The sequence below is a fragment of the Nocardioides sp. W7 genome (assembly GCF_022919075.1).
Classification (GTDB): Bacteria; Actinomycetota; Actinomycetes; order Propionibacteriales; family Nocardioidaceae; genus Nocardioides.
The window spans coordinates 4,025,336-4,082,663 of the sequence record NZ_CP095078.1 but is presented as its reverse complement, the minus strand read 5'-3'; the positions used below and the strand labels follow the sequence as shown (position 1 = coordinate 4,082,663).

Sequence of the window (57,328 nt, the reverse complement as noted above, 5' to 3'; positions counted from 1 at the left end):
GGGGGATCAAGGCGTACGGCGAGATCTCCGCCGCCTACTGATCCGCGCGACTTGCGGCACAAGCGGGCGTCTCCGATCTCACTCCGCGCGGCAGGAGCAGTGCGGGCGGCAGCAACGCCTAGCCATGCTGGCGCCCGGGGTCGTTGCGGTCGTTGCGGTCCCGGACGTGAGAATGAGCTGGCTCGACGAGACACATCGGCGGGTCGGGGCGATCTGTCCTCACTCGCGCCGTCGCCCGATAGACGCGAGAGGAGGTTGTTCGGGTTCCCTCGTCCGCCACCCGAGTCTCGTTCACGGCCACGCCACGAGCCGACCGAGGTTTCTCGGTAGCACCGCGCACTTCGCGGCGGGTGCGGACGGTCGACTCACCCGCGTCGGGGGAGGCGGACTCTCCGTTCGGGCCGAGAGATTCATTGCCACGGTCGTGTCCGAAATATGGGTCACCCCGGTCGGGCGGGGCTGACCGAAGGGAGCACAGTGATATGCGCAATGTAGCGGCAATCACGTCCATCGTGGTCGGAGTCATCATGGTGATCGCCGGGGTCGCCACCTGGGTGGTCATCTCCACCACCTTGGCGGACCAGAAGATCACCGTCGCCGACGACGCCGACTGTGCCGCAGGCGACGACGTGAACGGCCCGATCTCGGCGTACTGCCAGGCGGACGTCATCGACCACCACACCCAGGAAATCACCGGCGGAAAGACCTACGCCGAACTCGACCGGGAAGATCCGGTCCGAGAGACCGCGATGGACTCCGCGTTCCTGCAAGCGTCCTTGTTCACCTCGGTCGTCGCCTTCGGGGTCGCAGGCATGGCGGTCGTCCTCGGCATCGTCCTCACCCTGATCGGCTTCGGGATGCGCGCACCTGCTCCTGAGCGCGCGGATACCGCCGCCGCGACCTAGGTGGCGGTTGTCCGACCCAGTGGTTAGTCGGAGAGACCGCGCCCGGTCGCGTACTCCACCCAGTCACCCGCCCCGACGTCGGGACATGCCGCTGAGGCGGCAACGCGCGTTGCCTGGGCGTCGGCGGGGAACCGACCACCTTGCCGGACGCGGTCGAGGTTCACGTCCTGCTCAGCACGGCCGTCGGGGTAGCGGACGTCGTAGCGGACGACGCGGCGCTGGCCACGCAGGAGGCGGGTCTCAGTAGTTGCCGTTGCTCGAATCGCCACGGGTCCCGCCTCAGTCAATGGTGATGCTCGTGATCGGTGCGCCCGGCGGAAGCGACCTGACCTGACCGTGAATCTCGCCCGCCAGGTTCACTGATACGACGAAGTCCGAGATCTCCAGGTTCTCTGTCGAGAGTTCTCCGCCCAGAACCGGCGGAACTCTGAATGACGGACCTGATCAGTCGCGGGCATCAGCCGACGGCTTCGGCGTCCTTCCCCGCCCGATCATGAGGTACTCGTCCTTTGCCGATGGGCTGTTGATGTTGGCTTGGAGTGAGGCAGCGTCCGGCCAGACCCGATGCAGCTGCCCTCCTACCGTGTCCAGGAACCAGAACGAGCCGTCCTCAGCCTGCAAGAACACAGCGCCGAACGCGTTAGTCAGCGACGGCGACATGTCGGCGAGCCCTTCGAGCCAGTCCCACGACGCCAAGGCTTGGGCATAGGTGTCGGCGCCGAAACGGCGGATCATCTCCATGCCGTCTCCTAGAACTACGGTGCATTGCCACGGCGCTGATGGTCGTCGGCATGGCAGTGGTCGGATCGGTGACGGCGCTCATCGCCACGTGGCTGGTCCGAAACGTCCAGCGCGACGAGAGCCGCCGGAGGTGGCGGCCTGTGGAAGAACACTCCAATCGAACTGGTGTTCGACTAGAATCGTGGTGACAACCCGCACCGTCGTGGAGCTCTCGGAGGCTCGCATGGACCACCCGATCCTGGTCGCCACCCAGGTCATCGACAGTGCCCTGAAGTCCGTGGCCGACGTGAACGCGGCGTTCATGACCACCCGCGACAAGGGCGCCGCCCTGGTCGAGCTCGCGGCCCTCGAGGACCGGGTGGCTGAGCTGCGCCTGCGGGTCACCGCCGACGCCGGTGACGTGGCCGAGGAGACCGGGGCGCGGGATGTCGGGGCCTGGATCGCCGCGGCCACGCGGCGCCGTCGGAGTGACTGCGCGGCCGACCTGCGCCTCGCGGTGGCGTTGGCGGATCGGCCGGTGCTGGCGGCGGCGCTGCGTGACGGCCAGGTCAACCTCGGCCAGGCCCGCGCGATCGCTGGCGCCTTGGCCGACCTGCCGGCCGCCGTCGACCGGTGCGTGGTCAACGAGGCCGAGACGGCCTTGGTGGGGTACGCCGCCCGCTTCGATCCGATCGAGCTGCGTCGCCTGGGTGGCCGGATCCTCGACGTCGTCGCCCCGGAGATCGCCGAGGGTGTCGAGGCCCGCCAGCTGGCCGACCTCGAGGCCTCCGCGCACCAGCGGATGCGCCTGGGCATGCGGTCTCAGGGGGACGGGACCACCCGGATCAGCGGACTGATCCCGGACGCCTCGGCCGCCCGGCTGGCGACCTACCTGCACGCCTTCACCAACCCCCGCCGCGACGACGCCCATGCGACCGAACCCGCGGAGTCGCGGCGGACTCCCTACGGCCGACAGGCCGCCCGGGCGTTCTGTCAGCTCCTGGAGACCCTCGACCCGTCCCGGCTTCCCATCCACGGCGGCGACGCCACCACCCTGGTGATCACCATGTCGCTGGACTCCCTGCGAGGCGAGCTCGGCACCGCGACGCTGGGCAACGCGGCTCCGGGCGACTCGGTCGACCGGATCACCGCCGATGAGGCCCGCCGCCTGGCCTGTACCGCGAAGCTGGTCCCCGTCGTCCTCGGCGGGAAGGGCGAGGTCCTCGACCTCGGCCGGTCGCAGCGGCTGTTCACCCGGGCCCAACGCCGGGCGCTGGCCCTCACCGATCACGAATGCCGCGCCGACGGGTGCCACATCCCGGCGCCGTGGTGCGAGGCGCATCATCGACATCCCTGGTCAGCCGGCGGGCGCACCGACCTGGCCGACGGGATGCTCCTCTGCTCCCACCATCACCACCGGGCCCACGACCCGACGTACGCCGCCGATCGACTCCCGGACGGCGGAGTCCGCTTCCACCGACGGACGTAGCTGACCCGGCTGTCATTGACGGCCATTGACGGCCATTGACGGCCATTGACAGCCAGGTCGGCCGTCGAGTTCGTGCCGACAGAATGATCCTGCGCGTCCAGGTCGGCTCCGGTGTGCACGGCACTTCCATCAACGGTCAGGACGATCGCGACGAGATGGGGATCGGCGGGGAGCCCGCCGAGTTCGTCACTGGCCTGGCGCGAGTGCCGCGAGGCATTGAAGGGACAAGCGAGATCGAGTTCGAGCAGTACCAGCGGCACACCGTGTGGGACGAGCCGGGAGGGCTGAGCAATCGCTCGGGTGCCGGCGACTTGGACGTGATGGTCCGCTCGACGCTCAAGTGGTGCCGCCTTGCCCCGTGCGTCGGGAACGGGGTCGTTGCGGGGCGCGCCGTCAGTGGGCGTGGGTCGCCACGGTCCGGCCCTCGCTGGCCTGGACGACGACGAATCCCTGACCGCTGAAGGCGAGCTGGAAGGCCTCGCCGGAGCCGCGACCGATGAGGGCACCGGCTCCCGCGGTGCGCCGTACGGTCGTGGTGAGGGAGGAGGACCAGGCCACCGCCGACTGGATGTCGGCGTACGTCGGGGCGTCGACGTTGAGGACGACCGGTGCGCCGTGCGTGGTGATGGCGACGGTGCCGGTCCCGGTGAAGGTCGTGTTGAAGACGCCGCCGGCCATCATCGAAGCGCCCTCCACCCGCTTGATGTCCCAGGTGAGGGAGGTGTCGAAGGCCAGGACGTTGCTGCCGTTGACCGTGAGGGCGTCGTTGTCGAGGTTGACCAGATGGATCTCCATCGCGTCGTCGGCGAAGAAGACGTCTCCGCGGCCACTGACCTTCATCAGTGGCATGCCCTCACCGGTGAAGGCCTTCTTCAGGAACTTCCCCATGCCACCGGAGCCCTGGTAGGCAAAGTCGACCTGTCCTTGGTAGGCGATCATCGCGCCCTGCCGTGCCATCACCTCCCCGTCGAGCGCGACCCGCAGCATCCGGGAGTTCTGCAACGAGAAGCGGTCCCCGCTTGCCGACTCGAGGTTGGTGCCGAACAGGTCGCTGCGCATGGGTCTCCTCCGGATCGAAGCGCGGTCTGTCGCAGGCTACGCGTCAGCCGAGCGGCGCGAACTGGGACACGATGATCCCGTCGCCGCCGCGCGTGTCCACGCTGGCCCGTGGAGACCTGCTCCGGGCGTCAGAGCAGGTTGCCGACGTTGAAGATCGGCAGGTAGAGGGCGACGAGCATGCTGCCGACGATGACGCCGAGGAAGGCGATCATCAGGGGCTCGACCATCGCGCTGAGCTGCTCGGTGGTGGCCTCGACCTCGGCGTCGTAGAAGTCGGCGACCTTGTGCAGCATCTCGTCGATGGCGCCGGACTCCTCGCCGGAGGCGATCATCTGCTGGACCATGGTCGGGAAGATCGGGTGGTCGGCGAGCGGACCGGCGAGGCTCTCGCCGCGGCGTACCGAGTCGCGCACGTCGGCCAGGGCGTGGGTGACGACGATGGAGCCGGTGGTGTCGGCGACCACGTCGAGGGACTGCAGGATCGGCACGCCGGAGCCGAGCAGGGTGCCGAGGTTGCGGGCGAAGCGGGCCAGCGCGAGCTTCTGCACCAGGCCGCCGAAGACCGGCATCCGCAGCTTCAGCGGGTCCCAGACGTTGCGGACGCGCTCGGTCCGGTTGTACTTCCGCCACCAGGCGACGAAGGCGACGATCCCGATGACCACGGCGGGTACGACGTACTTCATCGTCCCCGCGACCATCAGCAGGATCCGGGTCGGGAACGGCAGCTGCCCACCGAGGCTGGTGAAGATGCCCTCGAAGGTCGGGACGACGAACACCATCATCGCGGCGCACATCACGATCGCCATCACGAACACGACGACCGGGTAGGTCATCGCAGACTTGATCTTCGCGCGCAGCTTGACCTCCTTCTCGAAGTTGTCGGCGACCTGGTTCATCGCGCGGTCGAGGAAGCCACCGGCCTCGCCGGCCTTCGCGAGGTTGACCATGATCGGCGGGAAGGCGGGGTGCCTCCCCATCGCTCCGGAGAGGCTGGAGCCCGCCTCGACGTCCTGCTTGACCGCGCGCAGCACCCTGCGCAGCTCGACGTTGTCGACCTGCTCGGAGAGGATCGTGAGCGCGCGGAGCATGGTCAGGCCGGCGTTGATCATGGTGGAGAACTGGCGCGAGAAGATCGCGAGGTCCTTGAGCCTGATCCGCTTGGGCAGCCCGAAGGAGATCTCGCGCTGGAGCCCGGCGTTGGCCAGCCGCACCTCCAGCGGGGCGTACCCCATCGAGATCAGCTTCTCGGCGACCGCGGCCTCGGTGGGCGCCTCGACCCTGCCCTCCACCAGCTTCCCGCTCTGGTCGCGGACCTTGTAGGAGTACGTCGTCGTGCTGGCTGCCATGTCGGCCTCCTGGGTCGGCTGGAAGGGCTCTGCGGGTGGCGTGGGTCAGGCGCCGGCATGCTGCGCAGCGAGAGCTCAGGACCAGCCGGGGGTCGGGCGCACCGCGGCGGACCGGGCGAGGGTCTCGAAGTCGTGGCGGTCCGAGCAGGCCTCGAGGCCGGTCTCGAAGGTGATCCGGCCGGCCTTCACCAACGCCGAGAGGTGCGAGTTGAGGGTCTGCATGCCCTCCTTGGCGCCGGCCTGCAGCGAGCCCTGGATCTGGTTCAGCTTGTCGTCGCGGATCATCGCCCGGATGCCGGGGTTGCAGACCATCACCTCGACGGCGGCCGCGCGGCCCAGGCCGTCGGCGGTCTTGACCAGGTTCTGGCAGACGACGCCCTGGAGGGTGGCGGCCAGCTGGGTGCGGATCTGCTGCTGCTGACCGGCGGGGAACACGTCGACGACCCGGGAGATCGTGTCCTGGGCGGACTGGGTGTGCAGGGTCGCGAAGACCAGGTGCCCGGTCTCGGCGGCGGTCAGGGCGACCTGGATGGTCTCCAGGTCCCGGAGCTCGCCGACCAGGATCACGTCGGGGTCCTGACGCAGCACGTGCTTGAGCGCGGCCTGGAACCCGTGGGTGTCCTCGCCGACCTCGCGCTGGTTGACGATGCAGCGCTGGTGCTCGTGGAGGAACTCGATCGGGTCCTCGATGGTGACGATGTGACCGCTGGTGGTCCGGTTGATCCGGTCGATCATCGCCGCCAGGGTCGTCGACTTGCCGGATCCGGTGGCGCCGGTGACCAGCACCAGGCCGCGCCGGAGCTCGGTGAAGCTGGTGATCACCGGCGGCATGCCGAGGTCGTCGAGGGCCTTGATCTCCCACGGGATCAGCCGCATCACCGCGCCGGTCGCCTCCCGCTGCTGGAAGATGTTGACCCGGAACCGGGCGCAGCCGGGGATCGCGTAGGCGAAGTCGAGCTCCAGCTCCTCCTCGAAGTCCTTGCGCTGACGCTCGGTCAGCACGCCGTACAGCAGGTCCTGCAGCTGCTTGGCGTCCATCGGTCCGTAGCCGTGCAGGGGGACCATGTCGCCGCGCAGCCGGATCGTCGGCGGCGCGTTCTGGGTCAGGTGGAGGTCCGAGCCGCCGGCGCTCATCAGGCCGAGCAGCAGGTCGTCGAGGACGACCGGCGTGGCGGCCGGCGCGTGCACGGCCGTGATCGCGTCGAGGGTCGCGAGCGGGCTCGCCACCGTCGCCTCGGGCCGGGGCCGGGTCGGCATGGTCCGGACCGGGGCCGGTGGCGCCAGCGTGGCGGTTCGGGCCACCGGAGCCGGGGGCGGGAGCGGGGGCGGGGGCGCGGGGGCGGTGCGAGTGGTCGTCGACCGAGGCGCCTCGGGGCGGGGCAGGGTCGTCGGGAGGCCGAAACGGCTCCGGATCAGGTCGGACACGATTCCTCCGGCGGACGATGGGGATCTACCACCTCGGTCATCGGCGCCGGGATCGCGGGACTTGAGGGTCCCGGTCAGATCACGACGACGCGCAGGACCTCTTCGATCGAGGTGCGGCCCTGGGCGACCTTGGCCCAGCCGTCCTGCTTGAGACCGACCATCCCGCCGTCGTACGCCGCACGCGCGATCGCCTCCGTGGAGGCCCGGCTGACGGCGAGGTGGGCGATCTCCTCGGTGACGGTCATGACCTCGTGCAGCGCCATCCGGCCGCGATACCCGGTCCGGGCGCACCGGGCACAGCCCACCGGCCGGAACAGCGTCGGGATCCCGCCGTCCTCGGCGGGCGAGAAGCCGACCCGGACGAGCTCGGCCGGCTCCGGCTGGTAGCTCTCCTTGCAGTGCGGGCACAGCGTGCGGCACAGCCGCTGGGCCACCACGGCATCCATCGCGGAGCCGACCAGGAACGGCTCGATGCCCATCTCCACCAACCGGGTGACGGCCGAGGGCGCGTCGTTGGTGTGCAGGGTGGAGAGCACCAGGTGACCGGTGAGCGCGGCCTCGACGGCGATCTGTGCGGTCTCGTGGTCACGGATCTCGCCGATCAGCACGATGTCGGGGTCGGAGCGCAGGATCGAGCGCAGCGCGCCCGCGAAGGTCAGACCGGCCTTCTGGTTGACCTGGACCTGGTTGATCCCGGGCAGTCGGTACTCCACCGGGTCCTCGACCGTGATCACGTTGACCTCGGTCCGGCTGAGCTGGTTCAGGGTGGCGTAGAGGGTCGTCGACTTGCCCGACCCGGTCGGCCCGGTCGCCAGGATCATGCCGTAGGGCTTGGTGTAGGACTCCCGGTACCGCTCGAAGTTGCCGTGGCTGAAGCCGAGGTCCTCCAGCCCCAGCCGGGTCTGGCTGTTGTCGAGGATGCGGGCCACGATCTTCTCGCCCCACACCGTCGGCAGCGACGCCACGCGCAGGTCGATGCGGCGCCCGCGGTGGTTGAGCGACATCCGGCCGTCCTGCGGCACCCGCCGTTCGGCGATGTTCATCTCGGCCATGATCTTGAGTCGCGAGATGACGCCGTTCTGGATGTTCTTGGGGGAGCGGTGGGCGTCGACGAGCACGCCGTCGATGCGGTAGCGGACGCGCAGCTCGTTCTCGGCGGGCTCGATGTGGATGTCCGAGGCGCGGTCGCTGATCGCCTGGTCGATGAGCAGGTTCACGAACCGGACCACCGGTGCCTCGTCCGAGACCTCGGTGAGGTCGGCGAGGTCGCCGTCGTGGCTGTCCTCGTCGGTGGTCAGGCCGGAGGTGAGGTCCTGCAGCTCGCCCTCGGCTCGGTAGACCTGCCCGATCTTGGTCACGATCTCGGCCCGGTTGGCGATCACGAACCGGATGTGGCGGCGGGTGATCCGGGTCAGGTCGTCCTTGAGCTCGATGTTGCCCGCCTGCCGCACGGACACCGCCACCAGCAGCTCGCCGTCCTCCTGCCTCAGCGGGAGGACCGCCGAGCGGTGGGCGTAGTCGGCCGGCAGCAGGGCGGCCGCACTGCCGTCGACCGGGTAGTCGGTGAGATCGACGTACCCCAGACCGGCCGCAGCGGCGGTCGTGCGCAGCAGGTCCGTCCGGTCGACCGCGCCCTGGTCCAGGAGCACCTCGACGACGGGACGGCCCTCGAGCCCCGCCCGGTCGGTGGCGCGGCGCAGGTCGTCCTCGGTGATCAGGCCGTGCTCGAGGAGGACGTGGGCGGTCTCGCCGGCCGGTGCGGGTGCGTTCATGGGTCACTCCTGTGGGATGAGCGCCAAGGCGGCGCGTGGGTCCTCGCGGTAGCGCAGGATCAGCTCGCCGGTCGCCTCGTCGATGCGCTCGTGGAGCGCTCGGCGGTACGCCGTGAGCTGCCGCTCGGCCAGGTCCAGGCGCGCCAACGCGTCGGCGAGCCCGTCGTCGTCCTCGTGGTCCACCCGGGCGAGGCACATCTCGGCGAGCTCGGGCAGCTCCGGGAGCGGGTCGGCGGGCTTGACGTCGAGCAGCACCCGACGGACCCGACCGGTGGCCGTATCGCCGAGGGCCCGGGTGAGGTCGTCCAGCGTGAGCGAGTGTCCGGCGCTCGACTGGGCCTGCAGGACGTCCGTGCGGGCGTGCACGAGCCGGCGCCAGTACGACACCTTCTCCTCCTCGGCCTCCAGCTGGAGCCGGTAGGCCCGCAGCCGGGGCAGGTCGAGCTCGACCAGGTCCGCGCTCGGCATCGCCGGCGCCAGGCTCGAGCGCCGGACCGGTCCCGCCTTCTTCGACCCCCGCTCGGCCATCAGGACACCCGCGCGCCCTGCAGCGCCGGCACGCCACCGGCGCGCTTGAGCATCACCGAGAAGTCGTGCGGACGGCTGCTGCTGGCCGTGGCGACCTCCGGGCTCACCTCGCCCTGGCGGACCAGGCTCACCAGGTGTTGGTCGAAGGTCTGCATGTCGGAGAAGCCACCGTCCGCGACGATCTCCGGGATCAGCTCGGTGCGGTCGGGATGGGCGATCGCCTCGGCGAGCCGGGGGGTGTTGACCGCGATCTCCATCACGGCGGTGCGCCCGGCGCCGTCGATCCGGGTGACCAGCCGCTGGCAGACGATGCCCCGCAGCGAGGAGGCGAGCGCGTGTCGGACCTGCTGGTGCTCGGTGGCCGGGAAGAACTCGATGATCCGCCCGACCGTCTCCTTGGCATCCTTGGTGTGCAGCGTGGACAGCACCAGGTGCCCGGTCTCGGCCGCGGAGAGCGCGCTGCGCACGGTCTCGGCGTCGCGCATCTCCCCGATCAGGATGACGTCGGGGTCCTGACGCATCGCGGCGCGCAGCGCCGAGGACCAGTCACTCGTGTCGGTGCCGACCTCGCGCTGGGTCACGCTGGCCAGCTTGTCCTCGTGGATGGTCTCGATCGGGTCCTCCAGGGTCAGCACGTGCACCGGTCGGCTCTCGTTGACGGCGTCCACCATGCCGGCCAACGTCGTCGACTTGCCCGATCCCGTCGGTCCCGTGACCAGCACCAGCCCCCGAGGCTCCAGCGCCAGCCGGCGGACGATGTCGGGCATCCGGAGCTCGTGCAGCGAGGTGGGCGACTCACCGACCAACCGCAGCACCGCGCCGACCTCGCCGCGGGTCTGGAACACGTTGACCCGGAAGCGGCCCACGCCGTCGACCACGAGGGCGTAGTCGGCCTCGTGGTGCAGGTCGAAGTGCGCGGCCGTCTCGGCGGTCATGGTCTCGCGGACCAGGACGTCGACGGCGGCGGGGGACATCGCCTCGACCTCCAGGGGCACCAGGGACCCGCCGATCCGGACCCGCGGCGGCCGGGACGGCCTGAGGTGCAGGTCGGACCCGCCGTTCAGGACGACGGCACGTAGGTAGGGCGTGATCTGTGGACTCACCCGGACGCTCCTCAGGACATGGGGGGAAAGACAGCGTCATCAACATCGGCAGCGAGCCTGCCGCACTTGAGCCCGTATCGGACCAGCACACGCCCGTCGCACTGAAGCCCCGGCCGAGGCTCAAGTACGGCGCCGGCAGGACCGAACACCTCGGTGAAGCCACCGCCACCGGAGGACACGCCATGCCATCCACCCTGATCGGGCTCGACGTCGGTACCTCCGGCGTGCGCGCTGTCGAGCTGGTCCCGCGGCGGCGCTCCTTCGCCGTCAAGCGGTTCGCCGAGGTCCCGTTGCCCCGGGGGGCGGTCCGCGCCGGCGCCGTCGTCGACTCCGCCGTCCTCTCCGAGTCCCTGCGCGACCTGTGGTCCGTGGGCCGGTTCCGGAGCAGGCGGGTCGTGCTGGGCATCGCCAACGCGGGGGTGCTGGTGCGCCAGGTGGACCTGGACTGGATGCCGCCCGAGGACTTCCGCAGGGCGCTGCGCTACCAGGTCCAGGACGTGCTGCCGTTCCCGGTGGAGGACGCCAACCTCGACTACTACCTGCTCGGCGAGCCCGAGCTGCCCGACGCCCAGGGCGTGCTGCACCGCAAGGCCCGGGTGCTCCTCGTGGCGGCGGCCCGGGACCTGGTGGACTCCCTGGTCACGGCCGTGCACGGCGCCAGGCTGCACGTGGACGCTGTCGACCTGATGCCCTTCGCCCTCGTCCGGGCCCGCACCCCGGACGGCCTCACGCCCGCCGGTGCCGTCGAGGCGATCGTCGACATCGGCGCCGACCTGACCTCCGTCGTCGTGCACGCCGGGGGAGTCCCGCGCTTCGTCCGGGTGATCGCCGGTCTCGGCGGTGACACGATCACCCACGCGGTCCAGCAGCGCTACGACTGGACCTGGGACGACGCGGAGAGCACCAAGATCGCCCTCGGTCTCGGCGGTCTCCCCGCGATCCCCGCCGACCCCCGGGTGCCGGCCGAGGGCCCGCACCCGGCGCAGAGCACGATCGCGGCGGCCGCCGACCAGCTGGTCGCGGAGATCGAGGCGACCCTGGACTTCTACCGCACGTCGACCATGGACCCGTACGGCGCTCTGGAGGCGGTCTCCATCGACCGTCTGCTGCTCACCGGCGCCGGTTCGCGCCTCGGTGGCCTGGACGCCCTGCTCGGTGAACGGCTCGGTCTGGCGGTCTCGTCGCTGGACGTGCGCGAGCACCTCCGGGTCGGTCGCTCCGAGCTCGATCCGCAGCAGGTCACCGCGCTCGCCGTACCGGCCGGGCTGTGCGTGGGGGCTGGACGATGATCGGTCGTCGGGCCACCCAGCACCCCGCCCCCGGGCTGCCCGGGGTCAACCTGCTCTCCCCGGCCGCCTTCGGGCTGATCGCCGTGCACCGGTTGCGGCGCCGGTTCGTGCTCGGCGGGGTCGCCCTGCTGACGCTGATCGTCGCCGTCGCCGTGGTGCAGCAGCTGCGGATCCGCACCGCTCAGCAGGACGTCGACGCGGCTGCGCAACAGACGAGACAGCTGACCGCGTCCGTCGCCGAGCTGAAGCCGGTGCAGACCTACGTGGCGGGAGTCCGCGCCCAGGTCACCACCGCGCAGGAGACGATGTCGGGCGAGATCTTCTTCTCCGACGTCCTGTCCGGCGTCGAGAGGGCGTTGCCCGCCGGCGCCGAGCTGGACACCCTCACCGTCGCCCTGGCCGACCCGGCCGCGGCCACCGAGGAGGCCGCGGCGACGACCTCCGCGTGTCCCGGACCGGACCCGTTCAACACCTTGGTGGTGGCGGGCTGCGTCTCCATCGCCGGCACGGCGGACAGCCGCGCCGGCGTCGGGGAGTTCGTCGTCGCCCTGTCGAGAGACGCCCTCTTCGTGGAGCCGTTCATCACCACGACGACCGTCGCGGACTCCACCCAGGTCGCCTTCAGCGGCTCGGTTGGCCTGTCCGAGAAGGTCTTCAGCGGTCGCTACGCCCGGCTCGCGGCCGACCTCTTCCCCGAGGGGGACGAATGAGACCGAGGACCCCGGCCGGGAACAAGCTCGTCGGTGCGGTCGCCCTGCTGCTGGTGGCGGCCCTCGGCTGGCTCCTGGTGGTCGGTCCGCGGACCGACAAGCTGACCGAGACCCGTGCGGAGGTCGTGATGGTCCAGGACCGGAACGACGCCCTCGGCCTCGAGCTGACCCGGTTGCGCCGGCAGGCGGAGGACCTGGGAGCCACCCGCAAGGTCGCGCGCCGGCTGGCCGAGCAGCTTCCGCCCACGGCCGACCAGCCCGGGCTCTTCACCGCGGTCACCGCGGCCGCGGTCGACGCCGGCATCGGCTCCGACGGGGTCACCACCCTGTCCCCGAGCGCGCCGACCCTCGGCGGGCCCGACCCGGAGACCGGTGCCGTGAGTGCGAGTCCCGCGGCGGCCACGAACCAGCTGGGCCGGCAGGAGGTCACGGTGAGCGTGGCGGGCAGCTACGACCAGACCGTCCGGTTCCTGAAGAACCTCGAGCAGATGGCCCGGGCCTACCTGGTGACCTCGGTGAGCCTCAGTGGCCAGGACGGGACCTACGCGACCACGGTGCTCGGGAGCATGTTCGTCATCCAGCCCGTCCCCGAGCCCTAGCACCGCCCCACCCGACCGGAGGATCCGATGGACAACGACCAGCTTCTGCGCGGCCTGCTCGGAGCGGCCGCGATCGTGCTGCTGCTCGCGCTCGTGGCGCTGCGGCGCCGTCGTACCGCCCGCGACGACGTCGACGCCGAGACGGCCGGCCGGCCCGCGCCGGCGGCCGGCGCGCCCGCGGTCGACTCCGCGGCGATCGACCTCCCGGCGTACCCCGGAGCCCCCGCTCCGGACCCGGCCGCCGAGGACGGCACCGACGCCGACTCGGCGCCGCTGAATGTCCCAGCCCCGAAGGTCCGAGCACCGAAGGTCCCAGCACCGGAGGTCACTGGACCGGAGATCGCTCCCCTGGAGGGCGCGATCATCGCGGAGCACGGGTCGGATCCGGTCGAGGTCCGCTCGCTCCGGGCCCAGGTGCGCACGCTGGAGCAGGCGCTGGAGCGGTTGGCCGACGACCCCGCCGAGATCCCGGCGCAGCGTCCCTCGCACGCGGCTCCGATCCTCGGTCCGGACGTCCCCGCGCCGGGCACCCAGCGCTACCGTCGTCAGGTGGGCGCGACCCTGCGTGGGCTCGCGGGCCGGACCGGTGCCGACGAGGCTCCCGAACGCACGATGGCCCGCGTCGTCGCGGCGATCGAGCGGCTGGACGCAGGCGCCGTCGTCGATCGACCCGTGCTGCCGACGGTGCCGGCCGGGACCGTGCTCGAGAGCGCGCCACGTCCGGCGGAGCTGTCCGCCGCCGCGCCGGTCCCGCCGCCGGCCCCCCGTGCGGAAGCACCGACCGAGGCACCGACCGAAGCCCGTATCGAAGCGCCGGTCGCAGCCCGGGCCGAGGCACCGGCCGAGGTCCGGGTCGAGGTCCGGGTCGAGCACCGGAGCGAGCCGGTGTTCAGCGGGTCCGCGGACCCCGGTCCGGTCGAGCCGGCGGTCGTCGAGCCCCCGTCCTTCGAGCCCCTGTCAGTCGAGCCCCCGTCCGTCGAACCCGTCCGCCCCGTCGCCCTCCTCGGTGGCGGCCATCGGCGGGCCAGCCGCTGGTCGCGCCGCGGTTCAGAGCACACCGCGGGGATCCGCTCATGAACACCGCCACCGCCGCCACCACCTCCGCCACCGCCACCACCTCCGCCACCACCTCCGGCGCCGGGGAGGCCGCACCGGTGCGGGAACGACTCGACGGCCTGGCTCGGGGCCATGCCCGTCGGGGCGAGGTGTGGTCGGCCCTGCTGACCACCTGGGCGGTCGAGCTGCACCGCCTGGAGGAGGTCGTGTGGGAGAGCGGACTGCTGCTCGCGGTGGACCCGCACGCGGAGCTCGCCGCGATCGGCGAGGCGGTCGCGCGCGCCGTCGAGGCGGTCGCCGACCAGGTCGAGTTCGAGCTGGCCCCCGACGGGGTCGTGCACCTGGCCCGGGAGGCGATGATCGGTGCCCTGGACGACTCCCTGCACGAGCCCGTGCTCGACGGGTTCTTCCGCCTGGACCACCTGATCGACGTGGTCCCCTCGCAGGGCCGACGCAACGGGCATGCCGCCGACCGTCTCGAGGAGCGCACGGCCGAGCAGCTCGTCGTGGAGCTCCTCGGCGCGGCCGGCGACTGCATGGCGGTCGCCCGCGAGCTCGTGGTGGAGGAGGAGCACGAGGCCGCGGTCCGGATGGGGCGTCAGGCCGACGTGGCCACCTTCGAGGCGTTCCTGGTGGCGGCGGCGTCGCTGGCCGGCGACGACGAGCTCGGGTCAGTCCAGGTTCGGTGGGACCTGGCCCGCGACCTGACGCCGGCCGTCCTCGCCGACGACTCCGGTGCGGCGGGCGTTGCGGCGGCGGTCTCCCACCAGCGCCGAGAGCTGCTCGCCCTGCTCGGTTCCGCCGAACAGGCGGTCCTCGCGCAGACCTTCGAGACACCGCCGGGCGCATGAACGCCGCCGCGCCCGTGCTCGCCGTCCCGCTCCTCGGCCTGCTCGCCGTCCTCGGGCTCCTGATCGGGTCCTTCCTGAACGTCGTCGTGCACCGGGTCCCGGCGGGGCTGTCGATCGTCTCGCCCGGCTCGGCCTGCCCGGGGTGCGGCGACCCGATCCGGGCGGTGGACAACGTGCCGGTCGTCTCGTGGCTGTTGCTGCGCGGTCGGTGCCGTTCGTGCGCGGCGCCGATCTCGGTGCGCTACCCGCTGGTCGAGCTGGCCACGGCCGTCCTGTTCGTCGGCACCGGCTGGTCGTTCGGCCTCTCGACGTACACCGCGGGCGCCCTGGTCGTCGTGGCCGGTGGCCTCGCCCTGGTGCTCATCGACCTCGACCACCGACGGCTGCCGTTCTCGATCACGGCCGCCACGGGGGTGGGCGTGGTCCTCACGCTGGGCCTCGACGTGGCGCTCCACGGGCCCGACCTCCTGGTCCCGGCGCTGGCCTCCGCCGTCGTCTGGCTCGCGGTGTACGGCGGCATCTGGCTGGTGACGAGCGGGCGCGGCATGGGCCTCGGGGACGTCGCGCTCGCCCCCGTCCTGGGCCTCGCGCTCGGGTGGCTGGGCTGGGGACCGAGCCTGGTCGGCCTCGGCGGGGGCTTCGTGATCGGCGGTGTCGTCGGCGTCGCCCTGATCGTCGCGGGTCGGGTCGGGAGACGGGCCCGGGTCGCACACGGACCCTTCCTGCTCAGCGGTGCGGCGTTCGGTATGTTCGCCGGGGAACCGGTCTGGAACGGCTACCTGACCCTGGTGGGACTGTGATATGTGTCTTCGCGGCCTCGCCCGGCCTGCTTTTTGGCTAGCGTGACGCCACACTCCGCGCCCGGTTCGCGCGATGACATCGGCGCTCGATGGTGTGGAAGGGGGACGGCATGTCCCTGAGCGATGCCGCGAGCGCGTCACCCGACTGCTTCCTGCTGGTCGACCCGGCCCAGGACATCGTCTACGCCAGCGCGGCCGCGGACGCGGTGCTCGGCTGGACGCCCACCGACCTGGTGGGCCGATCGGTCTTCGAGCTGCTGCCCGACTTCGCGGAGGGACCGGCCGGGTCACCGGTGACCCGGGTCCTGGCCGGCGAGGACGTGCCCACCTACGTCACCCGCCGCCGGAAGCGGGACGGCTCGGTCGTCAACACGGCGGTCTCCCTGCGTGCGCTGCGGAGCACCCTTCGAGAAGTGGTCGGACTGACCGTGATCGTGCGGGCCGACGGTGGCGAGACGTCCGCTGCGCCGGCCCTCGAGAGGGCGTCGCACGTCCACGGTGTCGTGGAGACGTCCGGTGAGGGCATCGCCGTCACCGGGGCGAGCGGCACGGCGGTCATGTCCAACAGGCGGCTCGCCGAGATCCTCGGCCGCGACCGGGCGGAGCTGGAGCGCACCGACCTGCACTCGCTGCTGGGGCTGGGACCGGTGCCCACCGACCCCGAGCCGGCTCCGCAGCACCACCAGACGAGCTATCGCCGGCCGGCAGGCTCCGCCCGCCTCCTGCACACCACGCGCTCCCCGCTCGACGCCGGCGGCTCTCCGCGCTGGCTGCTCCAGGTCGCCGACGTGACCGAGGCCCGACGTACCGAGGACGCGCTGCGCCGGCTCGCGCTGCACGACCCGCTCACCGGGCTGCCGAACCGGCAGCTCATCCACGACCGGCTCCGGATGGCGGCAGCGCGCCAGCGGCGGACCGGGAGCGGCTGGGTGGGCGTGCTCTTCTTGGACCTGGACGGGTTCAAGACGGTCAACGACACCCAGGGCCACGAGGCGGGGGACTCGGTGCTGGTCGAGGTGGCGCGGCGCCTGGGCCGCGCGGTGAGGTCGACGGACACCGTGGGACGGATCGGCGGCGACGAGTTCACGATCGTCTGCGAGCAGGCCGACGAGGCCGCGCTGCTGCGGGTGGCGGCCCGCATCCACGAGGGACTGGAGGAGCCGATCGACCTGGCCCGCGGCCAGCTCGTGGTCCGGGCGAGCATCGGGGTGGCGCTGTCGCCGCCGCACGACACCGGCGAGCTGATGCGCCGGGCGGACGCGGCGATGTACGACGCCAAGCAGGCGGGCTCCGGATGGACCTCGGTCGCGGCCGGGCCCCCGGACACGACAGCCACGACGGACACGACGGCCACGACGGCCACGACGGCCACGACGGCCACGACAGACTGAGGGTGCCGGGTTCAGCCCGTGCGCCGGCGGCGACTCTGCCACCCGCCGTAGCTGCCGATCAGGGCGCCGGACTCCACGGCCTGCGCCAGCGAGATCGCCGGGCTCCACAGCCAGCCCTGGCCGCTCGCGCACTCCATCTGGGAGAGCTGACGGGCGTGGGCGACCGTCTCGACGCCCTCGGCCACCACGGTCACCCCGACGGTCTGGGCCAGGTGGACGATCATCTTCGCGATGGCGAGGTCCTGGCGGTTGTCGGCGATGCCGGCGACGAAGCTGCGGTCGATCTTCAGCATGGAGATCGGCAGGTCGCGCAGGTACGCGAGCGAGCTGTGACCGGTGCCGAAGTCGTCGAGGGCCACCTGGAACCCGTGCTCACGCAGCCGTGCCAGCATCGCCCGGGCGGCTTCCGGAGCGGTCATCACACTGCCCTCGGTCACCTCGAGCACGATCTCGCTGGGGTCGATTCCGCTCGAGCCCGCGCAGGCGATCAGGTAGGACTCCATGCCCGGCGACGTGAGGCTGCGCGCGGACAGGTTGACCGCGACGTACGCCGAGCGGGCCAGGGCGCCCAGCTGTCGCATGCAGTGGGTGTCCGACAACGCGGTGCGCACCGCCCACCGGTCGAGGTCCGGCGCGATGCCGGTGCGCTCGGCGACCGCCACGAAGCGGCTCGGCGGGATGCTGCCGTGGGTCGGGTGCTCCCATCGGGCCAGCGCCTCGACCCCGACGACCAGGCCGGTGGAGAGGTCGATGACCGGCTGGTAGTGCAGGTGCAGGCTCTCGTCGATGAGGGCCTGGTGGAGGTCGGACCCGATCTCGAAGGCCTCCTGCGCCTGGCTCGTCAGCTCCGCGTCGGAGATCCGCACGTTGCCGGGGCCGGAGGCCTTCGCCGCGCGCATCGCGGCGCCCGCATGGCGCAGCAGGTGCGGTGCCGAGGGAGCGGGCGACACGGCGACGCCGATCGAGGCGGTGACGTGCAGGACGTGGTCGGCGATCCGGAACGGCTGGTGCAGCGCGGTCGCCACGGCGGTGGCGAGGGCGGTCGCCCGCACCTCGTCGGCAGGCTCGCAGACGAAGGCGAAGGAGTCGCCGTTGAACCGGGCCACGGTGTCGGTCGACGGCACGCAGTCGCGCAGTCGCTCGGCGACGGCCACCAGCAGCTGGTCGCCGACGGCGTGTCCGCAGGCGTCGTTGAAGACCGCGAAGTCGTCGAGGTCGACGAAGATGGCCGCGGTGCCGGCGGGGTTGCGGGCCAGCGCGCGCTGGAGGCGGTCCAGCAGGAGTGCCTGGTTGGGCAGCCCGGTCAGGTTGTCCTGCAGGGCGGTCCGCTGCATCTGGAGCTCGAGGCGCCGGGCCTCGGTGACGTCGTCGACGAGGACGAGGAAGGCGGGACCGCCGACCCCGGCCACGTGCTCGATGGTGGTGACCGCGACGCGCAGGACGCGCTCGGTGGCATCCGGATGCCGGTACGTCGCCTCGCGGCGGGCGCGGGGCACGTCTCCGGCCCCGTCCCGGCCGGCGGAGCGAAGGGGCACCGGCACCCCGCCGAGAAGCTGGGTGAGCAGGGCGGTGTCCAGGTCGGACGGGTCGATCCCGAGGATGTCGGTCAGCCGGTCGTTCGCGTAGCGGGTGGTGCCGTCCGCGAGCACCACCCACATGCCCTCGGTGGACCGGTCGGCGATCGCCCGGTGCAGCTCCTCGGACGCGCGGACGGCGCGCTCGGCCGCCACCCGGTCCGTCACGTCCCTCAGGTTGAAGACCAGACCGCCGACCGGGCTGTCGAACATGTTGCTGATCACGCCCTCGAACCAGCGCCAGGAACCGGTTCGGTCGCGCAACCGGAGCATGGCGCTGGCCCCACCGCCGGAGGCCACGTTGTGCAGGCAGGCCTCCAGTCCGTGGTGGTCGTCGGGATGGACGAAGGTGATGCCGTCCGCGCCGAGGACCTCGACCACGCCGTACCCGAGCATGCTGGTCAGGCTGGGCGAGACGTAGACGATCAGGCCCGCCTGGTCGAGGACCACCGCGAGGTCGTTGCTGCGTTGCGAGACGGACTGGAAGAACTGCTCCTGCCGGCGCTGGCGCCGGCGACCCCGGATCGTGCCTCGTCGCTCGGTGGGCAGCGGTTCGCCGTCCGGGACGCGTGCGGTCTCGGACTGCGGGGTCGTGAATGGTTTCGTCGTCACTCCGGCCACCTCCCGGCAGGCAGTTGGGACCCTAGGGGCTGGAGGTGCGGGTCGTACCTCAAATTGGGGGTTGTCCAGTCCAGTGGCGTCGGTCCGTCGTGCCGCAGCGCGGTCGGCCGGCCGCGCTCCCGGTGGGCGGGATCGCCCCCTGCGACACGTGTGTCGTGTGACACACAAGGGGGATGCGCACCGTCACCCCCGCCGAGACCAGCCCCGTGGTTCGTGGCCACGAGGGAGCCCGCTACGTCATGACCGACTACCTCGGCAGCCACACGGCCGTCGCACCGGGGGAGCAGGCCTACCTCGTCCAGCAGGAGGCGGCGGAGCTGCGCGCCCACTTCCACGAGGTCGACCAGTTCCAGGTGGTGGTCGGCGGCATCGGCTCGATCGGGCGGGACCGCGCCGTCCCGGGGGTGCTGCACTACACCGACGCGTTCACGTCCTACGGGCCGATCCGCACCGATCCGACGATCGGCATCTCGTACCTGACCCTGCGCCGCGATCCCACCACCGGCCTCAACTACATGCCCGAGGAGCGCGAGAAGCGGCGCCGGCTGGCCGGCCGCGGCGAGCACTTCACCGTCGTTCTCGACGAGCACCTCCGCCCCGGAGCCGGACTCGCCGAGCTCGCGCGCACGGGCCGCGGCGCTCGGGCGTACGGCGCCCGCCTGGCGAGCGGGGAGGCGTTGCGGCTCGAGGGGCTGCCAGGCGGACAGGCGGGGTACGTCGTGGTGCTCGCGGGCTCGCTGGGCCAGGCCGATCGGGTGCTCCCCGCCGGGAGCCTGGTGTCCTTCGAGGACGCGGGCGACGTCGGGGCCCTGGTGGCCACGGCGTCCGACACTCCGGTCGAGGCGGCGGTCCTGCTGTTCCCGCCGCCGGCCTGAGCCGGTTTCGTTGAGCGGGAACACCCGGCCCCGCGGCGGGACGCGCGGTTAGCGTCCGAGCGTTCCGACCTGTCCCCGACCCGTCCCAGGGAGCCACCATGCCGACCCCCGTCATCGTCGACGCCGTACGCACCCCCTACGGGCGGCGCGGCAAGGCCCTGGCCGACCTGCACGCCGTCGAGCTGCTCGCCCGCACCCAGCGCGGGCTCCTCGAGCGGAACGGCCTGGACCCCGCGCTCGTCGACGCGGTGATCGGCGGCTGTGTCACCCAGGCCGGGGAGCAGTCCGGCAACGTGACCCGGATGGCCTGGCTGCACGCCGGGCTGCCCGAGGAGACCGGCGCGACCACGATCGACGCGCAGTGCGGCTCCGCCCAGCAGGCCGTGCACCTGCTCGCGGCCCAGATCGCGGCCGGGGTCATCGACACCGGGCTCGCCTGTGGCGTCGAGGCGATGTCCCGGGTGCCGCTGCTGGCCAACCTGGGCGGCGAGCAGCGCCCGTTCGGGGTGCCGCGCCCGCCCGGATGGAGCGTGGACCTGCCGGCCCAGTTCGAGGCCGCGGACCGGATCGCCGCGCGCCGGGGCCTCACCCGCGATCAGGTCGACGCCTTCGGCCTGCAGTCCCAGCAGCGCGCGGCCCGGGCCTGGAGCGACGGCCGGTTCGACCGCCAGATCCTGCCCGTCACCCTCCCCGACGGCAGCACCTTCACCCGGGACGAGGGGCTGCGCGACACCAGCGTGGAGGCACTCGCCGCGCTGGCCCCGATCCGCGAGGGCGGGATCCACACTGCCGGCACCGCCTCCCAGATCTCCGACGGCGCCACGGCGGCGCTGGTCATGGACGCCGACCGGGCGAAGGCGCTGGGCCTGCGGCCGCGGGCCCGGATCCTGGCTCAGGTGCTGGTCGGCGCGGAGCCGACGTACCTCCTCGACGGCCCGGTGCGCGCCGGCGAGCGGCTGCTGCAGCGGACTGGGATGAGCATCGGCGACCTCGACGTGATCGAGGTCAACGAGGCCTTCGCCGCAGTGCCGATGTCCTTCGCGCAGGTGCACGGCGTCGACCCGGCACGACTGAACGTCAACGGCGGCGCGATCGCCCTCGGTCACCCGGTCGGATCGACCGGCATCCGGCTGATCGCGACCGCCATCGACGAGCTCGAGCGCACCGACGGCACGCTCGCCATGGTCGCCATCTGCACCGGGGGCGCGATGGCGACCGGTGCGATCATCGAGAGGCTCTGAGATGACCAGCACCCCCAGCGCACTGGCGCGGTACGCCGTCGAGATGGACCCGGAGCACCGCGCCGCGGCCCTGGACCTGGTGGACGCGACCAACCGGCTCAACCTCGCCGTCGCCACCACGGACCTCGACGAGGCCACGCTGCGTCGCGCTCGGACCGTGCTCGACGAGCTCACCACCGAGCTCGGTCGGCGCCGCCGGGACCGGGTGATCCGGGCCGGCTTCGAGGCGCCCGGGAAGGCCCTGGCCGCCGGCCTGCCCTACCGGATCTGCGCGCTGAACCCCTGGGGAGTGCCGCTGGAGGTGCACTTCGGCGCCGACGAGGCGTACGCCGCGCTGACCGCGAACGCGCTGCACGAGGGTCCGATGGACTCCGTCCACGGTGGCGTCGCGGCCTGGCTGATGGACACCATGCTCGGCATCATCATGCAGGCCAACGGTCGGCGGGCGGTCACCGCACGGCTCGAGGTCGACTACCGGATCCGCACCCCGCTCGACCAGCCGCTGACGCTGCAGGCCGGGGTCACCCGCCGGGAGGGTCGCAAGATCTGGGTCGAGGGGTGGATCGAGCACGAGGGTCGCCGCACCGTCGAGGCGACCGGCCTCTTCGTCGAGGTCGACCAGGCGGTGCGCGGATGACGTACGCACTCACCGGGCTGGACGGAAGGGTCGCCGTCGTCACGGGCGCCGGCCGGATGCGCTCGATCGGGCGCGCGGTCGCCGTCGAGCTCGCCCGGGCCGGCTGCGACGTGGTCGTCACCGGGACCGGCCGACCCGCCGACCGGTACCCCGCGGAGGAGCAGGCCGCCGGCTGGCGCGACATCGAGTCGGTCGCCGACGAGGTGCGCGCCCTCGGGCGCCGGGCGCTCCCGCTGGTCGCCGACGTCTCCTCCGAGGAGGGGGTGGCGGCGCTGTACGAGCGGGTGCTCGCCGAGCTCGGCCGCGTCGACGTGCTCGTCAACAACGCGGCCGCGGCTCGCGGCGAGGACCGGGTCCCGGTCGTCGACCTCGATCCCGGCTCCTGGGACACGGTGGTCGCGGTCAACCTGCGCGGCACGTTCCTGACGAGCCGGGCCTTCGCACGCCACTGCCGGGCGGCGGACCAGCCCGGCGTGATCGTCAACGTGTCGTCGATCGGCGGCAAGCTCGCCGGGCCCGGGACCGCGGCGTACTCCGCGTCCAAGGCGGGCGTCCAGGCCCTCACCTCGTCGATGGCCAAGGAGCTCGGGCCGGCCGGGATCCGGGTCAACGCGATCTGCCCCGGGGTGGTCGAGACCTCCCGCCTCGACGACCTGGATCCGGCAGCATGGGACGCCTACGTGCGGGCCAACGTGCCGCTGCAGCGCGCCGGGGCCCCGCACGAGGTCGCGCAGACGGTGGTCTTCCTCGCCAGTGATCAGGCGAGCTGGGTCACCGGCCAGGCATGGAATGTCGACGGCGGACAGCTGACCGTCCGATGAACCGAGGAGAGCACGCATGACCACCCGAGACGAGGCCGTGGCCCGGCTCACCGCCCCCGGCCAGCCGTTCGAGATCCGGACCGAGGAGGTCCGCGGTCAGCAGCTGCAGGTCTTCGCCGACCGCCAGCGGAGCGTCGGCGAGCTGCTCGCCGACTCGGCCCGGCACGGGGACGCCGAGTACCTCGTCACCGAGCGCTCCCGGATGACCTTCGCCGAGCACCGGGACGCCGTCGCGGCGCTCGCCGCCGCCCTGCGCACCGAGCACGGCGTCGGCCGCGGGGACCGGGTCGCCATCTGCGCCGCCAACTGCCCCGAGTGGATCGTCGCGTTCTGGGCCGCCCAGGCCCTCGGTGCGGTCGTGGTCGGGATGAACTCGATGTGGGCCGCTCCCGAGATGGTCTACGCACTCGAGCTGACCGAGCCCGCGGTCCTGATCGCCGACGGCCCGCGCCGGGCCCTGGTCGAGGACCCGGGGATGCCGGTGCTCTCGATCGAGGAGGACCTCCCGGCCCTCCTCGAGCAGTACGCCGGGGCTTCGATGCCCGCGGACCTCGACACGCTCGTGGACGAGGACGACCCCGCCGTCGTGCTGTTCACCAGCGGCACCACCGGCCGGCCCAAGGGCGCCACCCACTCGCACCGGAACGTGATCGCCGCCGTCTGGTTCCACCTGCTCAACGACGCGGTCGCCGCGGAGCTGGGGATGGCGCTGCCGCCGCGTCGGTTCCTGCTCGCCACCCCGCTGTTCCACATCGCCGCCCTGCACAACATCGCGGTGATCCGGCTGGTCGTCGGCGACACCGCGGTGCTGCACCTGGGGAAGTTCGACATCGACCGGGTGCTGCGGCTGGTCGAGACCGAGCGGGTCACCAACTGGGGCGCCGTGCCGACCATGGCCAGCCGGCTGATCGAGCACGCCGAGCAGCACGGCCTGGACGACTTCGACCTGTCCTCGCTGCGCACCTTCACGGTGAACAGCGCCCCGTCGGCGCCGACGCTCAAGCAGCGGATCCGCGAGGTGTTGCCGATCGCCGGCCGCGCCCTCGGGACGACGTACGGGCTCACCGAGTCCTCGAGCGCCGCGACCCTGGCCAGTGCGGCCGACCTGGCCGCCGACCCGGAGACCGTCGGCCGGCCGGTGCCGACCATGGAGGTCGAGGTCCGCGACGTCGACAACCGGCGGGTGCCGGACGGCGTCGAGGGCGAGATCTGCGTGCGGGGGCCGCTGGTGATGATCGGCTACTGGCGCAACCCCGAGGCGACCGCCGCGGTGACCACCCCGGACGGGTTCTTCCGCACCGGTGACCTGGGCACCATGGACGGCGGCCAGCTGCGGATCTCCAGCCGTCGCTCCGACCTGATCCTGCGCGGAGCCGAGAACGTCTACCCGGCCGAGGTGGAGAACGCCCTCGACGCCCACCCCGACGTGCGCGAGAGCATCGTGCTGGGCGTCCCGCACCGGGACCTGGGCGAGGAGGTCGCCGCAGTCGTGGTGCTGAGGCCGGGCGCCACGACGACCGCGGACGAGCTGCGTGACCACGTGCAGTCGCTGATCGCGCGCTACAAGGTCCCCACCCGCTGGACGCTGACCGCGGAGGCGCTGCCCCGCAACGCCACCGGCAAGGTGATGCGGCGCTCGGTGCAGGTGTCGTGAACCCGTGACCGGACACCGCGACGAGTGGGCGCCGCTGCTGGCGGACCTGGAGCGACGGCGGACCGCCGCGCGGGCGATGGGCGGTCCGGAGAGGCTGGCCAAGGTACGCCGCGCCGGCCGCCTCGACGCCCGGGCCCGGGTCGCGGAGCTGCTCGACCCGGGCAGCTTCACCGAGCTCGGGACGCTGGCCGGTGATGGGTCCACGCCGGCGGACGCGTTCGTCGCCGGCTCCGGGCTGGTCGACGGCCGGCCGGTGCTGGTGGGCGTCGAGGACTTCACGGTCGCCGGCGGCTCGATCGGCACGGCGGGGGCCACCAAGCGGGCCCGGCTGGCCGCCCTGGCTCGCCAGGAGCGGGTGCCCCTCGTGTTCGTGCTGGAGGGCGCGGGTCACCGCGCGACCAACGCGCTCGCGGTCCACCGGCCGGCCCCCAACGACCTGCAGGCCCTGGCCGAGCTGGCCGGGCTGGTGCCGACCGCGGTGGTCGTGAGCGGTCCCTCAGCGGGGCACGGAGCCCTCGCGGCCCCGCTCGCCGACTACGTGGTGCTGGTCGAGGGGGACGGGTCGCTGTTCACCGCCGGGCCGCCGCTGGTGAAGGCCTCGCTCGGCGAGGTCGTCACCAAGGAGGAGCTCGGCGGTGCCGCCGTGCACGCCGAGGCCAGCGGGCTGGTGGACGAGGTGGCGCCGGACGTGCATCGCGCACTCGGGGCGGTCCGCCGCTGGCTGTCGTACCTGCCCCCGAACGCCTGGGAGAACCCGCGGTCGGTGCCCGGACCGGACACCGGCGAGCGGCTGCTCGACCGGGTGCTGGACGTGGTGCCGCCGAACCCGCGCCAGCCCTACGACATGCACCTCCTGCTCGAGGAGCTCGTCGACGCCGGCTCCCTGCTGGAGGTCCAGGCCCGCCACGGCCGGTCGCTGATCACGGCGCTGGCCCGGCTGGGCGGGCGGCCGGTCGCCGTCATCGCGAACCAGCCGGACGTCCTGGCCGGGGCGATCGACGTCGCCGCCGCGGAGAAGGGCGCCCGGTTCGTCGAGCGGGCCGCGGCCTTCCACCTGCCGCTGGTGCAGCTCGCCGACAACCCCGGGGTGCTCGCCGGCAGCGCGTCCGAGCGGGCCGGCATCCTGCGCGCGGCCGCGCGGCTGTTCGCCGCCCAGCACCGGGCCCCGGTGCCGAAGCTGCACGTGACGGTGCGCAAGGCCTTCGGCTTCGGCAGCTCGGTGATGGGCCAGAACGCCTTCGGCGGCCAGACCGTCTCCCTGGCCTTCCCGGGCGCCATGCTCGGCGGCATCCCCGCAGCCGTCGGTGGCGCGACCTCGGGCGCGGACGCGGAGACCCGCGAGGCGCTGGTGGCCAACGAGGCGGCCGGGCCGTGGCGGCTCGCCGCGAGTGCGACGTACGACGAGGTCGTCGACCCGCGCGAGCTGCGCAACGCGCTGCTGGCCGGGCTGCGCCTGGCTCGGCCGGTCGCCCGTCCGGAGCCCGTCGTGCACACCGGCTATCTCCCGTGAGCGCACCGCGGGCGGCTGCATCGCGGCCGGCTGCACCGTGCCCGGCTGCGCCGCGTCCGGTCGCGCCGCCCGACGGTCGGCGCGCTACCGGGAGGTCGCGGGGACCGAGCGGGTGCGGCGTCCGCCGGACTGCCGCGTGCCGCCGAGCTCGAGGGTGAGCCGGCGGGCGGCGGAGAGCAGCACGGGAGCGTGCTTCTCGAGGTCGAGCCGATCCCTAGAGGCGATGCCGATGGACGCGAGCAGGCCGTCCGTGCCGTGGACGGGGGCGCCGAGGGCCGCGATGCCCCGGCTGCCCGCGGGGCGCACCACGTCGACGCCGGCCCGGCGCCGGCAGGTGTTCAGCCGTGCGTGCAGGTCGTCGTGGTCGAGCGGCCGGCGCCGAGGCCGGTCCGCCGTGGCCGCGACCAGGGCGTCGACGTCCTCGGGGCTGTGGGTGGCGAGCATCGCGCGACCCATCGGCGTGGTGTCCGCCGGGACCAGGCCGCCGACCTGGGACGGCACCGACTGCAGGGCAGCGCCGCCGAGCTTGTCGAGGTAGAGCACGAGCCCGCCCTCGAGCACACCGAGGTGGACGACGGCGCCCGTGGTGAGCTGGAGCTCGTTGAGCACCCCGGCCGCGACCTGCCGCAGTCGGCCGTGGTCCTGCTCTCCGCGCGCGGCGATGCCCTGCGCACGCGGGCCGAGCCGGTAGCCGCGCTGCCCGTGCTCCAGCCAGCCCTGCTCCACGAGCTGGGTCATGATCCGGAAGGCGGTCGAGCGGGGGAGGCACGAGATCGCGGTGACGTCCTCCAGCATCAGCTGCCCCGGGGTCTGCGCGAAGACGTCGAGGATCCGCGTGACCCGGGCGACCACCGAGGTTCGCGGGCCGTCCAGTTCGTCCGTCGTTCCGATGCGCTCCTGCATCAGGGTCATACCGCACCTCCCGTTGTGCCTGCCCACTGAACCTAGCAAACGCTTGGGCAAATGTCGTAGTGAGACCCTCGTTGACAGAGTCCGTCCGGTGTCGTTGACTGTATATGCCGATTAGACATAGTTCAGATCGTACTGACAAAGGGGCACAACACCGGTGGACTTCGAGCTCGACGCCGATCAGCGCGCGTGGCGAGAGGAGGTCCGGGCCTTCCTGCGTGAGCACGTCACCCCGGAGCTGCGGGCCGAGCTGGCCGAGCACGACCTCGAAAAGCGGGACGGCGAGCTGGCGGCGTTCCGCCGCCGGATCGGCGAGAAGGGCTGGTTCGGGCTGAACTGGCCCGTCGAGCACGGCGGCCTCGGCCTCGGGCCGATCCACCAGCACCTGCTGGTCAGCGAGTTCGAGTACTGGGGCGTCCCCGGTCCCGACCTCACTGTGACCTCGGTGGCGCCGATGATCATGCGGCACGGCACCGAGCGCAACAAGGCCGAGTTCCTGCCGCCGATCGCGCGCGGCGAGATGGTCTGCGCCGTCGGCTACTCCGAGCCCGGCGCCGGCACCGACCTGGCCAGCCTGCGCACCCGCGCGGTCCTCGAGGGAACGATGGAGGACGGCGAGTGGGTGATCAACGGGGCCAAGACCTGGAACAGCGGCGCGCAGCGCTCCACGCACGAGTGGCTCTGCGTGCGCACCGACCCCGACGCCCCGAAGCACAAGGGCATCTCGGTGGTCATCGTGCCCGTCGACCACCCGGGGGTGACCATCCGGCCGCTGACCGCCTGGTCGGGCTACCGCACCAACGAGGCGTTCTTCGACGACGTCCGGGTGCCGGCCACCAACCTGATCGGGGAGGTGAACAAGGGCTGGCGCTACATCACCGGCGCGCTCGACCTGGAGCGCGGCGCGCTCACCAACGCCGGTGACCTGCGGCGCGCGGTCGACGACCTGGTCGAGCTGGCCCGCCGCCCGCGCCGAGACGGGCTCGTGCCCGCGCACGACTCCGCCGTACGCCGCCGCCTCGCCCAGCTGGACGCCGACGTGGAGGTCGCGACGCTGATGGGCTTCGAGGCCGCCTCGCTGCTCGACGAGGGCGTGATCCCGAGCATCGAGGTGAGCACCGAGAAGATCTTCACCAGCGAGCTGCGCCAGCGGATCGCCGAGGTCGCGCTCGACTTGCTCGGCCCGGACGGGCTGCTCGGCCACCGCACAGCGGCCGCCCCGGACGACGGCCGCTTCGAACGGCTCTACCGCATTGCGCCCCTGCTGCGCTTCGGCGCCGGCACCAACGAGGTGCTGCGCGACGTCATCGCCCAGCGCGGCCACGACATGCCGTCCTACGGACGCTGAGGAGGACCTGTGAAGCTCGTCGTCACCGCGGAGGAGCGCGATCTCGCCGCCAGCCTCCGTGACCTGTTCGCCACGCACTGCCCACCGGAGCTGGTCCGGTCGCTGCGCGAGAGCGGCACGAACCGGTTCCCCGAGAAGCTCTGGGCGGCCCTGGTCGCCGCCGAGGTCCTGGCCCTGCCCTTCGACGAGGAGGTCGGCGGTGCCGGCGGCACGGTCGACGACCTCGCCGTCCTGTACGCCGAGGCCGGGCGGGCGCTGTGCCCCACGGTCGTGCTCAGCACCCTCCACCTCGGCCTCGCGGTCGCCGCGCTCGGGACCGCGGAGCAGCAGGCGCGCGTGCTGGCGCCACTGTGCCGCGGCGAGCTGCGCGGGGCGGTCGCCCTGGCCAGCCCCTACGACGTCGCCGACGTGCGACCGTCACTGACCGCCGAGCTGCTCGCCGACGGTGCGGTCGCCGTGAGCGGGCGCCTCGACCACGTCCTCGACGCCGACCTGGCTCACCGGGTGCTCGCGACCGCGACGCTCCAGACGTACGGCGAGCCGGACCGGGTCGTCGGCCTCCTGGTCGACCCGCGGGCCGATGGGGTCACGCTGACGGCGCTCCCGACGAGTGACGGCGACCGCCTCCAGCAGCTCGACCTGGGCCACGTGCTGGTGCCGGCGGCCGACGTCCTCACCGGGGCCGACGACGCCGGCCTGGCGCCCGACCGCGTGCGTGGAGTGGCCCTGCTGGTCCGCGCCCTGCAGTGCGTGGACATGGTCGGCGGCGCCGGCGCGGTGCTGGATCGCACCGTGGCCCACACCCGCGGCCGCGAGCAGTTCGGCCGGCCGATCGCCTCGTTCCAGGCGGCCCAGCACCTCGTGTCCGACATGCACATCGCGGTGCAAGGAGCCCGACTGGCCGCGCGCAGCGCGGTCTTCTGGCACGGCCGGGGCCGACCCGCGGTGCGGGAGACGGCGGTGGCGGTGCTGCACGCCGCGTCCGCGTACCGGCGGGTGACCCTCGACGGTCACCAGCTGCACGGCGGCATGGGCTACGTCGTGGAGACCGACCTGCACCTGTGGTCCGAGCGGGCTCGCCTGCTCGGCACCCTGGGCGGCGGCCCCGACGTCGCCGGCCGCTGGCTCGAGGAGGAGATCGGCCTTGACTGACCAGGTGCTCTCGGGGGTGCGCGTCCTCGACCTCTCGCGCTGGGTCGCGGGCGAGTACGCCACCAAGCTCTTCGCCGACTTCGGCGCCGACGTCGTCAAGGTCGAGAAGCCGGGGGAGGGCAGCCTGACCCGGCGCTGGGGCCCGTTCCCGGACGACCGCCCCGACCCCGAGCGCAGCGCGCTCTTCCTGCACCTGAACACCAACAAGCGATCGGTCGCGCTGGACCTGCAGGACGCGGCCGACCGCGAGCTCCTGCTCCGGCTGGTGCGCGACGCGCACGCCGTGGTCGAGTCGTTCCGCCCGGGCCACCTCGAGCGGCTCGGACTCGGCCCCGAGGTGCTGCGCGCGGCCAACCCGCGGCTGGTCGTGACCCGGATCAGCGCCTTCGGCCAGACCGGTCCGCGTCGCGACCACGAGGCCAGCGGGCTGGTGCTCCAGGCGGCCGGCGGGCCGATGCACGCCACCGGCCAGGCGGACCGCGCGCCGCTGCGCAAGCCCGGCCTGCTGGAGCACTACACCGTCGGCCGGACCGCCGGGCAGGCGACGCTCGCCGCGGTGCTGGGCGCCCGACGGACCGGGCGCGGGGCGACGATCGACGTCTCCGGGCAGGAGGTGCTGCTCGCCGGCGCGGACCGCCGGGCGTCGTACCTGCTCTCGGCGTCGTACTCCGGCATCACCGCTCCCCGGGGCGCCCGCAGCCCGCACCGGCACGGCGCCACCTTCACCGGCCCGTTCCGCGCGGCCGACGGGTTCGTGATGGTCTACGTGACCAACCAGGCCTTCTGGAACCGCTTCGTGCACCTGGTGGGTGCCGAGGCCCCCGACTTCCGGGATCGGTTCCTGGACCGGCAGACGGTGGCGGGGGAGGACCGCGAGGACTTCCTGGCCCACGTGGCGGACTGGATCGCCGCCCGCCCCAAGGTCGCGATCATGGAGGCGGCCGAGGCCGCGCGGATCCCGGTCACCGCTTACCTGTCGGTCTCCGAGGTGCTCGCGCACCCGCACTTCCGGGAGCGGGGCGCCTTCGTGGCCGCCGACCACCCCCGCGCCGGCCGGTTGGAGTACGCCGGCCCGCCGTGGCGGATGGAGCGCGGCTACGAGCTGCGCACCCCCGCCCCGCTACTGGACCAGCACGGCGCCGAGGTGCGCCACGAGGCGAGCCTGGAGGCGACCGCATGAGCACGGACGCGCACGAACTGCCGCTGTCCGGGATCCGGGTGGTCGACCTGACCGTCGTCTGGTCGGGCCCGGGGGCGACCGCGCTGCTGGGCGACCTCGGCGCGGAGGTGATCCGCGTGGAGGGCAACGACCGGCTCAGCCGGCAGGTGTCGTCGAAGGTCACCAAGGAGTCCTTCGAGAAGACCGGCTACCACGGCGGCACCTACCCCGACAAGGACCCGGGCGAGCGCCCCTACGACCGTTCCGCGCTCTTCAACTGGCACGCCCGCAACAAGCTGTCGGCCTGCATGAACCTGGACACCCCGGAGGGCCATCGCGCCTTCCTGGACCTGGTCCGGGTGAGCGACGTGCTGGTCGAGAACAACTCCAACGGGGTGCTGGAGAAGCTCGGCATCGGCCACGAGCGGCTGCTCGAGGTCAACCCGCGCCTGGTCGTGGTCCGGATGCCGCCGCTCGGCATGACCGGGCGGATGAGCGACTACCTCGGCTACGGGCCGAACTTCAACAGCCTGGTCGGGATCGCGGCCATGGACGGGTACGAGGGCGAGGACCCCGACTCGGCCGGCGAGAACTACCACATGGACGAGGCGGCGCCGGCCGGCGTCGGGTTCGCCGTACTGGCCGCGCTCTGGGATCGCGAGACGACCGGGCGCGGCGGGCTCGTGGAGTTCGCCCAGGCCGAGAACGTCATGGCCGAGGTCGGCGAGCTGTTCCTCGACCACCAGCTCAACCACCGGGACCCGCCGGTGCTCGGCAACGCCGACCCGTGGGCGGTCCAGGACGTCGTCCCGGTCGCCGGCGACGACCGCTGGGTCGCGATCACCGTGCGCGACGACCGCGACTGGCGCGGCCTGCTCGCCGTCCCGGGCTTCGGGGGCGGCCCCGGGCTGCCGGGTGTGGACGCCGACGGCGCCGCACTCCGCGACCGCAGCGCCGAGATCCGCGCGGCGCTCGCCGACTGGTGCGTCGAGCGCGAGGCCGAGGACGTGGTCGAGACCCTGCAGCGCGCCGGCGTGCCGGCCGCCGAGGTGGTCAGCGAGCCGCAGCTGCTCGACGACGCGCACCTCGAGGCCCGCGGCTGGTGGCAGGAGCGCAGCCACCCGGCGATCGGCACCCATCGTTACCCCGGACACCCGTGGCGCAGCGACGACCTGGACCTCGCGTTCGGCCGTCCCGTCCCGGGCTTCGGCGAGGACAACGAGCACGTGTACCTGTCCGTCCTGGGCTGGTCCCGGGCGGAGTACGACGACCTGGTGGCGCGCGGTCTCGTGACCGACCACCAGCTGGCCTGAGCGGCCTGAGAGGGAGAGACATGACCCAGCAGACACAGGTGCCGGACCTGATCCCGGCCGCGGCCGCCGCCCAGGTGGGGGAGGTCGTCTCGCGGGCGACCGGCGAGGTGGTCCGGCGCGACTGGCAGCGGTGGGCGCTCGCGGTGGGGGACCGGAACCCGCTCTGGTTCGACACCGAGCACGCCCGCGCCCACGGCTACGACGACGTGGTCGCGCCGCCGCTCTACCTGCAGTACGCCGTCCTCGGCGTCACCCCGCTGGACCGGCTCCGGGCCGACGGGTCCTCCGGGGCCGCCAACGGGAACCTGGCGTTCCCGGACGCCCCGCGGCGGATGGCCGGCGGGGAGAGCACCACGTTCCACCGCTCCTGCGGCCACGGCGACGTGGTGACCATGGAGCGCCGGGTGGAGTCGATCGTGCAGAAGCAGGGCCGCAGCGGCCCGTTCGTGCTCGTCACCTGGCGCACGACCTACACCGACCAGCGCGACGAGCTGGTGGCCGAGGCCACCACCTCGATGATCGCGCGCCCGTGAGGAGCACCCCTGTGAGCACCACCGTGAGCACCGAGCAGCTGCACTTCGAGGACGTCGCCGTGGGCGAGGAGCTCCCGAGCCTGGACGTCGTCGTCGACGAGACGCAGATGTTCTTCTTCAGCGCGGCGACCTACAACGGTCACCGCATCCACTACGACAAGGAGTGGGCCCGCGACCGCGAGGGCTACGACGACGTGCTCGTCCAGGGTCCGCTGCAGTCCGCGCTGCTGGCGCAGGCGGTGACCGACTGGATCGGCGGTGCCGGCCGGCTGGTGTCGTTCGCCGCCCAGAACCGCGCCGTGGCGTTCCCCGGCCAGCCGCTGTCCTTCGGCGGCCGGGTCACCGCGACCCGGATCGAGGACGGCCGCGGCCTGGTCGAGCTGGAGATCGCGGGCCGCCGTGGCGACGACGTCCTGATGCCGGGCAGCGCGACCGTCTCCCTGCCGCTGCGCGGGGACACCGCGTGAGCGGCCTGCGCGGCGAGGCCGCGATCGTCGGCATCGCCGAGCTGCCGGCGGAGAAGAAGCAGAGCGGGCCGGCGACGTTCACCCTGGACCAGTACGCCCGGCTGGCCAAGCTCGTCCTCGACGACGCCGGGCTGCCGGCGTCCGTGGTCAACGGCCTGGTCACCCACGGCGTCCAGGAGTCCGACATGTTCGCGCCCGCGACGTTGTCGGAGTACCTCGGCCTGCCGCTGGACTTCGGCGAGCGCGTCGACCTGGGCGGGGCGACGTCGGCGGGCATGATCTGGCGCGCCGCGGCCGCGGTCGAGCTCGGCATCTGCGACGCCGTGCTGTGCGTCGTCCCCGGCTCGCTGATGCTGCCGCGGTCCACGCGGACCCCGGGGCCCTCGACCCCGCCCTGGTACGGCGCGTCCAGCGGCAAGTACGGCTCGCCCCAGGCGGAGTTCGAGATCCCCTACGGCAACGTCGGGCAGAACGCGCCGTACGCCCAGATCGCCCAGCGGTACGCCGCGGAGTTCGGCTACGACCCGCGGGCCACCGCCAAGATCGCCGTGGACCAGCGCACCAACGCGTGCGCGCACCCGGGCGCCGTCTTCCACGGGAAGCCGCTGACGGTCGAGGACGTGCTGGCCAGCCCGGTCATCGCGGACCCGATCCACATGCTCGAGGTCGTCATGCGGGTGCAGGGCGGCGCCGCGGTGCTGGTCGCCAACGCCGACCTGGCCCGCCGCTCGCGCCACCGCCCGGTCCGGATCACCGGCTTCGGCGAGCACGTCGCGTTCAAGACCCCGACGTACGCCGACGACCTGGTGCGTACGCCGATCGCTCGGGCCGCGGACCGGGCCTTCGCGATGGCCGGGCTCGACCGCGAGGACGTCGACATGGCCTCGATCTACGACTGCTACACGATCACCGTGCTGATGAGCCTGGAGGACGCCGGGTTCTGTGCCAAGGGCACGGGCATGCAGTGGGTGACCGAGCACGACCTGACCTTCCGCGGGGACTTCCCGGTGAACACCGCGGGCGGGCAGCTGTCCTTCGGGCAGGCCGGCATGGCGGGCGGCATGCACCACGTGGTCGACGCCGCGCGCCAGGTGATGGGTCGCGCGGAGCAGGCGCAGGTCGCCGACTGCGACACCGCGTTCGTCACCGGCAACGGCGGCATCATGAGCGAGCAGGTCGCCCTGCTCCTGCAGGGGGAGTGAGATGACCCAGCCCACCACCGAGCCCGTCACCGAGCCCAGGCCGCTGCCGGAGCCGACGCCGGTCTCCCAGCCGTTCTGGGACGCGCTGCGCGAGCACCGGATCCGGATCCAGTGGTCGCCGTCCGGACAGCAGTGGGTGTTCTACCCGCGCCTCCTGGCCCCCGGCACCCTCGCCGACGACCTGGAGTGGAAGGAGATCTCGGGCCGCGGGACGCTGTACACCTTCACCGTCGCGCACCGCCCGACCGCGCCGCCCTGGGCCGACGCCGTGCCCCAGCTGCTGGCCGTCGTCGAGTGGGACGAGGGCCCCCGGGTGAGCACCGAGCTGGTCGGGGTCGACCCCGCCGACGTGCGCGTCGGCATGCGCGTCGCCCCCGTGTTCCACGACGACCCCGACAGCGGCACCACGCTGCTGCACTACCGACCGGAGGACGATCACGATGGCCGAGCATGACCTGGTAGTGCGTGGAGGGACCCTCGTCGACGGCTCCGGTGCGCCACCGCGCACCGCGGACGTGGCGGTGCGCGACGGCGTGGTGGTCGAGGTGGGCCGGGTCTCCGGCAGCGGGCACCGCGAGGTCGCGGCCGACGGGGCGCTGGTGCTCCCGGGGTTCGTCGACGTGCACACCCACTACGACGGGCAGGCGACCTGGGACAGCCGGCTGCAGCCGTCGTCGTGGCACGGCGTCACCACGGTGGTCATGGGCAACTGCGGCGTCGGCTTCGCGCCGGCCGTGCCCGCGGACCACGCCCGGCTGATCGCGCTGATGGAGGGGGTCGAGGACATCCCGGGCGTCGCGCTCACCGAAGGGCTGGCCTGGGACTGGCAGTCGTTCCCCGAGTACCTCGACGCCCTGGAGCGCCGACCGCACGACCTCGACTTCGCGGCCCAGGTGCCGCACGCCGCGCTGCGGGTGCGGGCGATGGGCGACCGCGCCGCCGCGCACGCCCTGGCCACCGACGAGGAGATCGCGCTGATGGCCAAGCTCGCCGCCGAGGCGATCGAGGCCGGCGCCCTGGGCTTCACCACGTCCCGGACTCTCAACCACAAGACCCGGGCCGGCGAGCTGACCCCGTCGTACGCCGCCGGCCGCGACGAGCTGGTCGCGATCTCCCGGGCCGTGGGCGCGACCGGCCAGGGCGTGCTGCAGCTGGTCACCGACTGGGACGACGACACGATCGAGACCGACTTCGACCTGATCACCGCGATGGCCGCGGCTGCCGGACGGCCGATGTCCTTCTCGCTGGCGCAGAGTCCGTCGTACCCCGACCGCTTCCGGAAGGCGTTGTCCTTCCTGGAGCGGGCCAACGCCGAGGGCCACCGGATGCGCGCCCAGGTCGCGGCCCGGGGCATCGGCATCCTGATGGGCCTGGACTGCACGCTCAACCCGTTCGCCGCCAACCCGGCCTGGCTGCGGATCTCGCACCTGCCGGTCGCCGAGCAGGCCCGCGCGATGCGGGAGCCGGCCCTGCGCGAGGAGATCCTCGGCCTCGGCATCGTGGACGCCGCGAACATCATCGGCGGCGCCCTGCTGGCCCGCTTCGAGATCATGTTCGAGCTGACCGACCCCCCGAACTACGAGCCCGACCTGTCGATGACCATCGCCAACCGGGCCGCGGCCCGGGGGATCACGCCGCTCGAGCTGGCCTACGAGATCCTCATCTCCGACGACGGTCGCGGCATGTTCTACCTGCCGTTCACCAACTACGTCGACGGAGCGCTCGACGGGTGCGCGGAGATGCTCGGTCACGAGTTCACCATCCCGGGCCTCTCCGACGGCGGTGCCCACGTCGGCACCATCTGCGACGGCTCGTTCCCGACCACGCTGCTGCAGCACTGGGTGCGCGACCGCGGCACGTTCCCGGTGGAGATGATGGTCGCGCGGCAGGCGCGTGCCACCGCCGAGGCCGTCGGGCTGCTCGACCGTGGCCTGCTCACGCCGGGCCACAAGGCCGACCTGCTCGTGGTCGACCTCGACGGGCTGCACCTGCACAAGCCGGAGATGCACCACGACCTGCCCGCCGGTGGCCGACGCCTCCTGCAGCGCGCCGACGGCTACCGGAACACGTTCGTCTCCGGGGTCGAGACCTACGTCGACGGCGAGGCCACCGGCGAGCTCCCCGGGCGTCTCGTGCGCGGCGGTCGGTCGGGACCGTCCGACGCTGCGCGCTGACCAGGACAACGATGTGATAACTAGTTGCCACATGCTTCCCGGGAGTATGCCTAACCGATATAGTCCCGGATGTGGCGCCCCTTACAGATGGGGTCGCTCGACCAGGAGGATGCGATGAAGCGACGCAGGAACGTGCTGCGGCCCGCAGTGGTGATGGTGGCGACGTTGTCGCTGCTCGTCGGCTGTGGTGGGGACGACGACTCGGACGGGGGAGGCGGAGGTGACGCCGAGACCAGCGGGGAGTTCGAGTACACCGAGGGCATGGTGGGCGGCGAGGACCCGGGCGGCGACCCGAAGTCGGGGGGCCAGCTGAGCTATGCGATGTACTCCGAGCCCCGCAGCCTCGACCCCGCGGTCTCGATCGCGGCGGTGACGACGGGCGGCACCGAGATGGCCGCCATCTACGACGTGCTGCTGCGCTACGACACCGAGTCCCAGGAATTCGTCCCGCAGCTCGCGGACTCCATCGAGGCCAACGCCGAGAACACGGAGTGGACCCTCACCCTGCGTGACGGGGTGACCTTCTCCGACGGCACCCCGCTCGACGCGGCGGCCGTCAAGGCCAGCCAGGTGCGGTACTCCTCGGCGCGCGCCCCGGAGGCGGCCCTGTGGAACGACAACGTGACGTCGATCGAGGCCCCCGACGACAAGACGGTCGTCTACTCGCTGAACAAGCCGTGGACGATGTTCCCGGCGATGCTCGCGTCCGGCCCCGGCATGATCGTCGGCGCGGCGGCCGGTCCGGTCGGCGAGGGCTTCAAGCCCGTCGGCGCCGGCCCGTTCACGTTCGTGCACCAGCGTGCCGGCGAGGAGGTGCTGCTCGAGGCCAACGAGGACTACTGGAACGAGCGGGCGAACCTCGACGAGCTGCGGTTCGTCTACCTCGGCGAGCAGACCACGATCGAGGACTCCTTCAACAGTGGCAGCGTCGAGATGGCGTTCTTCCGTGACCCCGACGTCGTGGACGGCGTGCTCGAGGCGGGCCACCGCGGCTACTCCAACCTGGTGGCCGTGAGCGACACCGCGCTGATCAACGGCGGCGAGGGCAGGCCCGGCTCGGACGTCCGGGTGCGCAAGGCGATCCAGATGGCGCTCGCGCCGGACATGGTGCGCCAGCGCGTGTACGACGGGCACGGCATGGCCAGCACGCTGCTCTTCCCCGAGTACTCCCGCTGGTTCACCGAGGGCGTCAAGGGCATCGAACCCGACCCCGAGGGTGCCAAGAAGCTGCTCGAGGAGGCCAAGGCTGACGGGTACGACGGCAAGATCGCCTACCTCGACGCGAACACCTCGGCCGCTCGCGACACCGGTCAGGTCACCAAGGCGGCCCTCGAGGCGGTCGGTTTCGAGGTCGAGATCGAGATGCTGCCGACGGTCACCGACCTGATCAACAAGCTCGCGGTCGAGAAGGACTACGACCTCGCCGGCTGGGGCATCAACTACCGCGAGGGCGACCCGTTCTCGAAGCTCTACGCCTCGTTGCACAGCACCGGCACCCAGACGTACGGCATGCCGACCAGCCCGGAGATGGACGCGGCCCTGGAGGAGTTCCAGGGTGCGGCCGACCAGGACGCTCAGCGGGCGGCGATCGTCAAGATCCAGGAGGCCTGGAACGAGAACGTCCCGTTCCTGGCCTGGATGCCGATGGCCGAGCTCACCGCCTGGAACGACGACGTCCACGGCGTCAAGGGCGCGGCCAACTCGATCGTGCTCCTCGACGAGGCGTGGATCGGGTGACCCTCACCGGCTGAGCCGGACACCCGTACGCCGAACGCCGCCCGGCGGACCGACCAGGTCCGTCGGGCGGTGTCGCGTCCGGGGCCACCCGAACGTCTTGACCATCAGGTCGGCAGGCCGGCGCGACGGCGAAGGGCCCCCGATCCGCTCTGCGGATCGGGGGCCCTTCGCCGTTCAGCGGTGCTGGGATCAGCCGATCACGAACCCCGGGTAGCCGTCGCGGGCGACCTGGTCGCACCGGGCGCGGTAGTTGCCGACGCCGCCGATGTAGGGCAGGAACACCCGCGGCTTGCCCGGGACGTTCGCGCCCATGTACCAGGAGTCGGTGCGCGGGTAGAGCGTCGCGTTTCCGGCGAGCTGGACGTGCTCGGTCCACTCCTTCTCGGCCCGGTCGTCGGCCTCGACCAGCGGGGTGCCTCGCTCCTGCAGGTGGGCGAGCAGGTCGGCGACCCACTCGACGTGCTGCTCGATCGAGACGACGGCGTTGCTGAGCGCCGAGGGGCTCCCGGGGCCGGTGAGCGTGAACATGTTCGGGAAGCCGGAGACCCCGATCCCGAGGTAGCTGCGCGGCCCGTCGGCCCAGGCCTCGCGCAGCGTCCGGCCGTCGCGACCGCGGAGGTCGATGCCCAGCAGCGGGCCGGTCATCGCGTCGTACCCGGTGGCGTAGACGAGGTCGTCGAGCTCGTGCTCCACGCCGCCGGCGACGACGCCGGTGCGGGTGATCCGCTCGATCGGCGTGCGCCGCAGGTTCACCAGCGTCACGTCCTCGCGGTTGAACGTCGCGTAGTAGTCGGTGTCCAGGCACGGGCGCTTGGTGCCGTAGGCGTAGCCCTGCGGCATCAGGTCCGCGGCGACCTGCGGGTCGCGGACGATCTCGGCGATCCGCTGCCGCACGAACTCCGCAGCGGTGTCGTTGGACTCCTCGTTGCGGACCAGGTCGTTGTAGGCCTGCAGGATCCCGGTGAGGGTGCCCTCGTCCCACCGTTCGCGGTACTTCGCCTCGCGCTCGGCCTCCGACACCTCCAGGGCGCTCTGCGTCGGGGGCTCGAGCAGGATGCCGTACGACGAGCTGCGCAGCTCCTCCTTGATCGCCGCGTGGTCCTCGCGCAGGCGAGTCACCTTCGCGGCGTCGGGCGCCCCGTTCTTCGCCGGGAGGCTGAAGTTCGGGGTGCGCTGGAAGACCGTGAGGTGCGCCGCCTGCTCGGCCACCAGCGGGATCAGCTGGATGCCGGAGGACCCGGTGCCGATCACGCCCACCCGTCGGCCGGTGAAGTCCACAGGCTCGTGCGGCCAGGCGCCGGTGTGGTACGTCGGGCCGCCGAAGTCGTCGCGGCCCTCGATCTGGGGCAGGTTGGTGCTGGAGAGCAGGCCGACGGCGAGCACGAGGTACGTCGCGGACAGCTGCTCGCCCGCGTCCGTGGTGACCGTCCACCGGCCGGCCGGCTCGTCGAGGTGCGCGGAGAGCACCCGGGTGTCCAGGGTGATGTCGCGCCGCAGGTCGAAGCGGTCGGCGACGTGCTGGAGGTAGGACAGGATCTCGGGCTGCGCGGCGTACCGCTCCGACCACTCCCACTCGCGGGCCAGGTCGGCGTCGAAGCTGTAGGAGTAGAAGACGCTCTCGATGTCGCAGCGGGCGCCCGGGTAGCGGTTCCAGTACCAGGTGCCGCCCACGTCGGAGCCGGCCTCGACGACGCGGACCGACAGGCCCTCCCCGCGCAGCCGGTGCAGCGCGTAGAGGCCCGCGAAGCCGGCGCCCACGACGACGGCGTCGACGGTGGTGGCGGCCTCGGGGGCGCGGGGGGTGGCTGGGTCGGTGGTGCTCATGCATGCTCCTCGGTGGGCGGGGTCGGACGGGGGTCGGCGAGGTACCGGTCGAGCTCGGCGGCGACGTGGTCGAGCGCCTCGGCCGCGGCCGGCAGCAGGCCGACCATGGTGAAGAAGCCGTGCATCTGGCCGGGGAAGCGGCGGCACGAGACGGGCACGCCGGCGGCGCGGAGGGCCTCGGCGTACGCCTCGCCCTCGTCGCGGAGCACGTCGTGCTCGGCCGTGAGCACGACCGCGGGCGGCAGCCCGGCCAGGTCGTCGGCCCGGGCCGGTGAGACGTCGGGGTGGTCGCGGTGCTCCTCGGGCACGTAGTGGTCCCAGAACCAGCGCAGCGTGTCGCGGTTGAGTGCGAGCTGGTTGGCCGGGTCGGTGTACGACGCGTTGTCGAAGTCGTGGTCGACGACCGGGTAGACCAGCACCTGCAGCGCGATCGGCGGGCCGCCGGCGTCGCGGGCGTGCCGGGCCAGGATCGTCGCGAGGTTGCCCCCGGCACTGTCGCCGGCCACCACGAGTGGCGCGTCGGCGCCCGCGAGGTCGACGACGTGGTCGCTCACCCAGGCCAGCAGGTCCCAGGCGTCCTCGACCGCGGCGGGCCACGGGCTCTCCGGAGCGAGCCGGTAGCTGCCCAGCACGACGGTGCAGCCCGTGCGGTGGGCGAGCTCGCGGCCGAGGGTCTCGTGCTCGGCCGGCGAGCCCACGACCCACCCGCCACCGTGCAGGTAGAGCAGCACCCCGCGGGGGGACGCGGGCGTGATCACGCGCGCCGCCAGCGAGCCGGCCCGGGTCGGCACCGTGACGTCCTCCGAGCGTGCCGGCTCCGGGCCGGGCGGGTAGAGGGTCGCCAGCCCGGCCAGCCGGGCCCGGGCCTCGGCGGGGGAGACCTCGTGCATGGGCGGACCACCAGCGGCGGCGAGCTGCTGGAGCAGGGCGATGGTGGCGGCGTCGAGGGCCATGGATCCTCCGGGGTGGTGGGCGTGGGTTAGCCGCGCGGCGGGGGCTGGATCGACTTGATCTCGAGGAACTCCTCGAGGCCGAAGCGGCCGTACTCGCGGCCGAGGCCGGACTGCTTGTAGCCGCCGAACGGCGCGAGCTTGTTGCCGTTGATGCCGTTGACGTGCACGGTCCCGGACCGGATCCGGCGGGCGACGGCGAAGGCGCGGTCGGGATCGGCCCCGAACACCCCCGCCGAGAGTCCGTAGTCGGTGGCGTTGGCCAGCCGGACGGCGTCGTCGTCGCCGCCGTGCGTCTGGATCGCCACCACCGGTCCGAAGACCTCCTCCCGGCCGATCGCCATCTCGGGGGTGACCCGGCCGAGCACGACGGGTCCGAGGTGGAAGCCGCGCTCTGGCCGGGCCGGTGCGGGATCGCCGTGGACGACCTCGGCGCCCTCCTCGACGGCGCGCGCTAGGTGGCCCGCCACCCGGTCCCACTGCACCTCGGACGCCAGCGGTCCGAGGTTCTCGCCGGGCACGAACGCCCGGGCGGTCTCGCTCGCGAGGGCGACCGCGTCGTCGTACCGCTCCTCGGGCACGACCAGCCGGGTCCAGGCGGCACACGTCTGGCCGGTGTTCATCAGGCCGAAGCCGACGCTGGTGCGCACCGCGCGCGCGAACGCCTCGTCGTCCAGGTCGTCGAGCAGGACGCTGGGGGACTTGCCGCCGAGCTCCAGCGCCACCCGCTTGATGGTGCCGGCGGCGTCGCGCTGGATCGAGCGCCCGACGGCCGTGGAGCCGGTGAACGACACCATGTCGACGTCCGGGTGCTGGGCGAGCGCCGACCCGAGCACGCTCCCGCGACCCGGGAGCAGCTGCAGCCACCCGGCCGGTACGCCGGCGTCGCGCGCCGCCTCGACGAGCAGGTACGCCGTGAGCGGGGTGGTCTCGGCCGGCTTGAGGACGACCGGGCACCCGGCCGCGAGGGCCGCGCCCACCTTGGCCAGGGCCTGGTGCAGCGGGAAGTTCCACGGCGTGATCGCCGCGACCACCCCGATCGGCTCCCGCGCGATGGTCGAGTCGCCCAGCGGCTCGTCGAACGCGTACCCCTCCAGCACGTCGGCCGTGGTGGCCAGCGTGGCCAGCGGCATCCCGACCTGGACCTGCCGCGCGAACGCGGCCGGCGAGCCCATCTCGGCCGACATCGTGTCGGCGAACAGGTCGGCGCGCTCGGAGATCCGGTCGTGCAGCGCCCGCAGCGCGGCCACCCGGGCGGCGACCGGCCAGGCCGGTCCGTGGTCGGCGACCCGCCGCGCGCCCGCGACCGCGCGGTCCACGTCCGTCGCGTCCGCGAGACGCACGGTGGCGTGCACCTCGCCGGTGCGCGGGTCGACCAGCTCGAGGCGTTCCTCGCCGTGCGGCTCGACCCACTCGCCGTCGATGTGGATCCGATCCCTGGTCTCCATGGCATGCCCCTTGACCCGTACGATGTATTAGGTTGAAGTATTCCTAGATGACATATTGCGACATGGCAAGTGGTCGATGCCGTGCGCCGCCTGGCGAGGGGAAGAAACGGGATGCAGCACGTGCGTGCGACGTACATCGACGGGCGGTGGGGCGAGGGCTCCGGTCCGGAGCTCGAGGTCGGCAGCGCCGCTGACGGGAGCGTGCTGGCCCGCTTCCGCGGAGCCGGAGCGGACGACGTGGAGCGGGCCTGTGCCGCCGCCGACGCGGCCTGGCCGGCGTGGGCCGCCACGAGCGTGGCCGACCGCGTCGACCTGCTGCGCCGCACCGCCGACCTGGTGGCCAAGCGCGCCGACGAGCTGGGCTCCGTGGCGGCCCAGGAGGTCGGCACCCCGGTCCGGCTGGCCAGCACCGTGCACGGGCACCTGGTCGCCGCCACGGTCCGGGACGTCGCCACGACGCTCGAGGCCTACGCGTTCGAGGAGCGGATCGGCAACTCGCTGATCCTCCGTGAGCCGATCGGCGTCGCCGCCGCCATCACCGCGTGGAACTACCCGCTCTACCAGCTCGCGACCAAGCTCGTCCCGGCGCTCGCCGCCGGGTGCACGGTGGTGCTCAAGCCCTCGGAGGTCGCGCCGTTGACGACGATCGCCTTCTTCGAGGTGCTCGCCGAGGCCGGTCTCCCGGCCGGCGTCGCGAACCTCGTCGTCGGCACCGGCGCGGAGGCCGGCGAGGCGCTGGTGACCGATCCCCGGGTCGGCATCGTCAGCTTCACCGGGTCGACGCAGACCGGTGCGCGGATCGCCGAGCTGGCCGCGCCGGGCATCACCCGGGTGACCCTCGAGCTCGGCGGCAAGTCCGCGAGCGTCGTCCTCGACGACGCGGACCTCGCCCAAGCCGTGCCCGCCTCGCTCCGGGGCTGCCTGATGAACAACGGCCAGACCTGCGCCGCCCTCACCCGGCTGATCGTCCCGCGCTCCCGGCTGACCGAGGTCGAGCAGCTCCTGGCCGAGGCCGTCGCCCAGCTCGTGACCGGCGACCCCCGCGACGACGCCACGGACGTGGGTCCGGTCGCGTCGGCGGTCCAACGGGAGCGGGTGCTGGGCCATGTCCGGGGCGCCCTCGCCGAGGGAGCGGTGCTGATCGCCGGCGGACCCGACCCCGTGGCGGAGGCACCGGCCGGCGGCCACTACGTGCGGCCCACGGTCCTGCGCGTCGAGCCGCACCTGCGGATCGCCCGCGAGGAGGTCTTCGGACCCGTTCTCTGCGTGATCCCGGTCGACTCCGAGGAGGAGGCCGTCGCCGTGGCCAACGGCACCGACTACGGGCTGTCCGGCGCTGTGTGGTCGGGCGACCCCGACCGAGCGCTGGCCGTGGCCCGCCGGCTGCGGACCGGCCAGGTCGCCGTCAACGGCGGCCCGTTCAACATCTCCGCGCCGTTCGGCGGCTACCAGCGCTCCGGCTACGGGCGCGAGGGCGGCCGGTTCGGCCTGGAGGAGTACTTCGAGATCAAGGCGGTTCAGCTGTGACGACCTACCCGACCACCGACCCCGGGGCCTTCGTGGCCGCGGCCACCCCCGGCGCGACCCGCACCCGGGTCCGGGCTGCGGTGCTGGCCGCGGCCACGGGGCAGCTCGAGTTCCTCGAGCTCGAGCTCGACGACTGGCTGGCCCCCGACGAGGTGCGCGTGCGGGTCGAGGCCTGCGGGCTGTGCCACTCCGACCTGCACATGATCGACGGCGAGCTCCCGACGGCGATGCCGACCGTGCCCGGCCACGAGATCGCGGGCACCGTCGAGGCAGTCGGGTCGGCGGTCGCCGACCTGGCGGCCGGGGACCGGGTGGTCGCCTGCCTGTCGATGTTCTGCGGCACCTGCGGGGAGTGCCGCTCCGGGCGCACGTTCCTCTGCGACCGCCGCAACGACCTGGGCCGGGCCGAGCGCCCGGTCCCGCGGCTGCTGCGCGACGGCCAGCCCGTGGGTCAGGTCGCCGGGCTCGGCGGCCTGATCGAGCGGACGGTGCTGCACCGCAACTCGGTGGTGCGGGTCGCGGCCGACGTACCTGTCGACCGGGCGGCTCTGCTCGGCTGCGCGGTCCTCACCGGCGTCGGCTCGGCGCTCAACGGGGCCGGGGTCCGACCGGGGGACAGCGTCGCGGTCATCGGCTGCGGCGGAGTCGGCCTGAACATCGTCCAGGGGGCCCGGCTGGCCGGTGCCACGCGCATCGTGGCGGTCGACCTCGGCGCCGAGAAGCTCGAGCTGGCCCGCCGGTTCGGTGCCACCGACGTCGTCGACGCCGGTGCGGTCGACGCGGTCGCAGCTGTCCAGGAGCTCACCGGCGGTGTCGACCACGCCTTCGACGTGGTGGGGCGCCAGGCCACGGTCACGCAGGCGGTGGGCATGATCCGGGCCGGCCGGACGGCGTACGTCGTCGGCATCCCGCCGGTCGGCGAGCAGCTGGTGCTGCCCGGGCTGTCGCTCGTCACCTCCGCCAAGGGCGTGCGCGGGCTGCTGATGGGGGCCAACCACTTCCCGCGCGACATCCCGGTGCTGGCGGACCTCTACCTGCAGGGCCGGCTGGAGCTCGATGCCCTGGTGTCCGAGCGGATCCCGCTCGACGAGGCGAACGCCGGGTTCGAGCAGATGCGTCGAGGCCAGGCGGCGCGGGTGGTCGTCACCTTCGCCTGACATCGCACTGCGACAGTCCTTCTTCGCACATTTTCTTGCCCAGGTTTCGTTGGGCAGGACTGGACCAGACAACTCCACCGACGCCTGTTTGGCTCGCGCGCACCGGGTCCCTGACCCAGGCCACACCCCTCGAGAGGAACACATCAATGCTGCTGCCCACCCGGATCGTCCGTCCCACCCTCGCCACCGCGGCCGTGCTCGCGCTGACGGTCGGTTGCGGTGCGTCCGGTGACGACAAGGACTCGAGCAAGCCCGCGCCCGGCGCAGCGGCGAGCTACGAGACCGGACTGGTCAACATCCCCGAGGCGGGCGAGCCCGTCGACGGTGGGACGCTCACCTTCGCGGCGTTCTCGGAGCCGGCGCTCCTCGACCCGGCGGAGACGATCGTGGCCGGTTCGACCGGCGGCCTGGAGATGGCGGCGATCTACGACGTCCTGCTGCGCTGGGACAGCGCGTCCAACAAGGTCGTGCCGCAGCTCGCGGAGTCGATGCAGGCCAACGACGACGCCACCGAGTGGACGCTCACGCTGCGCGAGGGCGTCAGCTTCTCCGACGGCACCCCGCTGGACGCGGCGGCGGTCAAGTGGAGCCTGGAGCGCTACGTCGAGAAGGGCGCGGACGAGGCGATGCTCTGGTCGAGCAACGTCACCGCCGTCAAGACCCCCGACGAGCGCACCGTGGTCTTCGAGCTGGCCAAGCCGTGGACGAGCTTCGACTACATGCTGACCACCGGTCCGGGCATGGTCGTGGCGAAGGCGTCCGACGCCGGGGGCGCGTTCACCCCGATCGGTGCGGGCGCGTTCACCCTCGCCGAGCAGCGGCCCCAGGAGGAGATCGTCCTGAAGGCGAACGCCGACTACTGGGAAGGTCGCCCCCACCTCGACGAGGTGCACGTGAAGTTCCTCAACGACCCGACCGCGTCGATGGACTCGCTGGAGTCCGACGCCGTCGACGCGGCGTTCCTGCGCGACGCCGACCTGGTCGACGAGCTCGTCGAGAAGAAGAGCCCCGGCTTCCTCAACCTGGTCTCGCTCGGCAACGTGGCCGTCATCAACGCGACCGAGGGCCGCCCGGGCGCCGACCCGCGGGTGCGCCAGGCGATGCACCTCGCCATCGACCCCGCCCTGGTCGCCAAGCGGGCCTTCGACGGCGCCGGGATCGCCAGCAACGCCGTGTTCCCCGAGCCGTCGCAGTGGGCGAGCGACGTCAAGCCGCTCCCCACCGACCCCAAGCGCGCCAAGGAGCTGCTGGAGGAGGCCAAGGCCGACGGCTTCGACGGCAAGCTGACCTACCTCGACGCCTCCGACCCGGCCTCGCGCGCCACGGCCCTGACGGTGAAGGCCTCGCTCGAGGCGGTCGGGTTCGAGGTCGAGACCGACCTGGTCCGCGACGTCCAGAGCCAGATCGCCAAGGTCGCGGTCGAGCAGAACTACGACGTCGCCGGCTGGGGCATCAGCTGGCGCGAGGCCGGTCCGTACGGCCGGATGTTCGCCACCCTGCACAGCGAGGGCAACCTGTCGGTCGGGATGCACACCGGACCCGAGATGGACGCGCTCTTCGACGAGTTCCAGGCCGCCGCCACCGAGGACGAGCAGCGCGACGTGATGTCGCGCATCCAGGAGCAGTGGAACGTCGACGTCCCGGCCCTGGTCTACGGCCCGACCACCGAGCTGCTCGCGTGGAACGACGACGTGCACGGGGTGGTCGACTCCACGAACACCCTGGTCCTGCTCGACGACGCGTGGGTGGAAGGCTCGTGAGCACCAGCACCACCGAGACCACCCCGGCCGGCGCTCCGGCGCCGGCCGGGGTGCCGGCCCGACGGCGCCGCCGTCGCGCCGGGGGACGCGTCCGCGGCCTCCTGGTCCGCCTCGCGGAGCTGGTCGCGGTCCTGCTGGTCGTCAGCTTCGGCACCTTCGCGCTGGTGTCCCTGATGGACACCGACCCCTCGGTCACCATCCTCGGCGAGGGCCACGAGCCGGAGGAGTACGCGCAGGTCCGTGAGGACCTCGGTCTCAACGACCCCCTGCTGGTCCGGTACGCCGACTGGCTCGGCTCGGCCGTCCAGGGCGACCTCGGCACCTCCGTGGTGCCGCCGTACCACGACGTGGCCGACCGGATCGCCTCCGCGTTGCCGGTCAGCGTCGAGATCGCCGTGCTCGGCATGGCGATGGCGCTGCTGTTCAGCATCCCGCTGGCCATGTGGTCGGCGTACCACGCCGGCGGTCGGGTGGACCGGATCGTCAGCGCCGGCACCTTCGGGGTGCTGTCGGTCCCGAGCTTCCTCGCCGGCCTGCTGGTGATCATGGTCTTCGCCAACGGCCTCGGCTGGTTCCCGCGGGCGGAGTGGGCGCGGATGTCGGAGGGGATCGGCCAGAACCTCTACCACGCGTTCCTGCCGGCACTGACGATCGCGCTCGCCGAGACGGCGATGTTCACCCGCATCCTGCGCAACGACCTGATCAGCACGCTGCAGGAGGACTTCATCCTCGCCGCGAAGGCCAAGGGCATGGGCACGGTCCACGTCCTGGTGAGCGACGCCCTGCGGCCCTCCTCGTTCTCGATGATCACCCTGATGGGCATCAGCCTCGGCCGGCTCATCGGCAGCACCGTGATCGTGGAGTACCTCTTCGCCCTCCCCGGGATGGGCACGCTGGTGATCGGCGCCTCCAACACCGGCGACTACGTCACGGTCCAGGGCGCGGTGCTGCTCATCGCGGTCATCTACGTCGTCACCAATGCCCTGATCGATCTCTCCTACGGATATCTGGACCCCCGGGTCAGGAGGTCTCATGTCTGAGCGCACTGTCCCCACCGTCGACCTTCCGCCCGACCCGGTGGCCGCGACGCCGCCCGCCGTCGACGCTGCGCCGGGCGGGTCAGCTCGCCCGCGCCCGTGGCGCGGGATCGTGCTGACGCTCGCCGGCCTCGCCGGCCTGGTCGCCGTCCTCGTCGGCCTGCGCGAGACCGGCTGGACCCAGGCGGGGGCGGCCCTCGCGGCCCTCGTGGTCCTCTACCTGGGCGCGGCGGAGCTGGGCCGGTACCGGTTCGGCCCGGCCTTCGACCTGACCCTGTGGCTGTGTTCGATCTGGCTGGTGCTGCTCGTCGGGTCGGCGATCTTCGCGCCGCTGCTGCCGCTGGGCGAGCACGAGGACATCGCCACCACCATGCTCGACCCGACGCTCGCGCGGCCGGACCTGCTCAGCGACTACCCGCTCGGCACCAACAACTTCGGCCTCGACCTGCTCGCGCGGATCGTGTACGGCGCCCGCGCCTCGCTGGTCGTCTCGATCGGGGCGGTGCTGATCGGCATGGTCGTCGGCGGCACCATCGGCATCCTGGCCGGCTACTTCCGCCGGTCCACCGACCGCATCGTCGGCGTCTTCACGAACTCGCTGCTCGCCGTCCCGCCGCTCATCCTGCTGATCGCGCTCGCCACGGTCATGGAGCCCACGCTGCGCAACATCGCGCTGGCGCTCTCGCTGCTCGCGCTGCCGAGCATGATCCGGATGGCGCGCGCGAGCACCATGGCCTTCGCCCAGCGCGAGTTCGTGCTGGCCGGCAAGGCGATGGGCGCCTCCTCCATCCGGATCATGTTCCGCGAGCTGCTGCCCAACGTGCTGCTGCCGCTGGCGTCGTACGGCATGGTCATCATCTCGGTGCTGATCGTGGCGGAGGCGTCGCTGAGCTTCCTCGGCCTCGGCATCCAGGCGCCGTCGCCTTCCTGGGGCAACATGATCGCCGAGGGTGAGGGCCGGGTCTTCGAGGAGCACCCGCACATCGTCCTGGTCCCCGGCACCGTGCTGTTCCTGACCGTGTTCGCTTTCAACGCGCTCGGCGAGAAGGCGCGCAAGCGCTTCGACCCGCGCTCGGCGAAGCTCTAGGAGCTGACATGACCGACACCTCCCTCCGCCTCGAGGAGCGTCCGGCCCCCGCGGGGTCGCCGCTGCTCGTGGTCGACGACCTGCGCACGGTGATCCGCACCGGTCGCGGCGACCTCAACGCCGTCGACGGCGTCTCCCTCACCCTCGCCCCCGGCGAGGCCCTCGGCGTCGTCGGTGAGTCCGGCTCCGGCAAGTCGGTGCTGGGCCGCACGATCATGGGCCTGCACACCACCGGTCCCACGATGACCGTCACCGGCTCGGTGCACTTCGACGGCCGCGACATCCAGCAGCTGCCGGCCCGGGGCCTGCGTGAGCTCTGGGGCGCCTCGATCGGGATGGTCTTCCAGGACCCGATGACCGCCCTCAACCCGGTCAAGAAGATCGGCACCCACCTCACGGAGAGCCTGCGCAAGCACCGTGGGCTGAACCGTGGTGAGGCCCGGACCCGGGCGCTGGAGCTGCTCGCGCTGGTCGGCATCCCCGACCCGGCGCGGCGCATCGACCAGTACCCCCACGAGATGTCGGGCGGCATGCGCCAGCGCGTCGTCATCGCGATGGCGCTGGCCAACGAGCCGAAGCTGCTCATCGCCGACGAGCCCACCACCGCCCTCGACGTGACGGTGCAGCGCCAGATCCTCGACCTGCTCGACCGGCTGCGCCGCGAGCTGGGCATGGCGCTGATCCTGATCAGCCACAACCTCGGGGTGGTCGCCGGCCGCACCGACCGGGTCGCCGTCATGTACGCCGGCCGGGTGGTCGAGACCGCCGAGGCGCGCTCGCTCTTCGACACCCCGCACCACCCCTACACCGAGGCGCTGCTGGCCGCGATCCCGCGCCTGGAGCAGGCGCCGCACCTGCGGCTGGAGGCCATCGACGGCTCCCCGCCGGACATGGTGCGTCCGCCCGCCGGGTGCCGGTTCGCGCCGCGGTGCCGCTACGCACAGGACGACTGCCGCCAGGTGGTGCCCGACCTGTGGCCCGCCGACGAGGTCGCGCTCGGCCTCGAGGGCGCCCAGCCGGGCCGGCACCTGCACGCGTGCTACCACCCCGTCAACCGACTTGGAGAGATCTGATGGCCGGCTCCGGCAGCATCCACCTGCGTCCGCCCGAGGACCGCGTGCTCAGCGTCGACGAGCTCGTCGTGGAGTTCCCGGCGAAGGGCGGGCACACGGTGCACGCCGTCTCGGGGATCAGCTTCGACCTCGTCGACGGCGAGACCCTGGGGATCCTGGGGGAGTCCGGCTGCGGCAAGTCCAGCGCGGGCCGCGCGGTCATGCAGCTCCCGCCGCCGACCAGCGGCGAGGTGCGGCTGGGCGGTGACACCCTGACCGAGAGCTCCGGCAACCAGCTGCGGAAGCGGCGCGCCCGGATGCAGATGATCTTCCAGGACCCGGTCTCCTCGCTGAACCCCCGGCGCAAGGTGAAGGACCTGGTCGCCGAGGGCCCGCGCATCTGGGGCCGCAAGGTGGAGGACGCCCAGATCCGGGAGGTGCTCACCGCGGTCGGCCTCAACCCGGACGTGGTCTGGGACCGCCGGCCGCACGAGCTGTCGGGTGGCCAGTGCCAGCGGGTGTGCATCGCCCGGGCGCTGATGCTCGACCCGCAGGTGCTCATCTGCGACGAGCCGGTCTCGAGCCTCGACGTCTCGGTCCAGGCCCAGATCCTCAACCTGCTCGAGGAGACCAAGGAGCGCTACCGGCTCAGCATGGTCTTCATCGCCCACGACCTGGCCGTGGTGAAGAACATCAGCGACCGGATCATGGTCATGTACCTCGGCAAGGTCTGCGAGATCATCCCCTCCGGCCGGCTCGCCCTGCACGCGCGGCACCCCTACACCCAGCTGCTCCTCGACTCGGTGCCGGAGGCGCACCTGCCGGGCGCGACCACCGACGCCGAGGGGGTGGCCGACAAGACCCGCTCGGCGGAGCTGCCCTCGCCGCTCGACCCGCCCAGCGGGTGCCGGTTCCGCACGCGGTGCCCGCTCGCCACCGAGGTGTGCGCCGCGGAGGAGCCGAAGCTGCAGGAGGCCGGACCGGGGCACTTCCTGGCCTGCCACCACGCCGACCTCGCCGCCACCCTCGGAACCCAGGAGACCCTCGCCTCGTGACGAGCACCCACACCGCAACGCACCAGCCCGTCCCGGACGGGGACGCGCCCGCGACCCTCGCCGGCATCGTCCGCGCCCGGGTCGGCGACCAGAAGGTCGGCCTGCGTACGGAAGAGCAGCAGTGGACCTGGGATGAGGTGGTCCGCGAGAGCGCCACCCGGGCCGCGGCCCTGGCCGACCTGGCGCCGCGCCCCGACGGCCGTCAGGTGCACGTCGGCGTGCTCCTCGACAACGTTCCGGACTTCGTGTTCTGGATCGGCGCCTGCGGTCTCGCCGGCGCCGTGGTCGTCGGCATCAACTCCAGCCGCAGTGGTCCCGAGATCGCCCACGACGTCCGGCATGCCGACGTCGACGTCATCGTCACCGAGCCGCGGTGGGCGCACCTGGTCCGTGGCCAGGACCACGGTGTGCCGGAGGAGCGGGTCCTCGAGCTCGAGACCGCGGCGTACGACGAGCTGCTCGCCGCGCACCGCGGCGCCGCGCTGCCGGACACCGAGGTCTCCCCGGAGGACATCGCGCTGCTGCTGTTCAGCAGCGGCTCGACCGGCAGTCCGAAGGCGGTCGTGGTGGGGCAGGGCCGGCTGGCCCGGCTGACCGCGGCGGTGACCGGTCGGATCGAGCTGGACCGCGACTCGGTGACCTACCTGTGCATGCCGCTGTTCCACGGCAACGCCGTGATGATGAACCTCGTCCCGGCGATGGCCACCGGCGCCACCGTCGGCCTCGTGCGGAAGTTCTCCGCGAGCCGGTTCAGCGAGGACGTGCACCGCTTCGGGGCGACCTACGTCAACTACGTCGGCCGCGCGCTGTCGTACGTGCTGAGTCGCCCGGAGGACCCGCGGGACCGGACCGGCACCCTGCGGCTGGCGTACGGCACCGAGGCCTCCGAGGCCGACATCGCCCGCTTCGGTGAGCGGTTCGGGTGCCGGGTCCAGGAGGGGTACGGCCTGAGCGAGGGCGTCTTCCGCATCAACCGGACCCCGGACACCCCGCCGGGCTCGCTGGGCAAGGCGGCGGGCGAGGCGGACGTCCGGATCTTCGACGAGGAGACCGGCGAGGAGTGCCCGCGCGCCGAGCTCGACGCCTCCGGCCGGCTGCTCAACCCCGAGGCGGTCGGGCAGATCGTCGCGGTCGGTCTCGCCCACACCTTCGAGGGCTACTACAAGAACCCCGAGGCGTACGCCGAGCGGGTCCGGGGCGACGACTTCTGGTCCGGCGACCTGGCCTACCGCGACGCCGACGGCTGGTTCTGGTTCGCCGGCCGGTCCTCGGACTGGCTGCGGGTCGACTCCGAGAACTTCGCGGCGGCCCAGGTCGAGCGCGTCCTCCAGCGCTGCCCCGGGGTCGCCTCCGCGCCGGTCTTCGCGGTCGCGGACCCGGTCACCGGCGACCGGGTCATGTGCGCGGTCGAGATGGAGGAGGGGCGGCCCTTCGACGCCGCCGCGTTCGGTGCCTTCCTGGCCGAGCAGGCGGACATGGGCACCAAGTGGTGGCCGTCCTTCGTCCGGGTCGTCGACGCCGTGCCGCTGACCGGCTCGGGCAAGGTCAGCAAGGCACCGCTGCGTCGTACGGCCTGGCGCACCTCGGACCCGGTCCACGTCCGCGTCGGCCGCACGCCGGAGTACGTGCCGCTCGACGAGGCCGGACGCGCGGCGATCGAGGCGGAGTTCCTGGCCCACGGCCGCGCCGCCCACCTGCCCGCCGCGGACTGAGCGTCCGCTGGCGGCGGCCCGCGGGGCGTGCTGCGGATTCATCACGGTATGCAGCCGAGCTGACAGTCCCCATGGCGTACCCACCGTGGGCAGTGCGAGCTCACCTGCATACCGTGATGAACCTGAGGCTGTTGTGGCCGGCCGCGGAGCCAGCTCAGCTCACCGCGGCCGGGCGCACCCGCCCGACACCAGCCGCCGGTCGGCCAAGGCGAATCAGGCCTTGTGCGAGCGCAGCTCTTCGGAGGACCGGCGCTCGGAGGTCTGCTGCTTCGCGGAGCGCTTGCGCTTGCTGAACGCCTCGTCGAGCTCGGCGAGCATCTGGTCGGCCCGGTCCCGCTCGTCGGCGTAGTAGCGCTCCGACCAGCGCAGCACCATCTCGGGGAACGCCCACCCCGGCTCCTGGCGCGCACCCTCGGCGTCCACCTCCGCGCGGACCCGCATCTTCTCGGTCTGCGCACGGTGCTCCTCGAGCATCGAGCGCAGCAACGCCGGGTCGCTGGCGTGGCCCAGCCACATCCGCAGCATCACCCCGTGCTTGAGCACGACCGGTTCGACCGGTGCCTCGGCGGCCCAGCGGGCCACAGCGCGCTCTCCGGCCGGGGTGATCTGGTAAAGCCGCTTGCCGCGCACGTCGTCCTTGTTGACCACCCGCGAGATGGCGAAGCCGAAGTCCTCGAGCTTGCGCAGCTCGCCGTAGATCTGGCTGTACGACGGGGACCAGTAGAAGAACCGCAGGCTCCAGTCGGACCACTTCTTCAGGTCGTAGCCGGAGAGCTCCTCGCCGAACGACAACATGCCGAGGACGGCCCAGCTGGTCGGACGCAGATCGGGAAGAGGGGCCTCCGGGGCGTCGCTCGTCATGCCTCATCCTAACCGGTCGGAGTTCTCGACATGTTTCGGCTCGAAACATTCTCAGTGGTTCGGACACCCCCTTGTTGCCAGACAATATTTCGGTTAGAAATAGTTCTGACTAGAGGAGATGTGGCGTGACACTGCTGGACGACGCTCTCGGCGGCGAGGTGGCGGGGCTGCTCGCGGCCCTCGACGGCGGCTTTCCGCCGGTGCACGAGATGAGCGGGCCCGCGGCGCGGGCCGCCGTGACGGCGCGCGCGGTGCCGGCGACGAACCTGGACGACGTCCGTGCGGCGCAGGACCACCTGGTCCCGGTGCCCGGGGGCGAGATCCGGGTGCGGGTCTACCAGCCGCACGGTCCGGAGCGGGCCCGGCCGACCGTGCTGTTCCTGCACGGTGGTGGCTTCGTCTTCTGCAGCATCGAGAGCCACGACGGGTTCTGCCGCACCCTGGCCCGGGCCGTCGACGCGGTCGTGGTGTCGGTGGACTATCGCCTGGCCCCCGAGCACCCCGCCCCGACGGCCGCCCACGACGCCCTCGCCGCGCTCCACTGGGTGCACGCGGAGGCCGAGCGTCTCGGCGTCGACCCCGGACGGGTCGTGGTCGCCGGCGACAGCGCGGGCGGCAACCTCGCCGCGGTCACGGCTCTGCGGGCGCGCGACGACGACCCGCCGCTGGCCGGCCAGGTCCTGCTCTACCCGGTCATCGAGCCGGACTTCGACTCGGAGAGCTACCGGCGCTACGGCACCGGGCACTTCAACACCCGGGCGGCGATGGAGTGGTACTGGCGCCAGTACCTCGGCGGCGACCCCGCCACCACCCCGCTGCCCGACCCGCCCGAGCACGTCGTACCGTCCCGGGCGGCCAGCCTCGCCGGCCTGCCGCCGGCGGTGGTGGTCACGGCCGGGCGGGACCCGCTGTCCAGCGAGGGGCGTCGGTACGCCGACCTGCTGCGCGAGGCCGGCGTGCCCGTCCGGCACCGGCACTACCCCGACCTGTTCCACGGCTTCGCCACGATCGGCCCGTTCGGGGCGGCGGCATCGGCCCGCGAGCTGCTGTGGCAGGACGTACGACGCCTGCTCGGCGCCACGCGCCCGGGCGCCACCAAGGAGAACCCATGACCAGCACGACCGTCGACGTCCTCGTGGTGGGTGCGGGCTTCTCGGGGCTGTACGCCGTGCACCGGGCGCAGCAGGAGGGCTGGAGCGTCGCCGCGGTGGAGGCGGCACCCGAGGTCGGCGGCACCTGGTGGTGGAACCGCTACCCGGGCGCCCGCTGCGACGTCGAGAGCCTCGACTACTCGTTCTCCTTCGACGAGGAGCTCCAGCGCAGCTGGCGGTGGAGCGAGCGCTACGCCACCCAGCCGGAGATCCTCCGCTACCTCCAGCACGTCGCCGACCGGTTCGACCTGCGCCGGCACTACCGCTTCGACACCCGGGTCGAGAGCGGTCGGTTCGACGACGAGGCGTCGCGCTGGGTGGTCACCACCGCCGCCGGCGAGGAGCTCCGGGCGCGCTACCTGGTGCTGGCGACCGGCAGCCTGTCGGCACCACTGGACCCGGCCATCCCGGGGCTGGACCGGTTCGCGGGCCGGCTGCTGCGCACGTCGAGCTGGCCGCAGGAGCCGGTCGACCTCACCGGTCAGCGGGTCGGCGTCATCGGCACCGGCTCGTCGGGGGTCCAGGCCATCCCCGAGCTCGCCCAGCAGGCGGCGTACCTCACGGTCTTCCAGCGCAGTCCCAACTTCTCGGTCCCGGCCCTCAACCGGCCGCTCTCCGACGAGGAGTGGGAGCAGGCGCAGCGCGACTACGCCGAGCGCCGCCGGATCTCGTGGGCCGGGCCGGCCGGGTCGCCGCACACCAGCCACCCCGAGGACCCGTTCACGCTCACGGAGGAGCAGCGCCGCGAGGTGCTCGCGGACTTCTGGCAGCGAGGCGGCGTGCTCTTCGGCAAGGTCTTCCCGAACCAGTCCATCGACCCGCGGGTCAATGAGCTGGCCCGGGCGTACGCCGAGGAGCGGATCCGCGAGATCGTCCGCGACCCGCGCGTCGCCGACGACCTGGTGCCGACCGACCACCCGATCGGGACCAAGCGGATCTGCACCGACACGCACTACTACGAGACCTTCAACCGCGACGACGTCGAGCTGGTCAACCTGCGCCGCGACCCCATCGAGACCGTCATGCCGTGGGGCGTGAAGACCACCTCGGGCTCCCACGAGCTCGACGTGCTGGTGCTCGCGACCGGCTTCGACGCGATGACCGGTGCGATGACCCGCATCGACCTGGTCGGGCCGCGCGGCGACCGGATCACCGAGGCCTGGGCCGACGGCCCGGTGACCTATCTCGGCCTCGGCGTGCCGGGCTTCCCGAACCTGTTCAACCTGGCCGGGGTGGGCAGCCCCTCGGTGCTGGCCAACATGGTGCTGGCGGGGGAGCAGCAGGTGAACTGGCTGGTCGACCTGCTCCGGCACTGCGACGAGCAGGGGCACACCCAGGTCGAGGCGCGCGCCGACGCCGCCCGGGCGTGGACCGCCCACGTCGACGAGGTCGCGTCCCGCACGCTCTTCGTGCAGGCGAGGTCCTGGTACATGGGGGCCAACGTCGAGGGCAAGCCGCGCGGGTTCATGCCCTATCTCGGCGGGTTCGCGGCGTACGGCCGGCTCTGCGACGACGCACGCGACGGGGGGTACGCCGGGTTCGTGCTCTCCTCCTGAGCGCCGGCGTCGCCGCGGTGGGAGCGCCGACGGCACCACCACCACGGAGGGGCACGCTAATTTCGCAGGATGAGAACTCCTGGCCACACCGTCGACGCGTTTGCTTTGATCCGGACATGATCGAGCACCGCGGCTTCCGCACGCTCGGCGAGCTGTGCGAGGTCCGCGCCGGCACCCACGCCGACCGGGTGGCCGTGCGCGACGACGCGAGCACGCTCACCTACGCCGAGCTCGCCGCCCGGGCGCGGGCCGTGGCACGACTCCTCGGCGAGCGGGGCATCGTGGCGGGGGACCGGGTCGCCGTCCAGGGTCCCAACCGCACCGCGTGGGTCAGCGCGGCGTACGGCGTGCTGATGGCGGGCGCGACCGTGGTGCCGCTCGGCCATCGGGTCCCGGACGCCGAGCGCCAGCGGCTGCTGGCCCAGCTCGACCCGCGTCTGGTGCTCCAGGACGAGTCGGTCGCCCCGTTGCCGGGGGCGATCTCCTTCGCGGAGCTCGAGGCGCTGCCCTCGGAGCCGGCTCCCCTCGGCCTGGAGTGGTGCGACATCGCGACGCCGGCGCTCGTGCTGTCCAGCTCCGGCACGTCCGGCACGGTCAAGGCCGTGCCGATGACCCACGGGCAGCTGCTCCGGGTGTACGACGACGTGCGGGTCGCGCTGGACGCCACCGACGACGACGTGTGGCTCGCGACGGTGCCGCTGACGCACTCGTTCGGCTTCAACGGGATCCTGCTGGTCGCGTTGTTGGCCGGGGCCTCCGTCCGGCTGCTGCCCGACTACGACCCGGGACGGTTGACGCGGCTGCTGCGCGAGGAGCGGATCACCGTGCTCGCCGGGCCGCCCACGATCTACCACGACCTGGCCGGCCTGGACCCGGGCGCTGCGGCGCTGAACACCCGCCTCGGGATCGTCGGGAGCACCGAGGTGTCCGCTCCGGACATCGCGCGGCTCGCGGAGCAGCTCGGCATCCCGCGGGTCGTGGCCGGCTACGGCATGACGGAGACCTCCGGGACCGTCGCGCTCGGCGAGGTGCCGTCCGCACCGGACGGCCCGCTGCCGTGGATGGTGCCGCTGCCGGGCACCGAGGTGCGCGTCTGCGACGAGTTCGACCACCCGGTCGCCGCTGGCGTGCGCGGCCGGGTCCAGGTCCGCGGCCACCACGTCTGCCGTCCGTACGCCGAC

50 protein-coding genes (2 of these 50 cut by a window edge) are annotated in these 57,328 nt (G+C 72.7%); 37 read left to right on the top strand and 13 right to left on the bottom strand.

What is annotated here, in order from left to right; genetic code table 11:
• A protein-coding gene (locus MUB56_RS19295; RefSeq protein WP_244928632.1) for a pilus assembly PilX N-terminal domain-containing protein crosses the window boundary here: on the top strand, positions 1–41 show its 3' end. 1,663 nt of this gene lie to the left of the window's left edge; 41 of the gene's 1,704 nt are visible here — the last part of the coding sequence; its start codon lies off the left edge, out of view; it ends in the stop codon at positions 39–41.
• 486 nt (positions 42–527) lie between these two features.
• Complete coding sequence (locus MUB56_RS19290) at positions 528–905, top strand: aromatic ring-opening dioxygenase LigA (RefSeq protein WP_244928631.1); 378 nt, start codon at positions 528–530, stop codon at positions 903–905.
• Positions 906–1,349: 444 nt separating this feature from the next.
• On the opposite strand, the gene MUB56_RS19285 is transcribed toward MUB56_RS19290, so the two are convergent.
• Entirely contained in the window at positions 1,350–1,646 is a 297-nt protein-coding gene (locus MUB56_RS19285; RefSeq protein WP_244928630.1) for a hypothetical protein, read from the bottom strand.
• Positions 1,647–1,869: 223 nt separating this feature from the next.
• Between MUB56_RS19285 and MUB56_RS19280 the strand changes: the two genes are divergently transcribed.
• A complete protein-coding gene (locus MUB56_RS19280) occupies positions 1,870–3,114 on the top strand; it encodes an HNH endonuclease signature motif containing protein (RefSeq protein WP_244928629.1) in 1,245 nt (414 codons plus the stop codon).
• A gap of 393 nt (positions 3,115–3,507) precedes the next feature.
• Here the strand turns inward: MUB56_RS19280 and MUB56_RS19275 are convergent, their stop codons facing one another.
• From MUB56_RS19275 to MUB56_RS19250, 6 genes are all read right to left on the bottom strand, one after another.
• Entirely contained in the window at positions 3,508–4,173 is a 666-nt protein-coding gene (locus MUB56_RS19275; RefSeq protein ID WP_244928628.1) for an AIM24 family protein, read from the bottom strand.
• A gap of 128 nt (positions 4,174–4,301) precedes the next feature.
• Positions 4,302–5,519, bottom strand: coding sequence for a type II secretion system F family protein (locus MUB56_RS19270; RefSeq protein WP_244928627.1), 1,218 nt, complete (start codon positions 5,517–5,519; stop codon positions 4,302–4,304).
• A 75-nt stretch (positions 5,520–5,594) separates the two neighbouring features.
• Complete coding sequence (locus tag MUB56_RS19265) at positions 5,595–6,776, bottom strand: type IV pilus twitching motility protein PilT (RefSeq protein WP_244928626.1); 1,182 nt, start codon at positions 6,774–6,776, stop codon at positions 5,595–5,597.
• 242 nt (positions 6,777–7,018) lie between these two features.
• The gene (locus MUB56_RS19260; RefSeq protein ID WP_244928625.1) at positions 7,019–8,716 is read right to left on the bottom strand and encodes an ATPase, T2SS/T4P/T4SS family; all 1,698 of its coding nucleotides are present in this window, start codon (positions 8,714–8,716) and stop codon (positions 7,019–7,021) included.
• A gap of 3 nt (positions 8,717–8,719) precedes the next feature.
• The gene (locus MUB56_RS19255; protein WP_244928624.1) at positions 8,720–9,244 is read right to left on the bottom strand and encodes a hypothetical protein; all 525 of its coding nucleotides are present in this window, start codon (positions 9,242–9,244) and stop codon (positions 8,720–8,722) included.
• Positions 9,244–10,347, bottom strand: coding sequence for a PilT/PilU family type 4a pilus ATPase (locus tag MUB56_RS19250; protein WP_244928623.1), 1,104 nt, complete (start codon positions 10,345–10,347; stop codon positions 9,244–9,246). Before MUB56_RS19250 ends, MUB56_RS19255 begins: the two co-directional genes overlap by 1 nt.
• A 182-nt stretch (positions 10,348–10,529) precedes the next feature.
• Here MUB56_RS19250 and pilM point away from each other — a divergent pair, with 182 nt between their 5' ends.
• The 7 genes from pilM to MUB56_RS19215 all read left to right on the top strand — a co-directional run bounded on the left by pilM (position 10,530) and on the right by MUB56_RS19215 (position 17,043).
• Positions 10,530–11,636, top strand: a complete 1,107-nt coding sequence (gene pilM / locus MUB56_RS19245) for a type IV pilus assembly protein PilM (protein ID WP_244928622.1) — start codon at positions 10,530–10,532, stop codon at positions 11,634–11,636.
• Positions 11,633–12,346, top strand: coding sequence for a hypothetical protein (locus tag MUB56_RS19240; RefSeq protein ID WP_244928621.1), 714 nt, complete (start codon positions 11,633–11,635; stop codon positions 12,344–12,346). The genes pilM and MUB56_RS19240 overlap by 4 nt, the downstream gene beginning before the upstream one ends.
• The gene (locus MUB56_RS19235) at positions 12,343–12,945 is read left to right on the top strand and encodes a hypothetical protein (RefSeq protein WP_244928620.1); all 603 of its coding nucleotides are present in this window, start codon (positions 12,343–12,345) and stop codon (positions 12,943–12,945) included. The genes MUB56_RS19240 and MUB56_RS19235 overlap by 4 nt, the downstream gene beginning before the upstream one ends.
• Before the next feature lie 27 nt (positions 12,946–12,972).
• Positions 12,973–14,022: a hypothetical protein gene (locus tag MUB56_RS19230; protein WP_244928619.1), complete on the top strand. Its 1,050-nt coding sequence runs from the start codon at positions 12,973–12,975 to the stop codon at positions 14,020–14,022.
• Complete coding sequence (locus MUB56_RS19225; RefSeq protein WP_244928618.1) at positions 14,019–14,852, top strand: hypothetical protein; 834 nt, start codon at positions 14,019–14,021, stop codon at positions 14,850–14,852. The genes MUB56_RS19230 and MUB56_RS19225 overlap by 4 nt, the downstream gene beginning before the upstream one ends.
• Positions 14,849–15,652, top strand: coding sequence for an A24 family peptidase (locus MUB56_RS19220; RefSeq protein WP_244928617.1), 804 nt, complete (start codon positions 14,849–14,851; stop codon positions 15,650–15,652). Before MUB56_RS19225 ends, MUB56_RS19220 begins: the two co-directional genes overlap by 4 nt.
• Positions 15,653–15,762: 110 nt before the next feature.
• Complete coding sequence (locus MUB56_RS19215; protein ID WP_244928616.1) at positions 15,763–17,043, top strand: diguanylate cyclase; 1,281 nt, start codon at positions 15,763–15,765, stop codon at positions 17,041–17,043.
• An 11-nt stretch (positions 17,044–17,054) separates the two neighbouring features.
• Here MUB56_RS19215 and MUB56_RS19210 read toward each other — a convergent pair whose 3' ends face one another.
• Positions 17,055–19,229: an EAL domain-containing protein gene (locus MUB56_RS19210; protein WP_244928615.1), complete on the bottom strand. Its 2,175-nt coding sequence runs from the start codon at positions 19,227–19,229 to the stop codon at positions 17,055–17,057.
• A 182-nt stretch (positions 19,230–19,411) separates the two neighbouring features.
• On the opposite strand from MUB56_RS19210, the gene MUB56_RS19205 reads away from it, so the two are divergent.
• The 6 genes from MUB56_RS19205 (at position 19,412) to MUB56_RS19180 (ending at position 25,976) form a co-directional block, all read left to right on the top strand.
• Positions 19,412–20,113, top strand: a complete 702-nt coding sequence (locus MUB56_RS19205; RefSeq protein WP_244928614.1) for a hypothetical protein — start codon at positions 19,412–19,414, stop codon at positions 20,111–20,113.
• Between the two features lie 98 nt (positions 20,114–20,211).
• A complete protein-coding gene (locus MUB56_RS19200; protein ID WP_244928613.1) occupies positions 20,212–21,354 on the top strand; it encodes a steroid 3-ketoacyl-CoA thiolase in 1,143 nt (380 codons plus the stop codon).
• 1 nt (position 21,355) lies between these two features.
• Positions 21,356–21,991 (top strand): PaaI family thioesterase, encoded by a 636-nt coding sequence (locus tag MUB56_RS19195; RefSeq protein ID WP_244928612.1) that lies wholly within the window; start codon positions 21,356–21,358, stop codon positions 21,989–21,991.
• On the top strand, positions 21,988–22,812 hold the full coding sequence (locus MUB56_RS19190; protein ID WP_244928611.1) for an SDR family NAD(P)-dependent oxidoreductase: 825 nt from the start codon (positions 21,988–21,990) through the stop codon (positions 22,810–22,812). The genes MUB56_RS19195 and MUB56_RS19190 overlap by 4 nt, the downstream gene beginning before the upstream one ends.
• Positions 22,813–22,828: 16 nt before the next feature.
• Positions 22,829–24,466 carry a class I adenylate-forming enzyme family protein gene (locus MUB56_RS19185; protein WP_244928610.1) on the top strand — a complete coding sequence of 546 codons (1,638 nt, stop codon included), beginning with the start codon at positions 22,829–22,831 and terminating at the stop codon, positions 24,464–24,466.
• A 4-nt stretch (positions 24,467–24,470) separates the two neighbouring features.
• Positions 24,471–25,976, top strand: a complete 1,506-nt coding sequence (locus MUB56_RS19180; RefSeq protein WP_244928609.1) for a carboxyl transferase domain-containing protein — start codon at positions 24,471–24,473, stop codon at positions 25,974–25,976.
• An 84-nt stretch (positions 25,977–26,060) separates the two neighbouring features.
• On the opposite strand, the gene MUB56_RS19175 is transcribed toward MUB56_RS19180, so the two are convergent.
• Entirely contained in the window at positions 26,061–26,888 is an 828-nt protein-coding gene (locus tag MUB56_RS19175; protein WP_244928608.1) for a helix-turn-helix domain-containing protein, read from the bottom strand.
• A gap of 154 nt (positions 26,889–27,042) precedes the next feature.
• On the opposite strand from MUB56_RS19175, the gene MUB56_RS19170 reads away from it, so the two are divergent.
• From MUB56_RS19170 to MUB56_RS19125, 10 genes are all read left to right on the top strand, one after another.
• The gene (locus MUB56_RS19170) at positions 27,043–28,233 is read left to right on the top strand and encodes an acyl-CoA dehydrogenase family protein (RefSeq protein ID WP_244928607.1); all 1,191 of its coding nucleotides are present in this window, start codon (positions 27,043–27,045) and stop codon (positions 28,231–28,233) included.
• 9 nt (positions 28,234–28,242) lie between these two features.
• Positions 28,243–29,385 carry an acyl-CoA dehydrogenase family protein gene (locus MUB56_RS19165; RefSeq protein ID WP_244928606.1) on the top strand — a complete coding sequence of 381 codons (1,143 nt, stop codon included), beginning with the start codon at positions 28,243–28,245 and terminating at the stop codon, positions 29,383–29,385.
• Positions 29,378–30,565: a CoA transferase gene (locus MUB56_RS19160; protein ID WP_244928605.1), complete on the top strand. Its 1,188-nt coding sequence runs from the start codon at positions 29,378–29,380 to the stop codon at positions 30,563–30,565. Before MUB56_RS19165 ends, MUB56_RS19160 begins: the two co-directional genes overlap by 8 nt.
• Positions 30,562–31,857, top strand: a complete 1,296-nt coding sequence (locus MUB56_RS19155; RefSeq protein ID WP_244928604.1) for a CoA transferase — start codon at positions 30,562–30,564, stop codon at positions 31,855–31,857. Before MUB56_RS19160 ends, MUB56_RS19155 begins: the two co-directional genes overlap by 4 nt.
• A gap of 20 nt (positions 31,858–31,877) precedes the next feature.
• Complete coding sequence (locus MUB56_RS19150) at positions 31,878–32,390, top strand: MaoC family dehydratase N-terminal domain-containing protein (RefSeq protein ID WP_244928603.1); 513 nt, start codon at positions 31,878–31,880, stop codon at positions 32,388–32,390.
• Between the two features lie 11 nt (positions 32,391–32,401).
• The gene (locus MUB56_RS19145; protein WP_244928602.1) at positions 32,402–32,857 is read left to right on the top strand and encodes a MaoC family dehydratase; all 456 of its coding nucleotides are present in this window, start codon (positions 32,402–32,404) and stop codon (positions 32,855–32,857) included.
• Entirely contained in the window at positions 32,854–34,059 is a 1,206-nt protein-coding gene (locus MUB56_RS19140; protein WP_244928601.1) for a thiolase family protein, read from the top strand. Before MUB56_RS19145 ends, MUB56_RS19140 begins: the two co-directional genes overlap by 4 nt.
• A 1-nt stretch (position 34,060) precedes the next feature.
• Complete coding sequence (locus tag MUB56_RS19135) at positions 34,061–34,513, top strand: OB-fold domain-containing protein (RefSeq protein WP_244928600.1); 453 nt, start codon at positions 34,061–34,063, stop codon at positions 34,511–34,513.
• Positions 34,500–36,233, top strand: coding sequence for an amidohydrolase family protein (locus MUB56_RS19130; RefSeq protein ID WP_244928599.1), 1,734 nt, complete (start codon positions 34,500–34,502; stop codon positions 36,231–36,233). Before MUB56_RS19135 ends, MUB56_RS19130 begins: the two co-directional genes overlap by 14 nt.
• Before the next feature lie 114 nt (positions 36,234–36,347).
• On the top strand, positions 36,348–37,970 hold the full coding sequence (locus tag MUB56_RS19125) for an ABC transporter substrate-binding protein (protein ID WP_244928598.1): 1,623 nt from the start codon (positions 36,348–36,350) through the stop codon (positions 37,968–37,970).
• Between the two features lie 189 nt (positions 37,971–38,159).
• On the opposite strand, the gene MUB56_RS19120 is transcribed toward MUB56_RS19125, so the two are convergent.
• The 3 genes from MUB56_RS19120 to MUB56_RS19110 are packed head-to-tail and all read right to left on the bottom strand — an operon-like array spanning position 38,160 to position 42,192.
• Positions 38,160–39,794, bottom strand: a complete 1,635-nt coding sequence (locus MUB56_RS19120; protein ID WP_244928597.1) for an NAD(P)/FAD-dependent oxidoreductase — start codon at positions 39,792–39,794, stop codon at positions 38,160–38,162.
• Complete coding sequence (locus tag MUB56_RS19115; protein ID WP_244928596.1) at positions 39,791–40,747, bottom strand: alpha/beta hydrolase; 957 nt, start codon at positions 40,745–40,747, stop codon at positions 39,791–39,793. Before MUB56_RS19115 ends, MUB56_RS19120 begins: the two co-directional genes overlap by 4 nt.
• Positions 40,748–40,773: 26 nt before the next feature.
• Complete coding sequence (locus tag MUB56_RS19110; protein WP_244928595.1) at positions 40,774–42,192, bottom strand: aldehyde dehydrogenase family protein; 1,419 nt, start codon at positions 42,190–42,192, stop codon at positions 40,774–40,776.
• Between the two features lie 111 nt (positions 42,193–42,303).
• Between MUB56_RS19110 and MUB56_RS19105 the strand changes: the two genes are divergently transcribed.
• The 8 genes from MUB56_RS19105 (at position 42,304) to MUB56_RS19070 (ending at position 52,579) form a co-directional block, all read left to right on the top strand.
• A complete protein-coding gene (locus MUB56_RS19105; RefSeq protein ID WP_244928594.1) occupies positions 42,304–43,719 on the top strand; it encodes an aldehyde dehydrogenase family protein in 1,416 nt (471 codons plus the stop codon).
• The gene (locus MUB56_RS19100; protein WP_244928593.1) at positions 43,716–44,876 is read left to right on the top strand and encodes a Zn-dependent alcohol dehydrogenase; all 1,161 of its coding nucleotides are present in this window, start codon (positions 43,716–43,718) and stop codon (positions 44,874–44,876) included. The genes MUB56_RS19105 and MUB56_RS19100 overlap by 4 nt, the downstream gene beginning before the upstream one ends.
• Before the next feature lie 146 nt (positions 44,877–45,022).
• A complete protein-coding gene (locus MUB56_RS19095) occupies positions 45,023–46,636 on the top strand; it encodes an ABC transporter substrate-binding protein (protein ID WP_244928592.1) in 1,614 nt (537 codons plus the stop codon).
• Entirely contained in the window at positions 46,633–47,676 is a 1,044-nt protein-coding gene (locus MUB56_RS19090; RefSeq protein WP_244928591.1) for an ABC transporter permease, read from the top strand. Before MUB56_RS19095 ends, MUB56_RS19090 begins: the two co-directional genes overlap by 4 nt.
• A complete protein-coding gene (locus MUB56_RS19085; RefSeq protein WP_244928590.1) occupies positions 47,669–48,760 on the top strand; it encodes an ABC transporter permease in 1,092 nt (363 codons plus the stop codon). The genes MUB56_RS19090 and MUB56_RS19085 overlap by 8 nt, the downstream gene beginning before the upstream one ends.
• Before the next feature lie 8 nt (positions 48,761–48,768).
• Positions 48,769–49,833 (top strand): ABC transporter ATP-binding protein, encoded by a 1,065-nt coding sequence (locus MUB56_RS19080; protein WP_244928589.1) that lies wholly within the window; start codon positions 48,769–48,771, stop codon positions 49,831–49,833.
• Positions 49,833–50,867, top strand: a complete 1,035-nt coding sequence (locus MUB56_RS19075) for an oligopeptide/dipeptide ABC transporter ATP-binding protein (RefSeq protein WP_244928588.1) — start codon at positions 49,833–49,835, stop codon at positions 50,865–50,867. The genes MUB56_RS19080 and MUB56_RS19075 overlap by 1 nt, the downstream gene beginning before the upstream one ends.
• A complete protein-coding gene (locus MUB56_RS19070) occupies positions 50,864–52,579 on the top strand; it encodes an AMP-binding protein (protein WP_244928587.1) in 1,716 nt (571 codons plus the stop codon). Before MUB56_RS19075 ends, MUB56_RS19070 begins: the two co-directional genes overlap by 4 nt.
• A gap of 213 nt (positions 52,580–52,792) precedes the next feature.
• Here MUB56_RS19070 and MUB56_RS19065 read toward each other — a convergent pair whose 3' ends face one another.
• Positions 52,793–53,440 (bottom strand): PadR family transcriptional regulator, encoded by a 648-nt coding sequence (locus MUB56_RS19065; RefSeq protein ID WP_244928586.1) that lies wholly within the window; start codon positions 53,438–53,440, stop codon positions 52,793–52,795.
• A gap of 125 nt (positions 53,441–53,565) precedes the next feature.
• Here MUB56_RS19065 and MUB56_RS19060 point away from each other — a divergent pair, with 125 nt between their 5' ends.
• The 3 genes from MUB56_RS19060 to MUB56_RS19050 form a co-directional block, all read left to right on the top strand.
• Positions 53,566–54,552, top strand: coding sequence for an alpha/beta hydrolase (locus tag MUB56_RS19060; protein WP_244928585.1), 987 nt, complete (start codon positions 53,566–53,568; stop codon positions 54,550–54,552).
• Positions 54,549–56,147 (top strand): NAD(P)/FAD-dependent oxidoreductase, encoded by a 1,599-nt coding sequence (locus MUB56_RS19055; RefSeq protein WP_244928584.1) that lies wholly within the window; start codon positions 54,549–54,551, stop codon positions 56,145–56,147. Before MUB56_RS19060 ends, MUB56_RS19055 begins: the two co-directional genes overlap by 4 nt.
• Positions 56,148–56,263: 116 nt before the next feature.
• A protein-coding gene (locus MUB56_RS19050) for a class I adenylate-forming enzyme family protein (RefSeq protein WP_244928583.1) crosses the window boundary here: on the top strand, positions 56,264–57,328 show its 5' portion. The gene runs 420 nt beyond the window's last position; only the first 1,065 of its 1,485 coding nucleotides appear in the window; the start codon lies at positions 56,264–56,266; the stop codon falls past the right edge of the window.

Coding starts and splice junctions, on each gene's coding strand:
- MUB56_RS19185 (WP_244928610.1), top strand. CDS start 22,829: ATGACCACCCGAGACGAGGCCGTGGCCCGGCTCACCGCCCCCGGCCAG.
- MUB56_RS19205 (WP_244928614.1), top strand. CDS start 19,412: ATGCGCACCGTCACCCCCGCCGAGACCAGCCCCGTGGTTCGTGGCCAC.
- MUB56_RS19235 (WP_244928620.1), top strand. CDS start 12,343: ATGAGACCGAGGACCCCGGCCGGGAACAAGCTCGTCGGTGCGGTCGCC.
- MUB56_RS19125 (WP_244928598.1), top strand. CDS start 36,348: ATGAAGCGACGCAGGAACGTGCTGCGGCCCGCAGTGGTGATGGTGGCG.
- MUB56_RS19260 (WP_244928625.1), bottom strand. CDS start 8,716: ATGAACGCACCCGCACCGGCCGGCGAGACCGCCCACGTCCTCCTCGAG.
- MUB56_RS19175 (WP_244928608.1), bottom strand. CDS start 26,888: ATGACCCTGATGCAGGAGCGCATCGGAACGACGGACGAACTGGACGGC.
- MUB56_RS19120 (WP_244928597.1), bottom strand. CDS start 39,794: ATGAGCACCACCGACCCAGCCACCCCCCGCGCCCCCGAGGCCGCCACC.
- MUB56_RS19240 (WP_244928621.1), top strand. CDS start 11,633: ATGATCGGTCGTCGGGCCACCCAGCACCCCGCCCCCGGGCTGCCCGGG.
- MUB56_RS19075 (WP_244928588.1), top strand. CDS start 49,833: ATGGCCGGCTCCGGCAGCATCCACCTGCGTCCGCCCGAGGACCGCGTG.
- MUB56_RS19135 (WP_244928600.1), top strand. CDS start 34,061: ATGACCCAGCCCACCACCGAGCCCGTCACCGAGCCCAGGCCGCTGCCG.
- MUB56_RS19105 (WP_244928594.1), top strand. CDS start 42,304: ATGCAGCACGTGCGTGCGACGTACATCGACGGGCGGTGGGGCGAGGGC.
- MUB56_RS19055 (WP_244928584.1), top strand. CDS start 54,549: ATGACCAGCACGACCGTCGACGTCCTCGTGGTGGGTGCGGGCTTCTCG.
- MUB56_RS19115 (WP_244928596.1), bottom strand. CDS start 40,747: ATGGCCCTCGACGCCGCCACCATCGCCCTGCTCCAGCAGCTCGCCGCC.
- MUB56_RS19110 (WP_244928595.1), bottom strand. CDS start 42,192: ATGGAGACCAGGGATCGGATCCACATCGACGGCGAGTGGGTCGAGCCG.
- MUB56_RS19150 (WP_244928603.1), top strand. CDS start 31,878: ATGACCCAGCAGACACAGGTGCCGGACCTGATCCCGGCCGCGGCCGCC.
- MUB56_RS19220 (WP_244928617.1), top strand. CDS start 14,849: ATGAACGCCGCCGCGCCCGTGCTCGCCGTCCCGCTCCTCGGCCTGCTC.
- MUB56_RS19270 (WP_244928627.1), bottom strand. CDS start 5,519: ATGGCAGCCAGCACGACGACGTACTCCTACAAGGTCCGCGACCAGAGC.
- MUB56_RS19080 (WP_244928589.1), top strand. CDS start 48,769: ATGACCGACACCTCCCTCCGCCTCGAGGAGCGTCCGGCCCCCGCGGGG.
- MUB56_RS19230 (WP_244928619.1), top strand. CDS start 12,973: ATGGACAACGACCAGCTTCTGCGCGGCCTGCTCGGAGCGGCCGCGATC.
- MUB56_RS19285 (WP_244928630.1), bottom strand. CDS start 1,646: ATGGAGATGATCCGCCGTTTCGGCGCCGACACCTATGCCCAAGCCTTG.
- MUB56_RS19200 (WP_244928613.1), top strand. CDS start 20,212: ATGCCGACCCCCGTCATCGTCGACGCCGTACGCACCCCCTACGGGCGG.
- MUB56_RS19130 (WP_244928599.1), top strand. CDS start 34,500: ATGGCCGAGCATGACCTGGTAGTGCGTGGAGGGACCCTCGTCGACGGC.
- MUB56_RS19215 (WP_244928616.1), top strand. CDS start 15,763: ATGTCCCTGAGCGATGCCGCGAGCGCGTCACCCGACTGCTTCCTGCTG.
- MUB56_RS19155 (WP_244928604.1), top strand. CDS start 30,562: ATGAGCACGGACGCGCACGAACTGCCGCTGTCCGGGATCCGGGTGGTC.
- MUB56_RS19085 (WP_244928590.1), top strand. CDS start 47,669: ATGTCTGAGCGCACTGTCCCCACCGTCGACCTTCCGCCCGACCCGGTG.
- MUB56_RS19195 (WP_244928612.1), top strand. CDS start 21,356: ATGACCAGCACCCCCAGCGCACTGGCGCGGTACGCCGTCGAGATGGAC.
- MUB56_RS19095 (WP_244928592.1), top strand. CDS start 45,023: ATGCTGCTGCCCACCCGGATCGTCCGTCCCACCCTCGCCACCGCGGCC.
- MUB56_RS19225 (WP_244928618.1), top strand. CDS start 14,019: ATGAACACCGCCACCGCCGCCACCACCTCCGCCACCGCCACCACCTCC.
- MUB56_RS19275 (WP_244928628.1), bottom strand. CDS start 4,173: ATGCGCAGCGACCTGTTCGGCACCAACCTCGAGTCGGCAAGCGGGGAC.
- MUB56_RS19190 (WP_244928611.1), top strand. CDS start 21,988: ATGACGTACGCACTCACCGGGCTGGACGGAAGGGTCGCCGTCGTCACG.
- MUB56_RS19290 (WP_244928631.1), top strand. CDS start 528: ATGGTGATCGCCGGGGTCGCCACCTGGGTGGTCATCTCCACCACCTTG.
- pilM (WP_244928622.1), top strand. CDS start 10,530: ATGCCATCCACCCTGATCGGGCTCGACGTCGGTACCTCCGGCGTGCGC.
- MUB56_RS19255 (WP_244928624.1), bottom strand. CDS start 9,244: ATGGCCGAGCGGGGGTCGAAGAAGGCGGGACCGGTCCGGCGCTCGAGC.
- MUB56_RS19265 (WP_244928626.1), bottom strand. CDS start 6,776: ATGCCGACCCGGCCCCGGCCCGAGGCGACGGTGGCGAGCCCGCTCGCG.
- MUB56_RS19065 (WP_244928586.1), bottom strand. CDS start 53,440: ATGACGAGCGACGCCCCGGAGGCCCCTCTTCCCGATCTGCGTCCGACC.
- MUB56_RS19280 (WP_244928629.1), top strand. CDS start 1,870: ATGGACCACCCGATCCTGGTCGCCACCCAGGTCATCGACAGTGCCCTG.